We start from the raw sequence: 57,671 nt of genomic DNA, 5'->3' as shown, positions 1-57,671 counted from the left end.
CCTGTCACAAGGGCAAAAGCGCCTTGTCTGCCTGATGGCTGTGCTCGCGATGGAACCCAAAGCGATTGTGTTGGATGAACCCTATTCCGGTTTGGACATTCCAACGCAGATGCAGCTCGCGCGCACGTTAGAAGCGATCCCCACCATGCTGGTGCACATCGCTCATGATCCCTCGCACTTGGCCGATTGCTCGCGCATTTTGTGGATAGATGAAGGGCGGCTTGCGATGGATGGGCCACCACTGAAAGTGCTGCCGGCATTTGATGCGCGCATGCGCCAATTGGGGGGTAACGATGATATCTCTGACCTCGCCAGTTGAAACGCGCGCTCACGGCTGGCCTGCGGGAGCAAAGCTTCTCTTGCTTTGCGCCGCAACCATCATCTTGGTTGCCAATCAAAGCCTTGCCTTTCAGATAGCTGCCTTTCTTGCTTGCCTGGCGCTCTATGCCCTGCCGGGGCGCACATTTTTCACGGCCGGTATCAAGGCACTGTGGGCGCTTTGGCCATTCCTTGTTCTGTTGGTCGTTTGGCACTTGGTCATCGGCGATCCATCAGGCGGCGCGCTCATCGCACTACGACTGCTGACGGCTGTTGGCTTGGCCACACTTGTGACCATGACAACCCGTTTGTCGGATATGATTGCGGTCGTGCAATGGCTATTGAAGCCCTTCGCGCGATTTGGTCTCAACACCCGCGCGTTGGAACTGGGCATTGCGCTGGTCATCCGTTTCACCCCCACGCTGGCAGACAAGGGCCGTCAGTTGGGGGCGGCATGGCAAGCGCGCGCTCGAAGTAAACCACGCTGGCGCGTGATCCTACCCTTCACTGTGTTGGCCATCGATGATGCTGAACAGGTCGCTGAGGCCATTCGTGCACGCGGCGGTCTCAACCCAACACCAAGACGCTGATTTCAAAGGACGTCCCATGGAACGCAATCTGACCCTCATTGCCCTGTTTGCCGCGCTTATTGCGGCGCTTGGCCTCATCCCAGCCTTCTCTCTTGGGTTTGGTGTGCCGATCACAGCGCAGACCCTCGCCATCATGCTGTGCGGCACGGTGCTGGGTGCGAAGCGCGGCACACTGGCTGTGCTGTTGTTTTTGCTGCTGGTTGCCGTTGGCTTGCCATTGCTTGCCGGTGGTCGCGGCGGCCTGGGTGTCTTTGCCGGTCCAACGGCTGGGTTCTTGTTTGGATGGCCAGTTGCGGCCTTCGTAACAGGCTTGATTGTTGAGCGCTGGCGCAGCGCGAACCTGACAGTGGTTGCGATCATTGCCAGCATCATTGGTGGCATCATCGTTCTTTACGCGTTTGGTATTGTCGGCATGTCGATCGTTTTGGATCGCACTTTGGTGGAAGCTACTGCGCTGGTCACAGCCTTCATCCCTGGCGATGTTGCCAAAGCCATCGTGGCAGGCATTTTGACTGCGGCGCTTTACAAGGCCCGGCCACAAAGTGTGCTGTCGCGCACTGATCAGGCTTAGAGGCTGGTTATGTGTAACTCATCTGTCGGGACCGCCGTTCCAACCGTTCAAATCGAGAACGAAACCGTTCGAGTCACGCGATGGGACTTCGCCAAGAAGGGCGACAACACCGGTTGGCATCGGCACGGGCACGACTATGTGGTTGTGCCTCTGTTTGACGGAGCGCTCGACATCAAGGGTCCTGATGGCACAATCACGAAGGCTCCGATGCAGATCGGGGCAAGCTATGCCCGCGGGGCTGGTGTGGAGCACGATGTGATCAATGCCAACGATTATCCTGTTGCGTTTGTAGAGATCGAAATGCTGGCAACCAGCGAGGAGAGCTGACCAGCTCTCCTCAGATTGAGCTGGTTAGGCCTCGATGCTGCCGAGGCAGACATATTTGATCTCCAAATAGTCATCGATGCCGTACTTAGAGCCTTCTCGGCCTTGCCCAGACTGTTTGACCCCACCGAACGGCGCCATTTCGTTGGAGATGATACCGGTGTTGACGCCGACCATGCCGTATTCCAGCGCTTCAGCAACGCGCCACACTTGGGCGAGGTCCTTGGCATAGAAATACGCGGCTAAGCCGAACTCGGTGTCGTTGGCTTTGGCAATCACATCGTCCACACCATCGAAAGCAAACAAAGGCGCGACCGGTCCGAACGTTTCCTCACGCGCGATCGCCATATCGCTCGTTACGCCGGTCAGAACGGTGGGTTCAAAATAGGTGCCGCCACGTTGGTGGGGGCTGCCTCCAACGGCAAGCGTGGCACCCTTCTGGGTTGCGTCGGCAATATGGTCTTGCACCTTCTCCACGGCCGCTTGATTGATCAGCGGCCCAGCGTCGATGCCATCCTCAAAGCCATCGCCAACGTGAAGCGCTTTTACCGCGTCCACCAGCTTGGCAGCGAAGGCATCATAGACGCCGGACTGCACATAGATGCGGTTCGCGCAGACGCAGGTCTGCCCATTGTTGCGGTACTTTGAGATCATCGCGCCTTCGACTGCCGCATCCAGGTCAGCATCGTTGAAGACGATGAAAGGAGCGTTGCCGCCCAATTCCATGGATGTGCGCATCACCTGCTCTGCAGCCTGCTTCATAAGGATCTTGCCAACGCGGGTGGACCCGGTGAAGGAGAGTTTGCGCACTTTGTCATGAGAGCAAAAAGTCTTACCCATGGTGGCGCTGTCGGTTGTTGTTAGAACGCTAAAAAGGCCTCTCGGCAGACCTGCGCGTTCCGCCAAAACACCCATGGCGAGTGCCGAAAGGGGGGTTAGCTCGGCCGGCTTGGCTACAAAAGCACAGCCGACAGCAAGGGCGGGCGCCATTTTTCGTGCCATCATCGCGTTGGGGAAGTTCCAAGGCGTGATGGACGCCACGACACCCACCGGCTGTTTGAGGACCACAACCCGTTTGTCGCCCTGATGGCCAGGAATGATGTCGCCGTAAACGCGCTTTGCTTCTTCGGCGAACCATTCCACATAGCTTGCGCCGTAGAGGATTTCGCCCCTGGCTTCGGCCAACGGTTTGCCCATTTCCGCGGTGAGAATGATGGCGAGATCATCGGCATTGTCCACCATCAGATCGTGCAGTCGACGAAGCACAGCGCTTCGCTCTTTGCTGGTTCGGGCAGCCCAGTCTTTTTGCGCTTCATAGGCAGCATCTATGGCCTGGTCAGCTTCCTTTGACCCCAGGTCGGGCAGATCAGCAAGCGTCTCACCTGTCGATGGGTTGGTGACCGTGAAGGTTTTGCCCGATGGGGCCGTTTTGAGCCAACGCCCCGCCACCAGAGCGGCATCGACCGCAAGGTCTTTGTCGTTCAACCGATCACTAAGGGTGGATGCTATCATGCTGCTTTTTCCTTGTTTGAGGTCGTTGCCACAGCCTGTTTGATGGATGCCTCGATGATGTCGAGCGCTTCGGCAAAAACCTTATCTTGAATGGTGACCGGGGCTAGAAAACGGATCACATTGGCAAACACACCGCAGGTTAGCAAAATTAAGCCTCGCTCCAGTGCGGCGTCCTTAACGGCCAGTGTGAACGCCGTATCAGGTGTGCCGTTCCCGGGATTTGCAAATTCCACTGCAGTCATAAAGCCCGGACCACGAACATCGGCAATCTGTGGCACCTCAACCCTTAGTGTTTCAAGCCGGTGTTTCAACTGGTTGCCCAACTGGGAAGCCCGTGCACACAGTTTTTCATCCTCGATCACATCGAGCACGGCATGGGCCGCCGCGATGCCGATTGGGTTGCCGCCATAGGTGCCACCAAGTCCGCCTGGGGCAGCAGCGTCCATCAGCTCTGCGCGGCCTGTAACCGCGGCCAGAGGAAAGCCACCCGCGAGGCCCTTGGCCATGGTTGTGAGATCGGCAGCCACGCCGTGATGATCCATGGCAAAAAGTTTGCCGGTTCGCGCGAAGCCGGTCTGGACCTCATCGGCAATCAACACAATGCCATGGGCATCGCAGATCGTGCGCAGCTTGCGCAGGAATGACGTTGGCGCTTCGTAAAACCCGCCTTCACCTTGCACCGGCTCAATCACCATCGCGGCTACGCGAGTAGGGTCTACGTCAGCTTTGAACAGTCGATCCAGAGCCACCAAAGCATCGTCTTCACCCATACCATGCAGCGGTACAGGGAAGGGGGCGTGAAACACATCACCTGGCATCGCCCCAAAGCCCGCCTTGTAGGGAAACACCTTGCCGGTCATCGACATGGTCATAAAGGTGCGTCCGTGAAAACCACCTGAGAAGGCGATCACTGCATCGCGACCGGTGGCAGCACGCGCGATCTTGATGGCGTTTTCCACCGCTTCTGCCCCCGTAGAGACGAAAACAGTCTTTTTCTCAAAGTCACCTGGTACAGCTGCGTTCAAGCGTTCGGCCAGCCGCACATAGTTCTCATAAGGCACCACCTGATGACAGGTATGGGTGAACTGATCGAGCTGTTGTTTCACGGCCTCGATCACGCGGGGGTGGCGGTGACCGGTGTTGACCACAGCGATCCCGGCGGCAAAGTCGATATAGCGCTTGCCTTCGATGTCCCAGATTTCAGCGTTTTCCGCTTTGGCGGCGTAAACCTGTGTCATCGTGCCGACACCCCGCGCAATGGCGTTCTGGCGCCGCGAGCTCACATCTGCGTTCAACATACTGATCTTCTCCTCACCGGTTTGCTAGCTTTATCGAAAGCGTAGGAGGAAAAAAGCTTGCCAGTAAGTCTGTTTTGTTGATGCGCTAAGCTACTGATGTCAAAGAGAGTGCGACCATACCGTTTAGGATATTGATCATGTTGAACACCCCTGATCCAGAGAATGCCGAGCTTGGCCATCGCTTGCGGCTGCTGCGCACCCGTGCAGGTCTGTCGCAGCGAGCGCTTGCCAAGAAAGTGGGTGTTGCCAGCGCAACCATCTCACTGATGGAAGCTGGCAAGATCAGCCCATCGGTCGGTTCGCTGAAGCGTGTTCTCAAAGGCATTCCCATCGGCTTAGCGGAGTTTTTTGCCTTTGAGCCGGAGCCTGATCACACAGTGTTTTACGCCGCAGAGGACTTAACTGAGATCGGCAAGGGTCGCTTGTCATTGAAGCAAGTCGGCACACATTTGCTCGGCCGAAGCTTGCAGATTTTGAAAGAAACCTATGGCCTGAACGCGGATACCGGCCGGGTCATGTACGAGCATGAGGGTGAGGAGGGCGGTATTGTGATCGCCGGACATGTCGAGGTGACGGTTGGTGAAGAAAGAAAGATCCTCGGCCCCGGCGATGCCTATCTGTTTCACAGCCAAAAACCGCATCGCTTCCGGCAAGTGGGCCCGGTGGAAAGCGTGGTGATCAGCGCCTGCACACCACCGACTTTTTAGCCTGGTTCAAGGCTGCGTTCCTAGCGCGCGTTTCAGTGCGACATAATCGGTTTTCGATCGGTGGCGGTGATCCTGGGGTATAGTGCGAAGATAGCGAACATCATCAATGCCAAGCCTCTGAGCTTCTTGCCGCCACTGATCAAGACAAGCTTTGTCACCTGACACTGCAAGCACCGCCTTGCCGTCAATCTCAGCCAGTGCGGAACGGTCCGCGCCCGGCCAGAAGCGCGCCGCCGTCTCCACGGCAAAAGGATCGATACCAGCCACCTGCGCCGCGTGACGGCCCAACAGCCAGAGCCGACCTTGCGCGTCAAACCGTCCCGCATCTCCAGTGCGATGCCAGATATGGTCATCATGTTGAACTTTGGTCTCTGCGTTTTGGGAGGTGTCGAGATAGCTCTCATTGACATGAGCGCCCGCGACCAAGATTTCTCGATCTTCCAGCCGAACGTCCACTGCCAACGCCGGTTTACCGGCCAGCAAACCTCCGCCGGTTTGCATGCTCTCCAAATCGTCCTTCGATATCGCGTTGTAGTCCAAATGCGCGATGGGTTCGGCCTCGGTGGAGCCGTAGACGGAGACCATCCGAAGGCCCGGTTGCAGACCGGCCAGTCGTCCCAAAGTGTCGGGGAACACCGGACCGCCACCGGTGAAAATGGCGTGAAGTGCAGGCAGTGTCGTCTGCTGGCTGAGCGTTTCACAGATAATCGGAGGCACCAAAAGGCGCGTAACGCCTTGGCGTTCTATCTGCCGATGAATTGTTTGTGCGCTGACACGGTCATGGCGACTGAGCTTCCAAGCGGGCAGAACAGACGTCACGCCGAGCGAAAGGCAGACCAAGACGAAGACAGGAAAGGCGACCAAGTCCCGGGCATCCTCCGACCCTGGTTCCAACAACGGCCTGATCGCTTCGTTCTGTGCCATCATAAAAGCATGGCTGCGCTCGATGGCTTTGGGTGACCCGGTTGATCCACTTGTGAAAGAGATCAGAGCTGGCTGGTTCTGTTCGACGCGGTATGTACCGTTCCACGCAGCCCCGGTTCTGCGCGGCGTCAGGCGCAGCGGCAATCGACGAAGCTCGGGAAGCAGCCACCCAAGCCAACGATACCAGCTTGCTGCGAGAAACGCCTTCGGTTGAGTTGTCCGAACGGCGTGACGCAGGCCTTTCAAGCCCATTGCTGGCTCAGGAAACACCACCACAGCGCCCAGGCGCCATAGGGCAGCAAGGCAAGCGTAGAGCGCAATGCCCACCGGCATTGCCACCAAAACACGGTCGCCTGGACCGATACCCTGCGCATCAAAGTAAGCGGCAAAAACACGGCCCAACCGGTCGAGCCTCGTATAGTTGACGCTCTTACCTGAGCCCTCAACGATAGCAGGTCGCTGCCCGTAAGCACGCACCGCATCATCGAAGGCGTCGATAATCGTTGTCACAAGACGTGGCCAAACAAGTGGTAGCGACGGAAGATCGATCCGCCCAGTTTCTCACTGCGCTGCCGAGCAATATTGTCTTCATGCATCAGCGCGTGGATCGTCGTGGTGAGGCCGAGTTCAAGCGCGTTGCGGTGAAACACATCGGCCAAAAGGTGCCCAGCACCGAACACCGAACTGGCATAGGTTTTAAGAATGGCGGTTTTGGTTTGAGGGCCCTGAGAAAAATCAGGAATGCCAAACAAAAAACCTACCAAAGCACCGCGGTCCCGCCGGGCAAACAAGATGAGCTCGCGCTTCAAGAACGGTACATACGGCATGTACATGCCGAGGAAGGTCTCTTTTGAGATCGGTTTGTAGAACCGGTTGCGCGCAAACCCTGCGAGCGAAAAATCGTAGACATCACCAAAAAATGCCTCGGGTGCTTCACCATCCCATGTCTGGATCTCAAGACCTTTTCGCCCACCGCGCCGTTTGGCAATGCCATGCTCGGTTTGGGTGCGCGATGAAACATAACCGCTAATGGGCTGGAAGCCAGCAGCCTCAAGCGCTGCAACATCATGGGTGCCACTTTGCGGTTCCATCAAAAAGGCGGGTGATCCATCGCTTTGCGTGACTGCGCGATAGCTGTGCCATGTGTCGCCGTCCATTGGACCGATCACGGCGTCAAACCCTTCTTTTTTGAGTTGCTTATTTGCTTGCTTGAGAAGCGCTGCACCGCCTTCAGCGGCGGTAAACTTGAAACTTCCCACGGCGGCGGTTTTTCGTTCGTCCCAGCTTGGCGCGTCACGATAGATCAGCAGGCTTGCATCAGCGTTCTCAAGCGATTGTTGCTCGTGCTCGCCGGTCTGACTGTTCATGGTGCAAAGCCCTTCTGTTGGAAATACAGGAACAAAAAACTGGCCAGAGGGATCGATGTGCCCACCACACCCACTTTGGCGTATCGTTTGCTTTGAAAAAGCGCCGGATAGAGCGCACTGATCAGGGCGGGAAGGGCCAACCCCAAACCCACGGTTATTGAAAGCGCCTCATGCCAACCTTGTGAGCTTGCGTTGAACTGGGTGTTGAACAGAACCAGCGCTGTCAGACACCCAGCAAGCACCAAGCCCAGGCCGATCGCTGCCATGAGACGCAGGATCAACGGTTTATGGGCCATCGCCAGCATCGCGCATTGCGTAACGATGGCTGCGCAGGCGATGCCGTAAAAAGAGATCGCGGTGTAGCCCAGCGCCAACCCTCCGAGCAGCGCGGCAAAGGACAACACCGCCAACATCGCGAGCATGTCCAGATCAGGATGCCGAGAATCGCTTGGGTTGTTCCGCCGTGCGAAGGTTTGGGAGATCAGGGCGAGGGTCGGCATGATCACGTTTGGCCAAGCCGTAACCGCACCAATCATGAACAGACCAGCGGTGTAGGCCCGTGATGTATGCGCCGACAGATCCAAAAGTGCTCTGCCATAGCCATAAATCAGAACGAACGTGGCAAGGAATCCGCTTGCCAGAAGAAGAAGCGTGAGTGGTGAGCTTTCCATGTGGAACACCAGCAACAGCAAAACGCCGACCGGCACGAAATAGTTGTCCAAACCGCGCCAGCTATCCGCCTCCACCACTGTCGCGAACGCGGCGGTTACAAAGGACAGCAAGACGACACCACCGCGCGGAACGTCCGACAGTAAGAGCAGCATGGTGAAGGCTAGAACCAAGGTCACCAGGAAGAAAATGATGGACCCTTCAATGCTCTTGTGCCCATCCTCGATGGTGTAGTGGAGACGTCCATAGGCCGAGCCAGCCACCGCAGCTGCCGCATCCGACAGCGTCAAAACGGCAAGCGGCATGAGATAGAGGATCGCGATGGCTCCTCCATCGGAATAGAAATACAGCGTGCCAAGCGCCGCAACGAGCATGATATCGCCACAAGATTTACGCTCCACCCCGTGCAGAACTTGGCCAAAGCGTGATGATGCCACCTTTGGAAGCCGCAGGCCCGCCATCACCAGGAGTGTCAGCGCCAGCAGGCCATAGAACAGCGTGTCATTCGGCAGCAGCCACGGCAGTGCCATCGCAAAAAGGCCGGTTCCAACATGCACAGTTTTGCGTTGGATCTCAGCACCCCAGTCCCAACGCTTTGCAGCCTGACCAACTCCCCAAATGCCGACAAGAAAAAACCCAACAGAAAGGGGCAGCAGAATTGTAGCGGGAGGGACTGGAAGGCTCACCGAAGCACATCCTCAACAACGAAGTCGCTATAGAAGAAGGCTTTGTCCATCGCCTTGCAGCTCTCTTCGATCGTGCGCTGTGTTTCCACGCATGGTGCGTGTTCTTGCGGCACACGGCGGGGCGCCATCATGTTCCAGTAGACCAGTCTTGCTCCGGGATTGGCGGAGGTCAGCACATCACCATAAACCGCGCTGAACACATCTGGTGACATGTACTCAAAGATATCTGACAGATTGTAGCCATCCGCCATTTCTTCGCTTGCCGTGAACGCTTCCAGCGATCCGTGGCGGATGTCGAGCCGGTCCAGCCTCTCGCGGATGGTGTCAAAGTGCTCCGCGCGCCAAGCCATCGGAAGATGGTCGCCGTGAGATGCGTTCATGATCCAATAAAGATAAGGATTTCTCGCTGGATCACAGGTCACTGCCGCGTGATGCAAGCGTCCCATCACATGGTCGGCAGCTGAGCCCTCAACATGCTCGAAAAAAGCTTTGTCGCGTCCCAAACGCCCCATCATGAAGCGTGAAAAGAACAACTTCACCATCAGCCGCCAACGCCAACTGTTCCAGCGTTCATCGAAGAACTTTTCTCGGCCTGTTGCGTCGCGAGACACAAAGATCGCATCAACAGTCTGACGAGAATGAACAAAGGGCAAGACGCGGTTTTTGAACAGTCGGAAATAGCGCTCGAACTTGCCGCACCCACCTGCCCCATAGGACGCGACATCTTCTTTCCGGGCCGACCAGAAAGCTTGAGTGGTCTCAGATGCATCCGCCAAAGCCTTGGTAAGCAGTGTCTCCCTCCGGTCGGACGCTCGCGATCCCATAAGCTCCAGAAACTCTTGGTGGTCCAAGGATCGATAGGCCCCAATACGCAGATTGAGGCACTGAATCTGCGCTGCTGATAGGTCAACCGTCACCACTCGATCTGGATCGAGAGTGAGCATGGCTAAGGCATTGTCGCCTGCCGAGCAAATCGACACCAAGGTGGCGCCAGGGCGTGGCCCCAGGGCCTTGGTCAAAACGTCGGCATCTTCCCAGAGTTGAGCATACCGAATGTCGTCAAAGCGCGCTTTGGAGGATATCTGCGCGGTCACGGTTCATGCCTCACAACCTTGCCGGTGGCGCCATCCACCGTGATGGTCTCGCCATCCTCAATCCAGCGCGTTGCATTCTTCAGCGCGACAACACAGGGAATGCCCATCTCACGGGCAACAATGGCTGAGTGTGAAAGCAAGCTGCCACGCTCCACGACAATCGCCGACGCGTTGGCAAAGACGGCAATCCATCCAGGGTCAGTGTGCCGCGCTACCAAGATGTCGCCACTCTCAAGGCTCTGCTTTGTTGGATCGTCGATCACCCGCGCCTTGGCGGTTACGATACCTGCCGAGCACGCTGTGCCGGTGCGGGTAAGGGCGGTGTCATCGTCGTCCTGCATCATATCGGCTGTTTGCTCAGCAACTCCAACATTGATCGCTGCACCACGAATGGTAAGGCGTTCAGGCGGATCAGGACGTTGTCCAAAGCGCGTCATCTCAGCTTGGCGCAGCTTGACCAACGCGCGTAGGTCTTGTGTCGGCGCAAAGCCTTCGATCGCGCCCAGAAGTTCGTTGACCGTCAGATCGAAAACGTCCCGTGGGTCATCCAAATGGCCGAGCGCGGTTAGTTCGCGTCCCATCGCCAGAAAAACGTTGCGCGCGCGCCCAAATATACGCGTGCGTTCAAAGCGCAGATTCTCACGGTCACGAACCCGCGCCTTTGCCCAGTTCACAAACGAGCGTGCAATCATCCTTCGGATTGGCCTGCCCTTGGGAAGCGTTGAAAAGCTCTCAACCGACACGGTTGCCTGCGCCGGTGTTGCAGGCGAACGCGCGGCAGCAGCCGTAATGGCGGCGATCAGCGGTGAGGGATCGTCGTGCAGCGTCAAGCTTTCCAGTTTCAGCTCTTGGGTGCACCGCTCGCCGAACTTTTCCAGATAGCCATCAAACGCTTTGTACAGCTCAGCGTGTGGCTCCAAAGCTTTGACGCCTTTCTCGCGCAGTTGATCATCAAGTCCATCGATTTGCCGAACCATTGCGCCCATTGCCGCAATGCGCTGTGCCGGCTCGGCGGAGATGATATCGCCCTGGCCGATCATCACCTGATTGTGCAGATCAAGACCGACCTGTCCGAACCAACCCTCCATCATCTTGCGCGAGGCACCAAAGGCCATCATGCACAAAAAGTCATTCACGATGGGGGCATCCCAGCGGTCGAGAAGCGAGGCTTCTATCCGCCGATATTCTTCTGCCAACTGCGTAAGGTTTGCCGTTTGATGGTCCAGTGATTCAGGACCAAGCGCAGCGTTCAACCGCGTGTAGAAGTCTTTGATTGTCGTTTTGAGCCGCAGCGCCTGTCCCAGCAGGCCGACGCCGGCTCGTGCCATGCGGGCATACTCTCGCCAGCGCGCAAAGCCAACAAGCTCGCCGGGACCAATGTTGGCCGTCACCGCCTCCGGCAAGGGCTCGGACACACCCATCATGGTTTCCATGTGGGAGCGATTGATCGCAAAACCTGGCAGCAGTGCCAGCGCCCGATACCAGTTACCGAGATTGTAATAGACACGCCCCTCCACGCGGGCGAGCATGTTTTCAAAGACCGGCGCATTGGCGACAATCACATCCTCGCGCACGCCCACCATACGTACAAAAGCGCGGTACACACGGGCGTAAGCGTACTGCGCGAACGAGTAGGTGAGTGGCGACACAAGCCCCGGATAGCTCTCAACAATGTTGGAGTTATCGAAAATCAGGACCTGATCATCAGCGTGTGCCGGTGCTTTGAGGGGCGTGGTAATGGGCCTTGCCTGCAAGATGTGCAGGTTCTCACCCTGATAGGCCCACTCAATATCCTGAGGTGCACCAAAGGCCTGCTCAACACGCGCCGCTAGATCGGCCACAGCAAGCGCTTGGGTCGCCGATAGAACAGGCTTCACATCAGGCGACGTCAGAATGCTGCTCTGCTGCCTGTCGATCAGCCATGTCTCGCCATCTTCGGCGCCGGATACCAGCTGGTCGCCAAGTCCTTCGATTGCTGAGACAATGGCATGATGGCGAAGCCCGCTTACCGGGTCGGCTGAGAAGGCCACACCGGCAGAGTCAGCATTGATCATGGTCTGTACAACAATCGCCGGAGCTGGTTCGGCGGCATCCAAGCCGCGCGCATCGCGATAATCGGCGACACTGCCCACATGTCCTGATTCCCAGACTTTGTGCGCTGCTGTTTTCACATGATCTGCGGTTACGTTGAGCAAGCTCAGAAACTGTCCGGCGTGGGAATGCTCTGCTCCGTCTTCCTGGGCGCCGGAAGAGCGCACCGCAAAGGGCCCCGCTCCCAAGCTCTGCAGGGCCTTGGAGAGTACTTGAGCTTCCGTTTCAATCAGCCCTTTTGCATCAAAGGCCGACGGCAAGATGACGAAGAAAGGCGGCGGATTGAAGCCTGCGCCAGCCAGTCGGTCTAGGGCCCTTGCTTTGCCGCCTGCAGCAGGTGGTAGCGGCGTTTCGCTCGGGTGAAGGACCAGATGGCTCACGATGCCCATCCAACCACCAGGGGCGCAAAACCTGCTGCTGTGTAGCACACGAAAACCCAAAGGCCGGACACCGTATCAAGCCATTGTTGACGCTTGTCGGTCGGCGCCTTGCGCATCGCCGCGCCAATCCAAAAAGCACCCAGCAGCATGATCAAGCCGGGCAGGGCGGTTGCGATCAGGTGGCCGGTTGCATGGCCGACACCAACCAGAAGGCCAAAGGAAAGAGCAAGCAGCACCATCCAAATCGAAACAGCCGATGGAATGCCCCACAGTCGCGAGTAGCTGTCGACGCCTTCCCGCTCATTTTCTGGAGTCCAGATTTTCCTGCCAATTTCCAAGACACATCCGTTGACGAAAGACAGGATCAGAAAGAGCACGAGAGTTGGTGCTGGCCCACCATTGGCTGGCAGCCATTCAGCGCCGGTCACAAACAGGTCAAGCAGCGGCATGATGGCCATGTGCGAGACGAGATAAAGGACGGGACGAGCCTTCAGCCACTTTGGTGCGAAAAACTCCACTGTCATCAGAGCAAGCCAGAGCCAGACCAGCCCAAGTAGCAACAGCAAGGGGGGATGGTAGCCTAGCGTGATCAACACAGCGACAGGCACCAAGGCAGCACCAAGCGTTAGGATTACACGTAGAGAAACAAGACCGCGCGGCACAGGCCGTTCGGGTCGATAGCGCCGATCATCTTCGGCATCTTTCAACTCATCGCATGCGCGCAGCTGAATAAAGATGATAAGCGATACCAGGAATGCCGTTGCATAGGCGCCCCAACCGGGCAGGGCGCGGTCGGCCAGAAAGGCCGAAACGTTGACACTGGCAGCGCTGAAAACGGCAAGAAGAGTAGCTGTTTTGGCAAGCGGAATGCGCTCCGCTTGATAGATCCAAAGCCGCTGAACCAGGCTCAACGAACCCTCAGAAGCATGTTTTTGGCTCATGATCGGTTCCGCGCAAGGCGCTCGTGGGCGCTCGCAAAATGACCGCTGGCCATGGCTGCAACGATGGAAATTTCGCCGCACAAGCAGAGGGCGGCTGCCACCTCGGCCAAGGCGCTGCGTTTGCCTGGACCTTGCAAGCCCATGATACGAAGTCCGGCTGCCTGGCTGGGCAACCCCGTGCCGCCACCAACGGTACCAACCAACAAATTGGGCAGAGTGACGGACACCGAAAGGTCTCCATCTTTGTCTTCCATACGCGTGAAACCAACCGCGGACTCTGCAACGCAAGCCGCATCTTGTCCTGTTGCGATGAAGAGAGCCGCCAAGGCGTTGGCATAATGGGCTTGCGTGCCAAGTTGACCAGAAAGAACCGAGCCGAGATTGGCCACGCGCCCGTAGTCGAGCATCTGCTCAACCGTGCAATGCAGGTGCTTTTTGACCAGATCGGCGGGGATCATGGTGCTTGCCACAACCTTGGCTCCGCGCCCGGTCAACAGCCCAAGAAACGAACCCTTCTTGTCGCCCGAGTAGTTGCCTTCAACATAGTGGCTGATCGGCGTGATGGGCGAGTGCGCGACGATGTGCTCGCAAAGCGCAGCTGTCGCGATTGTCACCATGTTCTGGCCAGACGCATCGCCGGTTAGATAACGGCAACGCAGGAAGCAAATGTCATTGTCCATCGCTGGTTCAAGCGAGATCAATTTGCCATGACCAGTTGTCGCCTCTGCAACAGCTTTCAGCGTTTCAGCTTGATCAACGATCCAGTTCACGAACAGACCGTTCTGAGCAAGGTTTTCAAAACGAAAAGCGGGTGTGCGCAACACTCCATCATAGGTGAGCGCGGCCGAGATGCCGCCAGATGCTGCGGTCAGTTCTGCGCCGCGCCCATAGGAGGCCACCAGAGCGGCTTCGCTGGTCGCCAACGGCACAAGATAGTCACCCTGGGCATGTAGGCCGTTAACGCGCAACGGACCGATCAGCCCAACCGGAACCTTTACTGTCCCGATCATGTTCTCAATGTTGGCCGTATAAGCATCCAGTGCGTTGGCGGTCTCGCTATCCAGGAGCCTATCGCGATCCTGTTCGCTTGCCTGCGTGTCAGCCAAAATGCGCTCCCAAAAGCGTTGAACACTTTTGGACGTTGCTTGGCGCGCTGGGCGCAGGCGATGAAGCCCACCTGGCTTGGCTTGAAGCGTCGGCGCCACGTTATCGGCATCAAACCGAGCGCGCAGGCGTTTCAGCAGATCGGTGACATGAAAGGGAACAATCAGAGCTGGAACCTTCGCGAACAGCAAAACTTTAAAGGTGTGAAAGCCCGGTTAGATCACATCAGCTAATAGCCACCTAACAGGAATGATCAATATGATCAGGAATGCGCGTCCAGCAGGGCGCCGATGCGCACCTTGGCTTCCTCGTAAAGTGGCGTCGTGGATTGTAACACTTCGTCGGTGCGCATGAAGTCGAGCACCTGCCAATTGCCAACTTTGGGCTGGAGAAGAAGGTCGCACTGCAGGTGGCGTGTTTTCTCCAAAATGATCGTACGCTGCATCAACTGATTGGCCCCTGAGAGAGCATCCACTTTGTTGGGCAAACGGCCTTCTTCGCCTTCAGGACCACCGCTGACATCAACACCAATGATGATCGATGCTCTACTCTGTAAAGGGTCGATCGGCACTGGATTGGTGGCACCACCATCGATGTGGACAACACCATCAATGATGACGGGTTGAAAAACGGCGGCCATGGCTGCTGATGCTGCAATAGCCGGTATCAGGGGGCCGTGATCGAAAATCGCATCATCATGTTGGTAATAGCGGGTTGCCACGATGTGCATGGGAATGCTCAGCTTTTCAATACGAGCAGGCAAACTGGTGGGCAGCAAGCGGTTTAGAATGCGTTCCAGATCCAACTCACCCAGTCTTGGACGCCCGGACCCTGTTAGCTCGTCCAAGCTGCGTGCACGCAGTTCCCAAAGGCTGGTTGCAATGGCTTTGCGGTCACCAAATCGCTCCATCAGCAGTGTCAAAACATCGTTTCCAGTTAGGCCCGATGCGTAACAGGCTCCGATAAGGGCACCGATGGATGTGCCTGACAGAACGGATGGCTGGATGCCCAAATCATCCAGCGCTCGCAGCACATGCACATGCGCCAAGCCGCGCGCTCCGCCAGCACCGAGAGCAAGCCCAAACGAAGGTGATGTGCGGTTCATGGAGATGTCCGTTGTTTGGTGCAAAGGCTAGGGCGCGTTGTTTGGCCCATACGTGATAGTGCAGGGCAAAGGAAACAAGGGGCTATCTGCTGGGCAAGACTGTCAGCGCAGAGAACGACGCCACAAGGATAGACCCTATGGTTTGGTCGGCCTGATATTCGGCATTATTGGGCGTGGGTTGAGTGATCAACGACCGAGCACAGTGATTGTAGGGCTTCAAGCCACCTTTGCAACGCGAGGTCTTCTCGGTAGAACACCTGTACCTTTCGACCATCAGTTGGGCAACGGTTGCCGCAATGCAGCTTGCCTTATGCTGAAGGACGTCGCTGAAAAGATAGGATCTCATGCGCGATCTTTCGACCCTGCCACGGCCCATAAAATCAGCCATTGTCTTTGCAACCGATGGCTTGCTTTTGCCGCTCGCCCTATGGATGGCGTTTGGGTTCCGGTTAGGACCGTTTGATCCATCCAGACCGCTGGGATTGGTCGACCCATTTGCCTGGATTGAGTTGGCGGATGTTGCCATCATCTGGCTTGGATCGGTCGGCATCCTAGCGGGTTCTCGGCTTTATAGGATCAAGCTTCACGCCATCGATCTGGATGCCATTCGGCGCATCGCCGTCTGCTCGGCCACCATCGGTTTTTTTGCAGCGACGGCCGCCTTTTTCCTTCAAACAGGTGCACCCCGGTCGATTCCGGTCCTCTACGGTGCAAGCTTCTTTCTGCTTGCCGTATGCGTCCGTATCGCAGCCCTGCGTTTTTTGCTGGCAGCCGCCAGATTTGGCAGCAACCGCAAGCCTGTCGCGATTTATGGTGCCGGTGCCGCTGGGATCCAATTGGCGGCATCGCTGAAGCAATCGGCAGAGCTTGAGCCGGTTATGTTTATTGATGACAATCCATCGCTCCACAATGTTATTGTTTCCGGCATTCGCGTCAAACCATTGGGTACGCTAAAAAAGGCCGCAAAGGAGGGACGGGTCGAACAGGTTTTGATCGCGATCCCATCCTTGCCCCTGGATCGCAAGGAAACCTTGATCCGCGAGATGCGCGAGATGGGTTGTGAGGTCAAAGTTGTTCCCTCTTATGTCGACCTTGTATCCGGCAAGGCGAATTTGGAGAGCCTTATCGCCGTCGATCCGGATGATCTGCTCGGCCGGGACAAAGTTGACCTCGACATTCCAGAGATAGCCAAGGCCTATGCCGGACGATCCGTCATGGTGACAGGGTCCGGGGGATCGATCGGAGGGGATCTTTGCCGCCAATTGCTTGATTGCGGCCCTGTGCAACTCATCTTGTTCGACCGTAGTGAGCCCGCGCTGTATGAGATCGAACGTCAACTTAGGAAGGACGCTGATGACAAGAATGTCAGTCTCCTGACCATCTTGGGCTCTGTAACCGATAGATCGGCTATCGAGGCAGCTTTGCGTACCAACGCGGTCGATGTTGTCCTCCACGCCGCCGCTTACAAGCATGTACCGCTGATCGAAACCAATGAGGTCGAAGGGGCCCGCAACAATGTTCTCGGCACGAGTGTCGTGGTCGATGCCTGTATTGCCGCAGAACTCGACCGGTGTATCCTTGTTTCCACCGACAAGGCCGTTCGCCCGACCAATGTCATGGGCGCGACGAAGCGACTGGCGGAGTTGGTCGTGTGCAACGCACAGCAGCGACAAACCAAGACGCGGTTCTCTTTTGTCCGGTTTGGGAACGTCCTGGGTTCGTCCGGGTCGGTGGTACCGCTGTTCTCCAAACAGATCGCAAGCGGCGGCCCGGTGACGGTCACCCACCCGGAGGTGACGCGGTACTTCATGACCGTCTCCGAGGCTGCGCGGCTTGTGCTCTTGGCAGGTGCTTATGCCCGCGGTGACGATCTGTTCGTCCTCGACATGGGCAAACCGGTCAAAATCATCGATTTGGCCAAGCGCATGATTAAGTTGTCGGGTCACACGGTGCGTGATTCTGACGATCCGCACGGCGATATACCCATAGAAATCACCGGCCTCCGCCCAGGTGAGAAACTCTATGAGGAATTGCTTGTTGAAGACGATGCTCTAACTACAACGCCCCACCCCAAGATCTTCAGAGCACAGACATCGGGAGTGGAAAATCAAACGCGGGTTGACATGCTGACGGCCGTACAGAATGCCGTAGCCAGGAGAGACGATCATGCCATTAGATCCATCGCCTCCGCCTACGTAGAAGATTTTGAAGGTCAAAGAGGTGCAGAAAACATCGTTCGGCTTGCTACTCCAAGATCGATTTCTCAGTAACAATCGCTACGAAGATCGGCTCTTGATCACTAACATTTATTTTGAATCAGGCTTTCTAGCAAGTTTATCAATTTCGCACCTGAATTTCGACCATATTATAGTGTATGATAGTAATTATTCTTTCGATTGTCGTTTTAATCTATATACGTGAGAAACGCTCGAGCCCGTTGGCCTTTAGAGCAGCGATAGGAACGACACATGGTGCCGATACTCGGGCCTCGCATCAGTGCGAATAATCCAAGTGTCGCGACCACATAGCAGGCAATAGGCCGCATCTAAGAATCACTTTAAGGTGGTTTACAGCTAGTGCGCGAGCAAACTTCTGAGCCAGCATACCAGACAAGCGGGCTTAGGTTCAGTCATTGACCGTCAATCTTCAGATGTGCTTGTTAGCCAAGCCGCAACGAAGTACACGAGCTTGCCGTGGGCTGTCTGGTATTCGCAACTCGACTGCAAATTCCGCAGCTGTCCGCTTATCCTTCCATGGCGCAATCTGTGTGAAACGTCAAAAAGTAGACGGAAGTACCCTACGTGCCAATCAGCACTGCACCCCCCGGCATACATGACTTGAACATCGCCGTGGTTGGCCTTGGCTATGTCGGGCTTCCCCTCGCCGTTGAGTTTGGCAAACAGCGTCCGGTCGTCGGCTTCGATGTTAATGGCGCGAGGGTCGACGCACTTCGGAACGGCCACGACGCCACACTAGAGGTGACGGATCAAGAATTGGCCGAGGCGTCCAAGCTGACATTTTCGTCGTCGCCATCCGCAATTGCCGACTGCAACCTTTACATCGTTACCGTACCTACGCCCATTGACGCGTCAAAGCGTCCCGACCTCACTCCTCTGATTTCTGCTTCCAAGACGATCGGTGCGGTGCTCAAACGGGGTGATATCGTTGTCTACGAATCCACGGTCTATCCTGGCGCAACGGAAGACGACTGCGTGCCTGTCTTGGAGGAAGTCTCGGGGCTGGCGTTCAACATCGATTTCTTCGCCGGTTATAGCCCCGAAAGGATCAACCCGGGCGATAAGAACCATCGCCTGACCGACATCAGAAAAGTTACATCGGGCTCCACCCCGGAGATCGCAGACCTGATCGACGCGCTCTATGCCAGCATTGTCACGGCCGGGACCTACAAAGCCGATAGCATTCGCGTTGCAGAAGCGGCCAAGGTCATTGAGAACACCCAGCGCGACCTCAACATCGCACTCGTGAACGAATTGGCAATCATCTTCAATCGCATGAATCTGGATACCGAAGCGATCCTCAAGACCGCTGGTACCAAATGGAATTTTTTGGCATTTCGACCGGGGCTGGTCGGAGGGCACTGCATCGGCGTTGATCCGTATTATCTTACGTTCAAAGCCGAGACGATTGGCTATCACCCTGAGATCATACTGGCGGGGCGCCGCATCAACGACGGCATGGGCGCCTATGTGGCCAATCAGATGGTTAAGGCGATGATTGAGCGTCGAATCCACATAAAAGGGTCAAGGATTTTGGTGCTTGGCATCACATTCAAGGAAAACTGCCCAGACCTGAGGAACACCCGGGTTATCGATGTTGTCAGGGAGTTGGGTGACTATGGCGCGGATGTCGACGTCCACGATCCATGGGCCGATCCCAAGGAAGCTCGGGATCAATACAGCCTAGAGCTTCTGCCAAACCCCGAAGCCGGCGCTTATGACGGCATCGTCATCGCAGTCGCCCATCGAGAGTTCGAGGGGCTCAATGCTGAGCAACTGCATGCCTTGGGCAAGGGGAACTTCGTCCTGTACGATCTAAAGAACGTTATCGACCGCGACCTATCGGACTTGCGCCTGTGAAGCGGACGTCTCTTGCCAGGAAAGGATCGTAATGAGTCTTGGTTCCAAGCAAATCAGTGGCAATTATTTGTCAGCTATCTAACGAATGGCGCTTGATCGTCAAAGGAGAGAGAATTGATCGAAGGTCTTGTGCCCGTGATGGTCACACCAATGCGGGAAGATGGTTCAATTGACAGCGATGGAATTCACTCGCTTGTCGAATTTTTGATTGCCAAGAGGAGCGGAGGTCTATGGGTCCTCGGATCCGCGGGTGAAGACCTCAATATCGGCTTCGAAGAAAAGGTAGCTGTTGCCCGCGAGACGGTCGCGGCTGCAAAGGGACGAATACCCTTGCTCATCGGCACCGGTCTGGCTTCCATCCGCGACAACCTGGCGTTTTTTGACCGCGTCGCTGACGTCAAAATCGACGGCCTGCATATCATTCCACTCGACGTCAAAATGAGCGACGCGCGGCTCGTTCATTTGATTCTCACCCTTGCTGATCGGGCACCGCACCCTCTGTGGCTCTATCACAATCCCAAGCGAGGCAAGGCGATATCGGACGTTGTCATCAAGGCGGTCAGAGACCACGCCAATGTGGCTGGGATCAAGGTTGGCGGCTACAATCTGGTCGAAATGATGCGCGCCCTGGCGCTTCAGGATGATGGTTTTCAGGTCATCGGGGCAGGCGGCGCCCAGATGTACGCGATGCTGGTTTTGGGGGCCAAGGCGCATACGACGAGCGAAGGCTCTTGCCTTCCCGAGCTTTTCACGGACTTGCACGATACGTTTGTCTCGGGGGATTGGTCCACAGCGCGGGCGAAACAGTACGCGATCATGGCGTTCTCACAGGGGCTCCCAAGAACGGACAATGGAGAGTATGCAGCAGAAGAGAAATACGTTCTCCACCTGCGCGGTATCTGCGACGAGTTCGTCAATCCGCTGTACCGTCTTCTGACCGACGACGAAAAAGCCAGACTACGCAGCGCACTCGATGCCTTGCCGATTGCGCTCGACGAGCCGATTCCACGCGTGGCATCCTAAGATTCCGTGAAATCGCCACTGGTTCCCAACAATGTCTCAATCGCCTCCCAGCATTTTGGCCATCATCCCTGCCAAGCTCACATCTCGCCGGCTGGTTCGGAAAAACCTGGCTTTGTTGTTCGAACGACCCCTGCTTTCGTACACTCTGGCTGCCGCTCGACTCACGCCCTCGATAAGTAAGACGATCGTCAGTAGCGAAAGCCCAGTGGTGCACAAGCTGGCGGTGCGGTATGGTGCGCAGTCTCACCACCGGTCTGAGGCACTGTGCCAGCCCGATGTTACCAATCAAAAAGTCATCGAAGCGGTCTTGGAAGAAGAGCGCATCGCCGGCGAAGTTCCGGACTACGTTGTTCTGCTGCAGCCGACGCACCCGCTCCGCCGACCGCGCGACCTTGCCCGCGCAATCGACTTGTTCCAATTGCACGATGAGGCGGACTGTCTTATGACTGTTGCGCCTGTCGACCTGCTCCTCGGCGAGATTGATGCAGATGGGTTGCTTATTCCAGAACGTGATCTGCGAATACCGAAGCGGCAGCGTGCCCAACGCTATCGCAACACAGGGTCGTTTTATCTATTCAGGCCTTCGCGAACCTTGGATGAAGGTCGCCTGTTCGGATCCAAGATCCTCCCCTTCATTATGGAGCATCCGGAGTTTGAAGTTGATATTGACTATGCCACTGATCTTGAACGTGCCGACGCGCTGTTGCGGGCAAATCTGCATCATTTCAACGACCTAATTGAGGATATAGATTCTGTATGAAGCGGATAGTCGGCGTCGCACAGGGCAGCAGCTTCGGCTTGATGATCGACTTGGCGCGCGCTTTGGAAGCCTCGCACGATGCAGTCATGGTCGGCGCCTTCGTGAGCGACTCGGCCGCTTTTCAGCGCATTTCGCAGGCGCGTCCGGAGGCCTACCTGCAAAACCTTGACCTGGTCAAAGAATGGGACGTAACCCATCGTGCCATTTCGCGGGTGCACTTGCGGCAGGAAGACCGGGATGTTGTTACCGCCTATGAACACGAGGTGGGAGAGCCTGCTTGGCATGCTCTCTTGGCAGACAGGCGATTGTTCCACGGACGTTACAGCAAGCGCACGCAAGACTATCGTCCGCATTTGAGCGAAACTCAGATGCTGGCCGTTTTGGCCGAAACGCTGCGTGGCTTCGAAGAACTGTTGGCAGCGACGGATCCGGATATCATCCTGACATTCGGAACGGCAACTCTGAGCGACTATATCGCAGGGCGCTTGGCCAAAGCACGAGGCATTGACTACCTGCAACTCAAAGCCACTAAGGTGCGCAACTATGTGTCCCTGAATGACGATATGATTGCGCTTTCCTCACACATCGCCAAGCACTACGCGGCACGCGATACCAGCCGACAGGCAAAGGCGATTGCGCGGTCCTATATTGACACTGTCAAGGCCGAGGGCGTTAAATATGAGGGCGCCATTCGGCTGGATCAACGGCTTCTGGATTTCAAACCCCACAGGCAGTTGGTGAAACTTGCGAAAGCGGCCGCTCTAGAACTCCGCCGCCAGGGCAACTCCGTCGTGCGCGATGACAACCACCTTGATGGCTTCATAATACCCGCCCTCATCGAAGGCATCGTTCAGCCTTGGCGTGCGCGCAAGCTGAGCAAGCGGCTAGGTAAAAGCTTCTTGCAACTGGCAGACATCGAAAAGCTTGGAGACTTCGGCTTCTTTCCACTGCATTTCGAACCTGAGGTATCCATGCAGGTCTTTGGTCGGCCGTTTCAGAACCAAATCGAACTCATCAGGACCCTGGCCCTCGCTCTGCCCAGCAACGTTGTACTTCTGGTCAAGGAACACCCGCGATCGATCGGCTTCAGACCGGTTGGCTACTACGAAAAAATCCTGGAGATTCCCAACGTCCGGCTTGCTGACCCATTTCTGCCGTCCATCGCTTTGGTCAAGCGGGCGAAGCTCGTTGCCATAATTTCCGGCACCATTGGTTTGGAGGCCGCCATCCTTGGCAAGCCGGTCCTTGCCTTTGGGCGCCCGACCTACTGCGCACTGCCGGGCGCGATCGTGAGCAAGGTGAAGGACCTCTGGCGGCTGCCGCAGCAGATCACAACCCTCTTGACTCTGGCTGAGACGTCCGGCGATGACGCGATAGAGTGTTTTATCGCAGCCATAGTCGATGGTTCGGTTCCTATCGACCTTTATGCAAACCTGCTGGGTAAGGAGAACCGCCATCGTGAAGTCAACGATTTGGCAGGCGACGAGACGGACCAGAGATCACGCGACTTGGAACGCCTGGCCGACTATACCCGCTTGCGAATTGGTGCAACGCGGCCACATTGACGAACCCATACCGGGGCGCACAGCGTGACCCTCAATGCCATCAACGCTCCGGCAGATTCAACAAAGACATGAGCATACAGGCCGCGGGACGATGGTCGGTAGCCCAGGTATGAGTTGCGACCACAGGACATAGCATCATGAGCATTTCGACGTTCCAAATCGGTGCGCGTACGATCAGCAGCGCGCAGTCGGCTTTTTTGATTGCAGAAGTCGCTCAATCCCATGACGGATCCCTTGGGCAGGCCCACGCTTTTATCAATGCTGCAGCAGATGCTGGTGCCGACGCAATCAAGTTTCAAACGCATATCGCATCTGCCGAAAGCACGATTGAAGAGCCTTTTCGCGTGCGTTTGTCGGGAAACCAGGATGACACCCGTTATGATTACTGGCGCCGCATGGAATTCACCAAGGACCAATGGAACAGTCTGGCGCAGCACGCGGCGAGCCGTGACATCATATTCTTGAGCACGCCGTTTTCGTTGGAAGCGGTAACACTGCTGAACGACCTTCAGATGCCCGCCTGGAAGATAGGTTCCGGCGAGGTCAACAACTGGCAGCTCCTGGATGCCTGCGCTGCAACTGGCAAGCCCGTTTTGTTGAGCAGTGGAATGAGTGGTTGGGCTGAAATCGATGCGGCGGTCGACAGGTTGCGTCAAGCTGAGGTGCCTGTTGGCGTCTTGCAGTGTTCAAGTCGGTATCCCACCCCCTTTGAACAGGTGGGTTTGAACGTACTAGATGACATGCGGCAGCGGTATGGTCTGCCGGTTGGTTTATCCGACCACAGTGGAACTGTTTTCCCGGCGCTGGCGGCAATGGCGGGCAATGCTCAGATTATCGAACTGCACGTCACATTTCACCGCAAAATGTTCGGGCCGGACGTCCCCGCTTCAGTGACATTTGAAGAACTTGCCTTCATCGTTGAAGCCCGCTCGGCCTTCGATATCATGGCGCGAAATCCGGTTGCCAAAGATGACAACGCGGAGCAGTTGGCGGACTTGCGGGCTCTCTTCAACAAGAGCGTGGCTCTTCGCAATCCTCTGCCGGCCGGTTCCAGGTTGACGCTTGCAGACCTTACTGCCAAGAAGCCCGGGCACGGAATTCCGGCCGCCCAGTTGGCAGAGCTTGCAGGCCTCAGACTAGCAAAAGACGTGTCGGCTGATCGTGTTTTGCTTTGGGACGATATCGAGGGCTCATCCGAGTAGTTTCGAGCTTTTCCGTCGGCAACACTGCCAGCATGATAGTACATACGAACCATCCGTTGTTTTCGAGGACTCATATGACATCAACCAAACGCCGCATTTGTATTGTGGTGGCGAGTTCGGGCGAATTATGGCCGCATCAAAAGTGTACTGCGCGCGATTGACGATCATCCGGACTTGGAACTCAGTCTGATCGTTGCAGCCTCGGCACTTCTCTATCGCTATGGCAATGTGGTCGACAAAATCCGCGAGGATGGCTTCCAGATTGACGCACAAGTCTATTCGATTATTGAAGGTGACAACCCGACAACCATGGCCAAATCGACCGGCCTTGGTGTTATCGAACTCTCAACCTTGATGGAAAACCTGCAGCCGGACGTTGTACTCACCGTTGCTGATCGTTTTGAAACTATGTCGACGGCGATCGCGGCCTCCTACATGAACATTCCCTTGGCTCATACGCAGGGTGGAGAAGTAACGGGCTCGATTGATGAAAGCGTTCGTCATGCAATCACAAAGCTGTCTCACCTGCATTTGGTGACCAACGACCAGTCGCAGCAAAGAGTTCTTCAAATGGGCGAAGACCCGGACTCTGTCTTCATCACCGGCTGCCCGTCCATCGATGCGATTGCTTCCACCGACATGAAGATGCCGGTGGATTTTTTCGAGAACTACGGAGGGACGGGGCCAGGCCTCGATCCCAGCCGTCCCTATCTGGTTGTGCTCCAACATCCAGTTACGACCGAGTTCGGTCAGGGATTGGAGCAAATTAACGAAACGTTGTCCGCGGTTCATACATTAGACATACAAGCCGTCTGGCTTTGGCCGAACATCGATGCGGGATCGGATGATATCTCTAAGGGCTTGCGGATGTTTCGCACCCGGAATCCGGATGCTCCCATCCACTTTTTTCGAAACTTTGGGGTCGAGGACTATGCGCGCCTTATCAAGAATTCCGCATGCCTTCTTGGCAACTCGTCCAGTGGAATCCGCGAAGGAGCATTTCTCGGTGTTCCGGTCGTAAACATAGGGTCACGTCAAAAAGGACGCGAACGGGCACATAATGTAATCGACGTCGGATATGACAGGGCGGGTATTGAGCAGGCAGTTCGCAAACAAATCGCTCATGGCCACTATCAGACCGACATGCTGTACGGCGATGGTAGGGCCGGGCCAAGGATTGCCGAGATCTTGGCCAATGCGAAAATATCAATCCAAAAATCCTTCTTCACGCGCTGACGACATGACGTCTGACAACGAACACGCCCACATAACCGGCAGCACGACTGCTTTCGATACCAATTGGCGGAGCCGCGAGGAGTCGTATTACAACCATTGGGTTCGAGGACGGCCAGCCAATCAGATTCAGCTCGCATTCCGCAGCCATTGGGAGGTTTTCCAGGGCCTGATGGGCGAAGCCGCCGAAAGGAAGGGGCAGGCACTTGAGGTTGGGTGCGGGCGCGGCTCGCTTTCCAGTTACTTCGCAGACGCCGGGTGGGAGTGTACGCTTCTGGACTATTCGGCCACCGCCTTGACCATTGCCAGCGAGATTTTTCAGCGGAACGGACTGCTTGGGACGTTCACCACTGGTGACGCAAATGCACTTCCGTTTCCCGACAACAGTTTCGACGCGACGACCAGCATAGGCTTGCTGGAGCATTTCGAAGATGTACGTCAGCCGATTGCCGAACAACTTCGTGTCCTCAAGCCGGGCGGCTGGTTTATCGCCTACATTGTGCCCGAACGCCCAGACAATGTTCAGCGCTACTTTAACTGGGCCAATCGCGGGCTCAAATTGCTGGCATCGAGCCACACCGAATCCCAGCCACCGAAGGATGACGTCTACCGCAGCGACCTGGGCTCGGAACGCTATCTCAAAGCCATCAAAGGTTTACCGTTCGAGAACGTCAACACTTTTGGCATGTATCCGATGCCGATGATCAGCCACTCGCCGGAGTTTCCGTTCACACTGCTTCCACCTCCCGCTGAATGGATTCTCACGCGCATCTTTCAAGCCGCATTGGCATCCCGCCGTCTCCTTACGGGACAACACGGCTGGATCTGTTCCGAAAGGTTGGGGCAAGCCTTTCTGCTAGCCTTCCAGAAGAGCGCGCGGTGACGGTATTCCGCATTCTAAACATCGAGCCTGTCGGCTTTGCGGAAGAAGCTAGCGAAATCCTCAGGGGTATCGGTATGCTCGATGAAATTGCCTGTGACCGCGCACGTCTCCTGCAGTGCATTGCAGATTATAATGCCCTAGTCTTACGCTTCGGTGTCCGCGTCGACAAAGAGCTCATTGACAAGGCAACCAAACTACGTGTGATTGCCTGTCCGGCCACAGGGACCGAACACATCGACACGGAAGCAGCCAGGGCACGTGGTATCGAAGTTCTGTCACTCAAGGGCGACCAAGAGTTCCTTCACGGATTGTCTGCCACAGCTGAACTTGCCTGGGCGCTACTATTGATGTTGGCAAGAAATATGCCCGCAGCCGCCGAAAGCGTGAAAAGAGGCGTTTGGGATCGCGACGCATTTCAAGGTTTTCAACTCAAAGGTAAAACCCTTGGTATCATCGGCTACGGCCGATTAGGGCGCATGGTGGCGAACTACGGGAGTGCGTTTGGTATGACCGTGCTTGCAAATGATATTAGGACCGACTTGCGAGATAGCGGGGTGCGAATGGTCTCGATGGCCACCGTGCTGCGAGAGTCAGACGTCATAACGTTGCACGTGCCTTTGAGTTCAACAACACATAGTCTAATCGATGCTGCAGCAATCAAGCAGATTAAGCCAGGATCATTTATTGTGAATACTTCACGTGGGGAGATTGTGGAAGAATATGCCTTAGCATCGGCCTTGACATCAGGTTCGATTGGCGGATACGCCACGGATGTTCTATCGGGCGAAGGCCTCAAACAACGCGATTGGCCACGCAGTAACCTTATATGGAAAGGTTTTCGCGATGATCCTCGCGTAATCATTACTCCACATATCGGTGGAAAGACAGTCGAGTCCAACCGAGATGCAGATATACATATCGCAAAAAAAATCGCTTCGTTGTTCAGTTGAACAAAAATTCTGCATATTTTTGTCACGCTGAAATCCATCTGCTAGTTTTGCTACATTGAACTGATGACACTATTGGACGGCCGCGGCTGTCTTTGGAAATTGGTGTAATATGGTTCGTTGTTTATCAACGAGCCCATCGTTCATAACATGTACGAACTGGTGGTCTGATCATTGCCCAATGATTCGACTTTGCGATAACGCGTGAATTAATCGTTTTGTCGATTGCGCTACGCCCATTGGCGATAGCTGCCGGCATGTTAAGAGGTTGGTAGATTTTTTTGGAGTTTGGCACAGCGTGGCCGCTAGCAAAATTCACCCATCAAAAAGTGCGTTTATGTTACCTCACCGCTCACAGACTGCGCGCAACGTTGGAGTCAATGCGCTGCAAAAAGTGACTGTTGGAACGGCCGGCTTGGCTGTTACCGCGGTTCTCGCGCGCAACTTCCCGCTCGAGTTGTTGGGTGTTTGGGCGTTGGTTTCCGGCGTCGTTAACATTGTAACCTTTGCGGACTTCGGTTTGCCCTCGGCATTACCGCGTCTTCTGCCAGCAATGCGGGCGGACAGTACTCGCGGAGACCCCAGAGCGGTGGTAGCCATCGCGCTGATAGTAGCCACGACCATGGCATTGGTTGTTTTTGGAATCGCTTTTCCCGTCGGCCTGTCATTGCCCACAATGTACAATATAAGTTCTGACCTACATCATAATTCTTCTTTACTTTTTATATTGTCTTTTTTCATTGGTGGTATACTTCTACCACTGCGCTTCAGCACTGGGGTGCTAGCCGCCTCCCATCGGTATGATCTAATTGGTTATGCAGAGATGGCATCTGCAATTACGAAGATAGCAGGCGTCTTTATGCTCTCATTTTGGATCAATCAATCGTTTGTCGTTGTGGCTGTATATATGCTAGCTTGCTCGTTAATTGCCCCTCTGTTGCAATGCACCTACGCAATCCGACTGGCCAAACCGCGCTTACCAACCTGGTCGGAATTCAGAATTCTTACTCTTCCCATGATTTCACTAGCCGCGGCTTCTTTGGCCGTATCCCTCGCAACGGCATTGACACTTCATGGCCCGGCGATGATCGCGAGCGCGATAGAAGGTGGAGCAAATGCAGCTGCCTTGATCGGTTTGCCAATCATGTTGAGTGCCGGTCTTATGGCGATAGCCCGATCAAGCGCTGGATTTTTGACTCCGATCGCGAGCGGACTCGCAGCACAGATGGATTTCGACAAAGTCTATCAAGCTTATCGCGTCAGTACGCACACCTTGACCCTCGTTATGGGGGGTATGGCCGCCGTGATTTCATTAGTCGGAGTGCCTGTTCTTAATTTATGGCTGGATGGTCACAACCTACTCGGAGATAGTGTTTCGACCATGGCAACTGTTTTAACATTATTTACGTTTACTGCCGCGATCACTGCTCCTGGGTTGACCGCACGAGTTGTTCTCAGTGCAAGTAATGCTCATTGGCGCGCAGGAATAACCGAACTACTTGGTTCATTTATCGCAATCTTCGCCGCAGTTGCGCTATACGCATTGGACTTCGGTATCATCGGCATTGCAATGGGAATAAGCGGAATCGTTATACTACGTGGATGCGTTGTTATGCCCTTAATCCTATCCAAACACCTGGGGATAAGCTTTTCGAGGTTACTGATTGAGGGTTGGGTCGGCCCTGCCCTAATCGCAATTGTATTCACCAGCTTAGCATGGTGGATAGGCGGCTTGATCGCCGGCTGGAGTAAGATTGGCCTGTTCTTATCAATGCTTTTCTTTGCTATTATTTGGGCAATTGCATGTATTGTCACAATGCGTACAGTCGGCAACCAGGTCAAGGGACTACTACACAGAATAGGTCAACCATCTTGGCTCAGATAGTCTACTCACCAAGGCATGATTCAGATGTTCACTAAAGGGCGCAGGTTCTTGGCCGCACAAATGCATCGATTTTCTGTAACTATCGCTCATCATTTCTATTTTCGGCGCTACCGCTCTCTTTTTCAATGTACAAATGAAATTGTTACACGTTACAGAACAATTGGAGGTTTGACGCATCGTTACCAAGTATACAAACTCATTGAACTGCAGCGAATTCTAGAAGAACATCAACCTGAAAGAATTTTAGAACTTGGCGCTGGAACCACCACTGCCCTGCTTGCAATCTATGTAAAGCAGTCCAAACATCGTGCTCTTACAACAATTGATGAAAGCGATAAGTGGCTTGAGCAAGCCAAGAAACTGGCGGGGATTGTTGATTTTGACAAACAATTTCAAATGATAAGTACGGACGCTGTCGCCGATATCAAGATTCCGGCGGTTCGTTACGCTAAGGTTCCCATTGAGGCTTACGACTTAGTGCTGATTGATGGGCCCTCCCTGAGAATTGATGGCAACCAAAGAAAAGATGCAATAAACGACAACATCTTCGATTTAATAGAACAATTCCCACCACAAACAATTGTTGTTGACGGTCGATTTTCCACTGTTACCGCGATCGAGAAGCACTATAACAAATTCTATCAAGCCTTACCTTCTCAAGTTCGACGGTCCATTCTGCCCTTGAACTATCGCTATTTCTCTATTTTTGACAAAACACAATGATATCAGCTCCATTATGAATAACATTGTTTTGTTACCGAAAGCTTCAATTACCAACCTGGTTTTTTACTTGATAGGCGATTTTTGTTGTCAGCCATTGAATTTGATCCACCAAATATGCGCAAAATTTTGCAACTAGACAGGACTATTTTTTTCCTTCTCGCGATTGTTGTCGCAGTAAGTATGTCAATAGGACTAATAAATTGGCTTGGAGTACCACTATGGTTGATTCGGCTTATACTGGACGCTTCAGTTTTGCTTTTGACGTGCTTAGCCCTGTGTTTGTTCGAAAATCGCACAGTAGCGCTTAGTCTTTTAATTCCGCTTTTTCTTGTTACTGTGATTGGCGCTTTAGGTGCGTGGACACTCGAACAAGATTTATTGGTAGCTATTCTTTATGCCCGAAAAATACTTGCCATATCTATCTTGTTTGCTGCGGGCTATTTGATTGGCATATCTAGCTCGGCAGCTCGATCAGCGCTGATCATAACACTCACCTTTTTTCTCGCGCAGCCAGTTTTTGGGGCTGGCAAGCTGTTGTTCTATGGAATAGACGAAAAAGTCTGGATTGGTACGCTCCATCAAACAGCGGGGCAGCTCGGCCTTCTTTTTGCACTAGTAGCGATGGCGGTAATTGTTCCGATCGGCATTTTTCAGCGCCGTTGGGTGCTGCTTTTTTTGCCGGTTGCGATTTGTTTCGCGATCATCAACGAGAAACGGGCAATACTGGTTGCTGGCCCAACGATGTTATTTATTATGCTTTTTATTTGCACTTTTGCTTATCTTTTGCACTCAAGAAAAAACGGATTTTTTGAAAAAGCATTGACAATTGATAGAAAATCAATTTTCTTTATCTGTTTTTGCGCGATGATAGCCATCCCGAGCGCTATTATCGCAATCCCATCTCTTAATTCAATGGATAGAAATTGGGGAGGGTTAGAAAGTCTTTCGTCAATTTCCCGATTGCTGAACGAATTTGTTTTCGCTTTCATTTATACGCATGATTACTTATTTCGCGACTTTAATCACCAGATGAATTCGTCCGAATTTGATGTTGATCAGAACTTGAATATTCAGATTGGGCGTTTGCAGATAATGATTGACACGATCAAAATTGCTTGGGACGCGCCAATAGCAAATAGAATTTTCGGCTTCGGTGGCATGATCATTGACCCGACTTATTTGCTTGGATCCGACCGAAGCGACTTGATGTTCGAAAAATTTGGTATTCGGGGCCAACTGCCATTCGCATTAATGACTTTGGTAGAGGCAGGCTTTTTTGGTTTGCTCCTACTGGTTTCTTGGTTTGGGTTAGTGGGCGCGCTATTGTTGCGGAGATTGCTTCAGGCCGTTGATACCACAGGCATGGTTTTCACAATTATTGGAATTGGACTATTTGGCACCCTCGCCTTTGATGTTTTTTTATATTCAGATGCGTTGTGGCGCTCTGGAGCACTGGGGCCAGTTGTTTTCCTGTTCCTCGGCGCCGTGCTTAGTGATCAGACAAGTTTGGTACGATCTCAATGAGTTGGAGCCTATCGATCGAAACGAAGATTTCTCGCTGCCGCGCGTTCATCCATTCCTGTCGCGCTGATGTAGCTGACTATCGGCTAACTCCGAAGGCTGAGCCTACTGCTTACGCCAGATGCTTTGCAGTTTTCGCACTTCATCTAATTGGCGCGCGCGACGTCTTAGATTCGTCCCGAGACGCCCTTACTGAGGCACTATATCGCGACATCCGAGCCAGACGCGCGCTGGTAGGAAGTAAGGTTCCGCAGGACAAGGCCTTTCGGCAACTGCTATGCTTCACGCTCAGCGCGCTCACAATTCTCGATGCACTTGATGAGGACCCACTAGTTGATCTTGTCACCGAACAGATGCCAACCGATATAGCGGCAGAGTTGAGTAAAGTAGGCGCCTTCCAAGGATTAGCTCAATCTGGGAACCAGGCGATGTTTCTAGCGATCTTTTTATTGCATATGCGAAGGTATACAAGCCTCGATACAGGGGAGCAACTTGCGTCTTGGTTGGGCCTTCACATCGCTACAATGAACCGCTTCGGTTTTTGGGGCCCAGACAGGGGATCGACTCACCTCCAATTTCAAAATGGCTACCATCAGTATGAGATTTTTGAGTACATGCGTGCTACCATTCCCAGGCAAATGGAAGCCGTCTCAATGGTTGCGAGTTCTAGCGGACGAGACTGGTCATTTCGCACCCTATCCCGGTGGTGGCGCGTGCTTTGACTATGATGCTGTATTCATCTTGACATCGGCCGGCGGAACCTCAGGCATAGAAGACAACAAGTCTCTGCTTGAGCGGACGGCCCAGGCGATTGCGAACGAGCAACAATTGGACGGTGGCTTTTGCGAGAGCCTTTGTGTAAGACCTCGCCATCGCAACTGGCACCGTTTTGTAAAACGGGCATACACTGCTGACAACCTAACCTTGTTTCGAGAAAGGTTGCGTTACTCGATCACTTTGCAGCGGGCTAAACACGACCGGATCAGTACTCACTGGAGTAACTACAGCCGTCAATGGAACGAGTCCAACCTATGGGACTCGTACTTTCGCATGCTCACCATTGCTCGGATCGATTGCGCGTTGAACCCCAAGCGTGCAGAAAAATGGGGTTTCATTGACTACCCAGGCATCGGCTGGCACCCCTCTCTCAGAACTGTCCCGGAGCAACTGGCTAGTGCCCATCCCTGACAAAAGCAATTCCGCTTGCAGTCTGGACATCTGCTCTGCATGTGGGGCTGCTGACTGGGATGAGATGCTAGTCCTTAACGACGAGAGACGTGTGCGCTTCGATACCTTTGTTCGTTTGAAGTACGGTTCTCTTTTCGAAACATGGGCCGACACTCACAGAGTTTCCTTAGCGAAGTGCAATCAGTGCGGTCATCGGTGGTATCCCGTCGTCCCGAATGACGAAGTACTAGCAAAGATGTATGAAACGGCTTTGCCGTTGAAAAGAACCGCCGGCGACGGGCAGCAGCCGACTAAGCAGATGGTCGCCAGGATGCGTCAACTGCGAGGTTTAGCTGGGCAGGAAGCGCGCCTACTGGATTTTGGAAGCGGGAATTGTCGTTGGGCGAGAGCAGCGATCGAAGCAGGGTTTCAGGTGACGGCCTTCGAACCCAACAAAAACCGTGGATCCATTGCAAACTCAGAAGAGAATTTCTTGTTCGTTTCGGACTACTCTGCCTTGATCGGCAGCAAGTTCGACGTCATCCACGTCGAGCAGGTTCTTGAGCATTTGTCGCGGCCTTTCGACGTTCTTACCGGCCTGAAGAAGCTGATCAACCCGCACGGCTTGATCATCGTTCGTGTGCCGAACGTCGCTAAAGAAGAAATCCTGCGACCGATTTGGGAGACCTGGCCATTCGACGGGACAAGCCCTCATGTGATGGCTCCCTTTGAGCACATCCAAGGATACACACCGAGATCACTTGAGGCTCTTGTCAATCGCGCGGGATTCGAGGCGCTGCCACTGTTCAAACTGGCACTCTACATGCCAAAGCATGTCTTGCACCGGCTCGCTTCACACATTCACCCGTCCGTCGGTCAAACCCAGATAGTTGCCATTAAAAAATGACCCGTCATAGGAAACATCTCGAACTATTTTGCAGCTATAATGCGACACAGCACAAACCTAAGGCGCTAGCTCGAAGTTGCATGGAAAGAGCCAAGTGACCTCAGTTTACTATATTTCACCGTCCATTCTACCGTCGCGAACGGCAAACTCGGCTCATGTGGCACATCAGTGCGCTGGCCTCGCTATGGCCGGTGCTAAGGTCACGTTAGTCACCAAGCGAGGCATTGCCGATCCGTCCCGACTGCCAGAGGCCATATCAACAGCTTACGGCATATCCTCCAACTCTTTTGCGACACTAAGCTATTTCAGCCGATCGGAATGGGGGAACAGTCTGCGGATTGCGGTTTTGGCACTTGCGCAGTTGGCGCGTCAGGCAAGGCCAGACCTCGTGATATCACGCAACCTTTATGCGGCGTATATTCTGGCTGTTGCTCTGCGCTGGCCACTAGTCTTCGAGACCCACCAGCTCGAGTTCGGACTCCGTAAACTCCTTCAATGCGCTATCATGACACGGCCAAATACCCTTACAGTGGTCATTTCAGAACAATTGAAGTCCATTCTCACAGACCATCATAGTGTTGCTCCGGCTTGCAGTATCGTTCTTCACGATGCGGCGCCCGCCGGCATCGAGCCGTTGGCGCCATCACACAGGTATTCCGAACTCGCCGCGCTTGTTCCGAACTTGGACATCTCGGAATGGGAAAGTGTATGCGGATACTTTGGGCACTTATACGCCGGCCGTGGCATAAAAATCATCGAAAGCATGGCCGCTGCACGCCCCAACGTGCTGTTCTTGGTCGTTGGAGGCAATAACGCCGATGTCGCGGCCCATCGCTCAAATACGTGCCTCGAAAATCTGGTATATACCGGCTTCGTGCAGCATCCCGTGGCGCTTCGCGCGATGTCCGCTTGCGATGTGCTGCTTATGCCCTATCAAAGGAATGTCTCAATCGGCGTTGCCAACCAGGACACGGCGCGCTGGATGTCACCCATGAAGATGTTTGAATATCTAGCGTCGGGAACACCGATCATCTCGTCCGACTTGCCCGTTTTGCGCGAAGTCCTGGAGGATGGCCACACAGCTCTGCTTGCGCCACCGGATGTGCCCGAAGCTTGGATAGGCTGTCTGGATCGCCTTCTGGACGATCCGGATTTGGCAGAAACGATCGGCGCCGCTGGCCATCAGGCATATCTGACGAAACACACGTGGCAGCTAAGGGCTGAGGCGATCCTGGCCGCGGCAAAGGCAAGCATGGCGGCACAAAAAAACCCATGAGACAATTATTCGTTCTTGTGCCGTCCATGAGCCCAGAAGGACCGGTCAAAGGTGCCATTGCGCTTGCTAATGCACTGGTCAACGAACGGAAGGTGACATTGGTTTCCGTCAAATCAGGGCCCGGCGCGCAGGCTGTGCTCGACCATCGTGTTCGACATCTGGATCTTCATGCCGCAGGGAAGTGGTACAAAGGGGTGCGGCGTTTGCGCCAAGTCCTTGAAGAGGCTGGGGGACGTGGTGGCTCATCAGCAGGCGGTGCAACCATGATCTCATTCTGCCTATCCGCAGATGCAATGGCCCTTTTGGTCCGCAAGAGCGCACACTGGATATCAAGTGTGCGTGGCAACCTACCGCGCAACTATCATTTCGACTATGGGCTTACCGGCTTGCTGCTGGCCAAGCTCCACCTGATGACCTTGGGGTTGGCCGACAAAGTCGTCGCTATGACCGAGCCTATGGCGGAACAGGTTGGTTGCTATATCAACCGGCGACCGGCCATTATCGGCAACTTCGTCGACGAGGCCGTGCTTGAACCCTACCGCCGCCCAGCAGGTCGAAACAAACCACTACATTTTGTTTTTCTTGGCAGCCTCAGTGCCCGCAAACAACCGCTTGAATTGATAGCGGCCGCTCACCAGCTGATCAACAGTGGAAAGACCATTCAGGTGACCCTGGTAGGGGAGGGCGTGCTGCGCGCCGACATCGAGGCCGCCATACGGTCCGCCAATCTAAAGGATAACATCCAACTCACCGGTCAGCTCGACGACCCTTACCTCATCCTGGCGCAAGCTGACGCGCTGGTTCTTCCGTCCATGTCGGAGGGAGTCAGCCGAGCTGTGCTTGAAGCTTTGCATCTTGGAATTCCGGCCGTACTGCGGGATGTCGACGGCAACCGCGAGGTGATCGAGCCCGGTATCAATGGCACGCTCTTCAGCGATCCTGCGCAACTCTCCCGGTGTATGTTAGAGGCAGCAGATCTCAGACGCAGCATTACCTCCCAGCAAAGCCTTCTGCCTTCTAGGTTTCGCCAAAAGGCATGTGCGTCCTCCTACCTAGATTTGGCGGAAGCATTATGACCGCTTTTGACACCTACTACAGCTACCTGCGTACGAGGAGCTTGAAGGGACTTATCTACCGCCGCCTATTCCTCTACCCGAGGCTGTCAAAACAGCTGAGCGGTGTCGCGTTGGATATCGGATGCGGTATTGGCGACTTCCTTGCTTTTCGTAAAGAGACGGTCGGAGTGGACATCAATCCCAAGCTTGTAGCGCATTGCCATGCGCGCGGGCTAACGGCCCATGTCATGGCACCAGATGTTTTACCGTTTGGCGATGGATCCTTTGATGCTGGCATTATGGACAATGTATTGGAGCATATCAACGAGCCTGGTCCGCTGTTGGCCGAGGCGCATCGGGTGCTGAAACCGGGCGCGACCCTTGTCATCGGCGTTCCGGGACAGAAAGGCTATCAAGCGGACCCTGACCATAAGATCTTCTACAACGAAGAGCGGCTGATACGACGGCTCGCTGACAGCGGGTTTGAACTCAAAAGGTCTTTCTATATGCCGCTACCTTCGACATTTCTTGCCCACCGCCTCACGCAACACTGCCTGTACGCAACGTTCAAGCCGTTGTAGATGATCCTCAACCGAAAGGACCTCGGCCCCTGCGTTGCGAGTTCGCCTTGGTTAGAGCATATTTTATATTATTCAACTCGCTGAAAAGACTTCGGTTTTTCGATTTTGGGTATGGTTTGGTCTGAAAACCGCACAGAGTCTCGTCGCTAGTGAACCTACCGCCGTGATTGACCGAACAATAGGCAAGGGAATCGGTAAAGCAAATTAGATGTGATACAGTGCAAACCGCAAAGAATGACCGCGAAGCTGCACACAGCTGCTGATCATATCTCGCAGAAGAGACAGTGGATTGATGCAACCCTCAGATTCAAGTTGGGAAGCAGGCGTACCAACTCCCGCTTAACCAATGTGGCGAAGATGGCGCAGATCAGACAGGCGAAATCGACCGGCTATACAAAATGATTGAATGGAGCACAGCTTTGGCGTAGTTGTCACCGTGATCGTCGCCCGAAAGCTTAATGGTTGGGCTATCCGGACTGAGAAGTGGTACAACGGCTCTAACCGTTGAGTTTCTTATTGCGCCAGTGGCTACCAATTTGGTTTGAAGCTTCCACACAGTAGAATTTGCTCGTCCGAATGCGATAACAGCCACGGCAAAAAGAAACACTTTGGGCCAAAATGCGAATAGCTATCACCGGTGCATCTGGTTTTATTGGAGTTGCCTTGGTCGCACATTTGGCTGATCGACATGACCTGATTCTTCTTGGGCGCGATCCGCAGAGACTTGCAGCGCAGTTCGGCCATAGATTTCCAACTTTCCACAACACTGAAGCCCTTGGTGCTTTCGCCGATGTGGATGTAGTAGTTCACCTTGCAGCTGCTCTGCCTGGAACGCTTGCCTCAGAAGCGGAGTACCAAGAAGCGAACACAACACTTACAATGAATATGGGTGAAGCGGCGGCAGCCGCACACGTTCAAATCTTCATCAATGCTACGACACTCGGTTGGAATCGCAATGCCTATTCGAGAACAAAGCTTGCCGCTGAAGATGGGCTTAACTATGTGCCTGGTCTTAGGGTGGCCCATATTCGGTTGCCCGCTGTTTACTCAAACAATTTTAGTGGCCGACTATCGATCTTAAATTCATTTCCAGAGTTTCTACGTTTACCGTTGTTTCAGTGTTTAGGATCATTAAGACCAACTGCATCTATGGAACACGTTGTGTTTTCTATAGATAATCTGATTGAATTACGCCAAAAAGGCAATTATATTGTATCAGACCGTCAAATGAATAATAAAATTTATCTAAATCTGAAGCTTTTTGTCGATTATACATTTTCTTTGGGTGTTATATTATTTTTTTGGTGGCTTTTCATCTTTATTTTTTTTGCCATTCGCTTGGATTCAAACGGCCCACCTGTTTTTGTCCAAAAGCGCGTCGGCAAGGACCGCAAAATCTTTGAATGCTTTAAGTTTCGGACTATGCATATCGGAACTGCTAACGCGGCAACACATCAGATTTCGGAAGATGCAATTACTCGGGTTGGTCGCCTCCTTCGCCGGACCAAACTTGACGAGCTTCCACAAGTAATGAACATTCTGAAACGAGACATGAGCCTTGTCGGCCCACGTCCATGCTTGCCCGTACAAAAAGAATTGGTTGAAGCCCGCGATGAACTTGGCGTCTACGAAGTTCTTCCCGGATTAACGGGGCTTTCCCAGGTTGACGGGATCGATATGAGTAGTCCTCGGCGACTGGCGCGTTCCGATGAATACTATGTCGCAACACGAAACCTTTTAACGGATCTGATGATCATTCTTAGGACAATAGCGCCCCGTAAAAGAGAGGATCGCGTCTAGCATAGAATGCTGTGACCTAGCCATCGGGATCAAGACCGTGAGTCAGTAGATTCTGTTCTTCTTGGCGATGACAGCTCATAGTCTGCCTTTTTGCGATGGCTCCATTGATGTCGGCATTATGGACAATGTGTTGGAGTATATAAGCGAGCCTGGTCCGCTGTTGGCCGAGGCGCATCGGTTGCTGAAACCGGACGCCACCCTCTTCGTCGGCGTTCCGGGAGAGAAGGGCTGTCATGCTGACACAGACCACAAGATCTTCTACAATGAAGAGCGGCTGATACGATGTCACTGACAGCGGGTTTGAGCTCAAAAGGTCCTTCTATATGCCGCTACGTTCGACATTTCTTGCCCGCCGCCTCTCGCAGTACTGCCTCTATGCGTCTTTCGATAGAAGGTGACGATTTCTAGTCAGTGACCGGCCAAGCGAGAAATCGCATTCCTCAATGGCTCCCCCATGATGGCCTGAGAGCCGCGGCTGGATAGGTGGCCTCTATCCTTGTACAGAACAAGTTCATCCTGCATCATACGGCAGAGCCCGTTGGTGCAGAGAAACTCCGAAGGATCGAGGACGTCCACACCTGCTTCTGAGGCGGCAATGTGCACGTATTCGACCTCCCATTGCGCTGTAGGCAACCTTCGTCGCGTACCGATCAATTGGTCGATCGGCGCGAAGAAGCTAGCTCGAGCAAGGTACATCGGGACGTCAACCACGTAGCTTGGCACCTGACCGACCACCAAGACCGAGGTTGTTTGCGTAAGCGAATAAGCTAGCGTCGTACTTAAGCCTGCACCGATTCCTTCCTCAGTTGCATCTTCCTCGTAAGTGCGGAACGAGACGGGATTGTCGCGACCATAGGACCGCCAGTTTGCGGCCATGACCAACAGATCGAAAGCCTCGTTCTTCATCAGATCTCTGACAGCATCATTAGCCTCGGCGCAGTTGCCTTTCTCCGTTTCCAAATCGAGAATTGGTGGACACCCATTGGTCGCGACGAACGTCAGTTCGTACCCATCCGAGTCTGTCAAATCCACCATCGGAGGCAGCAGGGCGGTTGCATACAAATCTCCCCACAGCAGAACCCGGAGCCCCGTTGCTCCCGAAGTGGTGTATCGACAAATGTCCCCAGTCCGGATTTCGGACGGATCCGGATCCGCGCAAGTGAACTGATCAGGCGTCCAATCCGAGCGGGCGTCAGCCATGCGACGTACTTCGGGATCGACACGTTGTGGCAAACCTCCAGAACGATGAATGGCCAGATTCGTGACTGACGCCGCACTAATTACAACAATTGTCGCAGCGATGGTCTCGCCGGTGAAGATACGTGTCTTTCTGAAGCGGGCTGGGTTTTCGATGAATTCTAACGTTAGGATAGATAGCAAAATCGATCCTGCAAAGACCGCCATTTGCTCGGGCACTGTGAGCGAACGACCTAGATAGTAAACGACAAAACAGATCACAGGCCAGTGCCACAGGTACAGAGCGTAAGACAGCCGTCCGAGGCCTACCATCGGTGCGGCAGATAGGACCAACCCTGGGATTGTTTTGCGCTCGCTGTCTCCAAAAATCACCAACGCCGTGCCTATGCAAGGTATCAACGTCGGAAATCCAGGATGCGTTGTGTCCGAAGTGAAGAATACGATGCTCCACAAAACAAGAACAACCCCGATCGCGGAACACGCTTCCTTGGCCACATCTGTAACCCTTATCCGATCTTGTCGTAACGCGATCGCAAGCAGCACACCTAACAGGAGTTCCCAAGCTCGAAATGGGATGAGGAAGAAGGCCATATCCGGCTGGTTCGGGACCACGAACACGCACAATGCAAAGGATAAGCCAGCCAACGCGCCGAAAATTGGAAAAAGATGCGATCCGCACCACCTAGCCACAACCAGCGTCATAACAGGGAAGACAAGATAGAACTGTTCCTCCACCGACAGCGACCAAAAGTGTAGTAGCGGTTTGGAATGCGCGTCAGGACTAAAATACCCCGATACTCCGAAGAAATAGTGGTTGGAGTGTAACAACAGTGCAGACACTGCAGACGAACCAAAGGCAGAATAGTCGTCTGGCATGAGTAGCGCATAACCGAATATGGTACTGACACCAACAACGAGAAGGAAAGGAGCTGCCAACCGTCGTGCGCGACGTTCATAGAAACTCAAAAGCGTGAAACGCTCTGCATCGATATCGGCGAATATAGATTTAGCTATGAGGAAGCCCGATATCACAAAGAAGACATCTACCCCCAGAAATCCTCCTGGAACAAGTGTTGAATCAAGATGGTAGAACACAACGGCCAAGACGGCTATCGCCCGCAAGCCGTCGATTTCCAACCTGTGCGCCTTGTTATTGGCTCGGATTCTTTTTTTGCCGATCACGGCATGTCCTCGACGCTGCGACTGAGCCAACGTGAATATGAACTATTCAACTTGGAGCGTCTTTCTGGGGACGAACTGCCTGCACTCCCTAGCAGAGGGATTGCGTTGGCAGATATAGCGTTCAAGTCTTCTATTCACTCGACTTCTCCAACATGAGCTCTTCGCGAGCCACTTCTTCAAGGTATTGACCATACTGAGATTTCCCAAGCCGTTGCGCTAAATCGACGAGTTCTTCGCGCGAAATCCACCGAAGTCTAAAGGCTATCTCTTCGGGGCAGGCGATCCGATGGCCTTGCCGCTTTACGAGTGTGCGGACGAACTCGGACGCTTCAAGCAAGCTGTCCGGTGTGCCCGTATCCAGCCAAGCAAAGCCCCGCCCAAGACGCTGTACCTTCAACTTGCCGCGGCCCATATAGGCGCGGTTCACATCGGTTATCTCCAGTTCCCCGCGAGCCGAAGGAGCCAGTGAGCGGGCGATCTCCACCACATCCCGATCATAGAAATAGAGCCCTGTAACTGCCCACGATGACCGGGGCAGTGCTGGCTTCTCCTCAATGGAAATCGCCACGTCCGCCTCATCGAACTCGATGACGCCATACCGCTCCGGGTCAGTAACGTGATAGGCAAAGATCACAGCATTGCCGGCTTCGGCTTGCGCCCGGGCCCGCGAAAGCTGCGATTGCAGGTCGTGGCCGAAATAGACGTTGTCGCCCAGAATTAGAGCCGACGGACCGTCACCAACGAAGTCTGCGCCAATGTGATACGCCTGTGCTAGACCCTCGGGCCTGGGTTGGGCCTTGTACGATAATGCCACGCCCCATCGCGCACCATCGCCCATGAGTGCTTGGAACCGTGGGAGTTCATCCGGCGTTGTGATGATAAGGATATCGCGAATCCCGGCCAGCATCAGCGTGGTCAGCGGATAGAAAATCATGGGTTTGTCGTAGACCGGCAGAAGCTGCTTCGACACAACACTCGTCATAGGGTGCAGGCGCGTCCCGGCTCCGCCCGCCAGGATAATTCCCTTCATGACAGCATCCTCTCATCCTCTTTCGTGGTGTCCAGTTTGAGACAAGCCTCGACAGCCTCGGCGATATGAGTGCGCCAGTGGGGTAGGGTCCAACCGAATGCGGCAGCAAACCGGGAACAGTCGAGACGAGCATCAGCCGGCCGCCTCGTCGGGCTCGCATACTCGTCTGTCGAAACGCGCTCGACACGCGCGGCAGGCCCGTTTCTTGCCGCGCTTTCGGCAAAAATTGCCTCCGCAAAGTCTGCCCAGCTTGCCTGACCGGCGGCTGTCATATGGAAGATACCTCGCACGGCCTTATCTGAATCATCAACGAGCCTGCGCGCAACCAGGATTGCGCCCAACGCCACATCCATTGCGTAGGTTGGCGCGCCAAACTGGTCGGCAACCACGCGAACAACGGGGCGCTCGTTTGCTAGACGAAGCATGGTGCTAAGGAAGTTCCTACCGGTTGGCGAGTAGACCCACGCCGTGCGCAAGATTACGTAATTCAGCCCGCTTCGGCCTATGGCCACTTCGCCAGCTTCCTTGGAGCAACCGTAGACCCCCAGCGGCGATGTTGGATCGGCTTCAATGTAAGGGCGCCCTAGAGAGCCATCGAACACATAGTCGGTCGAAAGATGAACCAGCGGGATACCGAGATGCTCCGCCGCCTCAGCAATAGTCTTAGCGCCGGTCGCGTTGACGGCAAAGGCCAATTCGCTTTCGTTTTCTGCCTGGTCAACGGCGGTATAGGCGGCAGCGTTGATGATGACATCTGGAGCGGCACTGGCGAGGGCAGGTAAAATGGTTGCTGGCTGCGCAAGATCCAACGTTGGGCGCGCCAGTGATATGATTTCGGCGCTCTCATCGGTTAGCGACCGAATGGCATGCGCCACTTGACCATTTCTGCCCGTCACCACGATCCGCATTGCATGATCCTTATTCGAAATAGGCTGGAAGTGCCGACAGTGGCGGGTGGCGCCTATCCTTGTCCGACACCTCCAACGCATCGTTTGGAAGCTGCCAATCGATGCCCAATTCGCGATCATCGAACGCCAGTCCGAAGTCGTGATCAGGAGCGTATGGCGCACTCACCTTGTAGACGACGAGTGTATTCGGCTCCAGCGTAACGAAACCATGGGCAAAACCGCGTGGAATAAACAACTGCCGACCGGTCTCTGCCGACAATTCAACCGCGACGTGCCGCCCGTAGGTGACCGCTCCGCGGCGCAGGTCGACAGCCACATCGAGAACACAACCCCGCGCGACCCGAACCAGCTTGTCCTGGGCGAACGGCGGCGCCTGAAAATGCAATCCCCGCAAAGTACCGGTCTTGACCGAGAGCGACTCATTGTCCTGCAAGAACTCGACCGAGATGCCTTCCGATTCCAACAGTTCCTTTTTCCAGGTCTCGGAAAAATAGCCCCGACGATCGTCATGACGTTTGGGAAGGAGCGTCTTGACTACATCAATATCGGTTGCCTCGATCAGCATCAGGCGGCCCCAATCCCCAGCCTTTCACCCCGATAAAGACCTGATCTTATACGCCCCCACCAGCGGCGGTTGTCGACATACCACTGCACCGTTTCGGCAAGCCCTGTCTCGAAACTGCGTGTTGGCTGCCAGCCCAATGCACGAGTCATCTTGCCCGAGTCGATGGCATACCGAGCATCATGCCCTGGTCGGTCTTCAACAAAGGAAATCAGCTGGTGTCGGGGGGCGATGGACGGATCGGGCAAAAGCTCATCGAGAGCGGCGCACACCGCACGAACCACATCGATATTAGGTCTCTCTAAATCGCCACCAACGCAGTAGGTCTCGCCCGGCTGACCTTCATCCGCCACTAGGCAGAGCGCTTCCACATGATCTTCGACATGAACCCAGTCGCGCACATTTTCCCCATTGCCATAGACAGGCAGAGGCAACCCCTCGATGCCATTGAGAATCATCAATGGAATTAGTTTCTCGGGAAACTGGTATGGTCCGTAATTGTTGGAGCAATTCGTTATCAACGCCGGCAAGCCGTAGGTGTGATACCAAGCTCGTACAAGATGGTCACTTGAAGCTTTCGAAGCGGCATAGGGCGAGCGCGGGTCGTAGGCCGTTGTTTCGCAGAAACGGCCCTCGGCACCCAAAGATCCAAATACTTCATCGGTCGAAATATGCAGGAAGCGAAAACGCGAGCGGAGAGGTCCCTGCAATCCTCTCCAGTAGTCCAGCGCCGCCTGCAGGAGCACAACTGTTCCGACCACATTCGTTCGAATGAAGTTTGCTGGTCCGTCGATTGAGCGATCGACATGCGTTTCCGCAGCCAGGTGGATGATACGGTCTGGAGCGAAGAGCCCGATCGCGTCGGCGACTGTCTGCTTATCAGCAATATCAGCCTGCAAAAAGGTAAAGCGCGGATCGTCGACAACCGGCGCGAGCGAGTTGAGATTGCCCGCATACGTCAAAGCATCAAGGACAAAAACATGATCGTCCCTTTCCCGAATGAGAAAGCGCGTCAGTGCCGAACCAATGAAACCTGCGCCCCCCGTAACGAGCGTTCGTCTTGCCATATCTTCGTTCCAACCGCGTCAATCTGGTGTTTGATCCAAGTGAGCCAGCTGCACCATATACGGGGGTTCAGGCAAGCCGCCATCCCCATTTGCCAAAGTACCGAATGCCATTGCGCACCAACACCAAGGCAATGCGCCCGCTCCTATGCGCCGTACGCTGCCATCCATGCACAACGGTGACATCGGGGTTGAAGACGGTTCTCCAACCTGCAGCCTGGAGCATTCGAGACAGATCCGCATCTTCGAAATAGAGGAAAAATCGGTCGTCGAACCCTCCAACCGCATCGAGAGCTGATCGTCGGCAAACCATCAAGGCGCCGGAGCAAAAAGGCACGTCGTAGGATGTCTCATAACCGATTTCGGCCATTTCGTAATGTGCCATTCTGCTCTTGCAGATGTCGCCCAGGCGGCCCAAGGCAAACCGACGCAGAGCCAGATCAAGCACGGTTGGATGCTGCCGGTTAGAATGCTGTACGGATCCGTCCGGCCAAGTCATGCGAGGGCTCATAAGACCGACATCACGATGGTCGGCCAGAAACGACGCGCTGTCCCGGAAGAAACCCGGCGTCACGACGATATCCGGATTGCAGATCACGTGCACGGGAGCCTCCGAATGCCTCAAAATCGCATTGTGACCGCGGCCATATCCGATGTTGTCACTGCCATCGACCATGGCAAGCGTCGGTTCCGTCGCCGCGATCTGATCGATCAAGGCGGTCGTCTCATCGCTCGAGCCATTGTCCCGAACCCATATGTTCACCTCGCCGGGGTAGGCGTGGGCCGCCACGACTAGGCTCTCCAACGTCGCTGCTATCGTCACGGCGCTTTGATAAGTTACCACGCCCACGCTGATAGAAGGGTGCTTGACCGGAGTTGGATGGTTATCGATTTGCATGAGAATAACTTTGTATGGGCAGTTATGGGTACGCAGGATTTCGTTGGCCTCGAATCGGGCATTCGCAATTCAATAGCAACACAATTCTTGGCCTGCGACAGGTTTTCTGCGATTTGTTTTCCCTAAGTCACATTAGCTGAGGCAGAGTTTTCCGGTGCTATTTCCCTTGGCTTGGAGAAGGGCAGAGCGCCTGGACGCTCATCAGTTCTTGAGCCTTGCGAACGCTCGAAAAAGTTGCATGCTTAAAGCAAGGACGGGGATGAGCACGGTCCACGCGGGCCAGTCGGCAAAAAAGTCCCGATGGGCCTCAAAGGATCGTAAGGCGCATCCGGCCCGTGTTCCGAATTTGCTCCAGCAAACTCGGCCGCCACGCGAGTGCACGTTGGGTAGAGCGCAAAAAGCCTTAAAAAATTTGCCCGTAACGAGCGTTCATCGGGTATCGCTTCAAGTCTATGGATGGGATAGGCTTTCCTCGGGAACATCCCTGGCGAACAATTTGTCTGCTCTGACACGCTCAATCCGCGTATGAACTTGCTGATCGTTGGCACTCCGATCAGTCTGGCCTCCGCTTCTGGCGGCGTTAAACAACCTGCTCAACTGTTTTGCTCTTCCAGCTCATTGTTATGCCGTCCACGAGTGCGAATACTTTCAAACATTGAAAGCCACCATGGCTTCTCAACCGGAAGCTTGATTTAACCCGGTATGAGAATGTCTACCATCCTTATGGCTGTATGTAGGCTTTAAGCGTTGATGCCGTTAGGGTAATAACTACAATACCGACCAGCGCCCACCACCAATGCTGCCAGGCGCCATGGCTGACATAGGCGACAGACCATGCCCCGGCCATCAGGATCGCCGCAATCCTCGTCGACTTTTCCGGAAGTCGTAGTATTTGGCGCAGGAAAAGCCCCATCAAGGCCGATGAGAGAAGAATGCCCATGAAGCCAAGCTCATACCAGACCTGCAGCGACCCATTGTGTGGGTGACCGTAAGCGAGGCGGCTTACAACTACGGGGTCTGTGCCACGGTAGGCTTCATTCGCCCACAGTGATGCCTGCAAGCCGTGTCCGAAGAGCGGGCTATTCAGGCTTTGCTGAGTATAGGCCCACCATATCTCTAGGCGTATAAAGTGATGGGGGTGTGTTGTGAGAACCGATGATAGTGAAGCAACCGCTTCTGGTGTGACGGTCTTATAGAGTGCCAAGGCGATAGCTGGGGCAAACACGTGGCTGGCAAGAACGGCAAGGCCTACAAAAAGTGCCAATGTTCGCGGCTTAACTGTCAGCGACAGAGCTGATGTTGCAGCAAGAACAAATACGCCCAGTTTTGCGGACTCAGAGTGGGAAAGGAAAACTGCAACCACAGCCAGAACGACTATCGCTAAGGTGACGAGTGGGCGCTTCCGAGAACCTTCTAGCAAAAGGATCAATGGAAGAAACAATACCACTGCGACAGCCGCGCGATTGAGACGAAAAGGTTCTGCCGACGCACCAAGAGCCGATCGAATGGGGCTGCCAAAGTGCAGTTCGATCAGGATAAGAACGCAGGCAAGGATCACCGAAAGGGGTAGTGCCCAGACCAACCAACCTGGCACCTCGACCTGTCGAGCCATTAAGAGACAACATACGGCCGCTGCCAGCGTTGCGACCGTTGTCTGAGAAAGCGCGCCAAGTCCTCTTGAGGCCTCTGGTGCCCAAGAGAGAGAAACTAGGGCAAACAGGATGATTGCAATCGCAAGCGGGCCGACCGGCGATGATGTCATGATTTGCCAGACGGACTGTTTCAGTATGGCCCATGACTTGGCGAGGCCATCAGTTTGCACAGACGTCAGCACAATAAGGGCCGTCGCGAGGACCAGCATCGGAAAGGCGATGTTGCGGGAAAGGGCTGTTGCAACGGGTGTTGCAAGGAGAATAGCCAGGGCAAGGCTACTCGGCCAAGGTGGTCTTACAACGCTGATCACGTGAGTCCTGCAGCTTGTGAGGTGAGGAGACCTAGTTTTGAGCAAGAGTTTCAACCATCTCGAACGCACAAACGCAATGGCAAGTCAGTTGGAAAAGCATACTTTATGGCCATCGAACCATACCTGCTAGTTCAGCGAGCAAGCGCCGCCTTTTCGACATATCGCGCGACGACCTCGACATTCTTCCAGCCGCCTGCCGTCATGATGGCGACGGTATCGTAGCCAGCTGCCATCAAGTCCTGCGCCGCGCCCACACGCATTGAGTGGCCGCTCAAGCACGCAACGATGTTTTGGTCCAGGCCAGCTCGCCGCGCAGATGCTTTGACGAGCCGCCTGACTGAGGATGTTTCCATATGTCCCTGGCGAAGTTTCCCGGCCACAAGACCCCTAAACAGTGGGCCATCGTTGATGCCCGATGTCCGGAGCCATTGATCGATTTTTTCTGCCGTCGCGGAGGATAAACGAGCCAATCGGCCATCGCCGAACGGGTCGTTTTTGGAGCGTGGAATGTAGGCAGTTTGGCTCGCAAGATCGATATCATTTACCTTCATCCAAGCAAGCTCCGAACTGCGACAGAGTGTATCGTAACCAACGCTGACGATCGCTGCGTCGCGCAGCCCTGCGAGGGTCTGCGGACAGGCATCAAGGATCGACGTCAAAATCTCCGCGGTCAACCCACGCACCTGTTTCGGACGGCGACCTTTGGTCCGTGCAGCGCGGCGAAGCGAAAGATAAACCACCGATGTGTCGATGGGTGACGGGAGATCGCACATGCGATGCAGGAACTTGATAGCCGAAACACGCCGCCGGATCGTAGCGTACGAATAGTTCGCGATCTGATCATCGATGAACGCAGCCACGATGTCTGCGGAAGCAGGGATGATTTCTGCGCCTTTGTTGGTACACCAAGCAGTAAAGATGTCCAAGTCGCACCGATAGCCTCGAAGAGTGAAGTCGGAATATGCGCCAACGCACCGTGCGAAGATGGCGTCAAGGACACTTGCTGTGTGGCCATAATTGCTGGAGTATCGAACCAGATCATTCATAAGTCATAAAATAGTACTTAAAGAGCTCCTGTCAATGATCTCATCGGTTCAAATTCGTGCTGCGCGCGGACTGTTAAATATATCCGCCGCTGAATTGGCCGAGAAAGCAGATGTCACTTGGAAGACGATCCAGCGTTTCGAAAGCGCAAACATGATCCCACCTTCCCGCGCGGGCACGCTTGAGCGTGTGAAAGAAGCCCTTGAAAGCGCCGGTATCGAGTTCATCGGCGACCCGTTGAACTCACCGGGTGTGCGCCTGCGCCGACAGGCCGATGATGAGACAAACAATAGGTCGGAGCGCTAGATCAGACCGCGAGCTTTCACCCTCACATGCTCATCATTGATTTTCTGCTGGCCCTTGCCACGAGCCATGTCTCACGCGTCCGTTCCTTCGCATTCCCGCCAAATCCCAGCTATTCCCACTTAATCCCGCAAAAACCCTCAACGCCCGATAACGCCACTTGGCGTTCGTCGGGATTGCAAGTCAATGTGCAATATGCTGTCACGATTCGTGTTCACGATAGACGGCGTTTGTCCTTCGAAGCAAAGCGCGCACCACCGTTTGGTAGAAGTCGTGGAAGTTGGTGGATCAACCTAGCACTGCACCAAGCATGCGATTGGATCGTAGAACCACATCACGGAAAAATGGCGGACCTGCTGGGACAAAGTCCGAACCTTCTGGATGATCTTTTCCAAGATCTAGAAGACCGGGAAGTAATTTTGAATTCTCTGCTGGGTTTTGGTTTAATCAAAATCAGGATGAGATGAAACAGCCCACCTTGGCTATAGATTAGCGCCAAAAGGCGGGGTCGAGCCCCTATCGAACACTCAATCACTTAACGCATACCATTGCGTGTCAGCTTCGACCCGATGAGTTTCGATAAAGCATGGCAACGACGAACGCGGCGAAAGCGACGCCGCCGCCTACATAGCCAAGCATTCCAAAGCCCAATGAACCAACAACCAGACCACCAAGGCCGGCCCCCACGCCTTGGCCGAGATAAATAACAGATGTGTTCATCGCGAGCGTGAGGGCGCTTTGGTTGGGATCGGCCTGCACGAGAGCTTTTTCAATCGCTGGTGACGGCGCGATCAATGCTGCGGATGTGAAGAAAATCACGAGCGCGACAAACGCTATGGTGGCAAGCGAACCAGCTACGCCAACTGCAAAAGCAACAGTCCAAAGCGACAATGCAACGGCCAGTACCAAGTACATCACCCGCATGTTGGGTAGGAAGGCACGCCGGTCTGCCAGAAGGCTACCCACTACCAATCCGGCCATTGAGCCAAATCCGATTGCGGACTGCATCGCGCCAATGGCTGCTCCTTCAAAGCCAGTGGTTTCTGTGATGACTGGACCAAGATAGGCAATCACCGGATAGGCGGCGACAAAGGACATTCCAATCAAGAACAATCCAAGCTGAACGATGGGGAGCTTAGCTACGCCCCAGTCCGCGCGCGGCGCAGTTTCATTCGGTCGGCTTGACGGCACACCAAAAGCAATGGCCGGGATCACGGCCAGCGCGACGATCGCCGCGAAGAGGAACGTCGCACGCCAGCCAAACAGGCCTCCAACAACCGTTCCCAATGGTACGCCAGCGATGAAGGCGATTGTTAGTCCAGACAGGATGATACCAAGGGCTTGGCCTTGCTTCTCGGGCGGGACGAGGCTTGCTCCGATGGCTCCTGCCATTGGCATGACCGCCGCCGAAACGACGGCAACCAAAATACGCGCTGCCAAAAAGCCCTCGAACACAGGAAGGAAGGCAGTAAGTGTGTTGATGATCGCAACACTCGCCAAAGACGCAATCAAAACTCGCTTGCGTTCAAAGAGCGACAGAGCGCTGACCACCAAGGGCGAGGCGATGGCGCTTGTAATTGCGAATGCCGCCAAAAGTTGTCCGGCCGTTGCGACAGAGACATCCAAATCATCGGCAAGGTCGGCTAACAGCCCCGAAAACACATAACTCTGGGTTCCGACCACGAAGGCAGCAAGTGCCAGCAGATAAACAGCATACGGCATCGGCTACGCTTTCCTTGTTGCTGGAGCAACCAGCGCTGCAAGGCTTTCGCGCAAACGTTGGCGCATTGAGCCATCACTGAATGTCGCCAGTTCTGCATCGAACGTGACGTCCCAGGGACCAACCGACAAACTGCCGCGCAAATCTGCGCCCATGTAGGGCGCACTATCAACGGCGGTTGCCAAGACGCTTGCTGCACCTTGGTCACCGGCGGAAGCGGACAAAAACAAAGCTGGTTTGTTTTGGTAGACGTCAATGTCGATCCGTGATGCCCAATCGAGAATGTTCTTGAAAGCTGCGGTGTAGGTGCCGTTGTGCTCGGCAAACGAGGCGATGATCGCATCAGCCCGCTCAATGCGCGCCATGAACGCTTTGGCTTGGGGCGGAATGCCGATCTCTCTTTCGCGATCGACCGAGAAGATGGGCATTTCAAAGTCGTTGAGATCGAGAAGATCAATGGAGCACTTGCCGTCGAATGCAGCGGCGAGAGTGCTCGCCGCGTGATAGGCAAGTTGGCGATTTATTGAGTTACAACTCGTGCTCGCGCCAAAGGCCAGGATCTTCATTTTCAGTCTCGATTTACAAAACAGTTTTCACTTTCTTGGCCGAGTCTGACATGCTACATTTACGCATAAAAGATACGAAAACGCGCTCTTAATGCGCGAATTTGCGGCATGAACGATGGACAATTGGAACGAGATCAGAACCGCGGCAACGGTCGCGCGGCTGCAAACCATCAGCGCTGCTGCTGAGGCGTTGGGTGTGCATCGTGCGACCGTGACACGTCACATCGATGCGCTTGAAACAGAACTGGGTGCAAAGCTTTTCCAACGACACGCCCGCGGCTTCACGCCGACAGAACTCGGTCAGGAGCTCTTACGCATAGCCGATGCCACGGGCACTCAGTTTGGAGAACTTGTGCGGCTTGCCCGCGGTTCAGCAGATGAATTGCATGGCGAGATCGTGATCACCTGCCTGGATGTGCTTGTTCCTTACGTACTGCCAAAAATTGCGCGGTTTCAGAAGGATCATCCTGGCATGGATATCCGCATGATCAGCAGTGATCGGAAGCTCAAGCTAGAATATGGCGAAGCTGATATGGCGTTTCGCATCGGTCCAAAGCCAAACCACCCTGACAATGTCGTCCTTGATATCGGCTCGCTCGGAATGGGTCTGTTTGCAAGCCAGGACTATATAGAAGCCCACGGTAAACCCAACTCGATCAAAGACTTCGCTCATCATCGCTTTATCGGGGTGGATGCATCTGCGCCCGATACTCCTTATCTGCAATGGCTTCATGAGGTGGTTCCAAGCGCATCGATCAACGTCAAGGTGAACTCAGTCTTGGCTTTGTGGGAAGCGGTTGGAGCAGGTCTTGGTGTTGGGTTTCACCCGCTGAAAAACACAGCAGAAAAGAACCTTGTTTCCGTCTGGCAAGCCCAAGCAGACTGGCATGAAACCATATGGGCGGTCTCTCATATGGATTTGCATCGGACTGCAAAGGTGCAGGCGCTTGCCCGCATCCTAAGATCGGCCCAATGATTGCCTTGTAGCATAAATGCGCATTGAAAGCGCATTTGTTGTCATTCTCAGCTTTCATACGGCATATCATATTGATCCCAACACGAAGAAGTTGGGAGAAAAACATGATCAAAAAGACATATGACCGTCCAATCGTTGTCGCAGGATCCACCGGCAAACAGGGCGGCGCTGTTGCTCGCCATCTGTTGGCGGGTGGGCACGCAGTGCGGGCGCTCACCCGCAACCCCTCCAAACCTGCCGCTCAGGCCTTGGCCGACTCCGGTGCAGAAGTGGTGGCGGCTGATCTGGAAGACCGAGCGTCCCTAGATGCGGCGCTGAAAGGTGCTGCTGGGCTTTACTCTGTGCAGGATTTTCTGGAGGCCGGTGTGGAGGCTGAAGAGCGCCAGGGGCTCAACTTGACCGCTGCGCTGGCTGCCTCCGGCATTGAGCACGTCGTCTACACTGGTGCGTCGACGATGGACCGAAACACCGAAGTCCCGCATCTCGACAGCAAGTGGAACATCGAGATGGCCGTTCGTGCGTCCGGCAAACCGTGGACCGTTTTTCGCCCTGCCGCCTTCATGGACAATTGGGAATGGGATCGCCAAAGCATCATGGAGTCAGGGTTGGTTCGCTATCCAATGCATCCAACGATGCCCTACGCGCAGATCGCCTGCGATGACATCGGCCGCATGGTTGCGCAAGCATTTGAGAAGCCCGAGGTTTGGGCCAACAAAGCCGCGCCTATCACAGGCGATGTTTCCACGATGGAGGAGATTACGGCAACGCTCGGCAAAGTCCTTGGTCGCGAGCTTCGCTATCAGCAACTCACATGGGACGAGGTTCAGGCCGAGCAAGGCGAAGAGCTGATGCTGATGTATCGCTCTTTCGACACTTACGGCATGGATGGCTCGCCCTATTATCTGAAGCATTGGCTTGGCGACATCACCAGCTTTGACACCTATCTGCGCACTACCGGTTGGGATCAGTAAGCGAGATGGCCTCAACGATTGCCGAGGTTCTGAGCTTCTGGTTCAGCGATGATACCAAGGCCCATTGGTTCGCATCAACACCTGCGTTTGATGCGCGCGTGAAAGAGGTTCTAGGGCAAACCTATGAACTCGGCGCCAACGGCAACTTGATCCATTGGGAGCAAACGCGGGAGGGCCGACTGGCCCTCTTGATCTTGCTTGATCAAGTGCCGCGTATGATCTTTCGTGGAACGCCGGAAAGTTATGCGAGCGATGATGCGGCATTGGCGCTAGCCAAGCGATGTCTTTTGCATGGTGACGATATCGCGCTGCCGAAAGAGGATAAGCGCCGCTCGTTTCTCTATCTGCCGTTTATGCACAGTGAGAACTTGGACGATCAACGCCGCAGCGTGGAGTTGCACGAAACCTATGGCCCTGAAGCTGGGCTGAACTGGGCGCGCGGACATCGAGACGTCATCGCCCGTTTCGGTCGTTTTCCACATCGCAACGCGCGGTTGGGGCGACAAAGTACAGCTTCAGAACTGGACTTCTTAGAAGCAAAGGATGGCGCGTGATGACGACATTTGAAGACGGTGAAGCGGTTGCACGGGCCTTCTTCGATGCTTGGAATGCTGGCGATGCCGATGCCATTGCGGCTTTGTTTGTTGACGACGCTGACTTCGTCAATGTTGTGGGGTTCTGGTGGCGAAACGCGAAACAAATTCGCAAAGCCCATGATTATGGCTTTCGGCACATCTTTGGCGATGCCAAGTGTGAAATCACGGAACTCCGCGTTCGCGAGCTCACACCAGACATCCAGATCGTTCACACAGTATCGACGCTTGATGGACAAACAGCGCCCGATGGTGAGACGGCTGCTCAGCGCGTTGCTGTGATTTCGATGGTCACACAGCGGCGCTCAGACGGGTATCGGATTGTGAGCTGCCAGAACACAGACCGGGTTGAAGGTGCCGACACGCATATTGCGGCACCATCTGGCCTGCGCCCCATCAGCTATCAACGGTGACGCCAAGATGGGTATGATGATTGATGGCCAGTGGGTCTATGAGGACGATGAAGTGGAGGATGGCGCATTCAAGCGCGAGACAACAACGTTTCGAAGTTGGATCACGCGGGACGGTTCAGCAGGAGAAACCGGAGAAGCCGGGTTCAAAGCTGAAAGCGGGCGTTATCATCTCTACGTCTCCTATGCGTGTCCATGGGCGCATCGCACGATCCTCTATCGATCCCTGAAAGGTCTTGAGAGCCATATCGGCATGTCGGTGGTCTCTCCCTATTTAGGGGAAGATAGCTGGGCCTTTGATATGGACATCGATGGCACCACCGGCGATCCGCTCAACGGAGCTCGATATCTGCGTGACATCTATTCTAAAGCCCGTCGCGATATGACGGGTCGCGTCAGTGTTCCGGTCCTCTGGGATAAAGAGCACCAAACCATCGTTTCGAATGAGAGCGCTGAGATTATTCGAATGTTCGACGAAGCTTTTGTCGACGTAACGGGCATCGAGGCTGAATACCGGCCGCGTCATCTGGTTCCCGAAATCAACGAGACAAATTTGCGGGTGTTTCGCACCATCAACAACGGCGTCTACCGGGCTGGTTTTGCATCAAAGCAGGAGCAGTATGACGAAGCGGTTGCTGATTTGTTTGAGTCTTTAGACTGGCTCGAAGAGGTCCTGTCTGAGCAGCCCTACTTGGCGGGTGGGCATGTCACCGAGGCAGATTGGCGCTTGTTCACCACGGCTGTTCGGTTCGATCATGTCTACCACGGCCTGTTCAAATGCAATTGGCGCCAGCTTGCAGACTATCCAGCGATCAGCCGATGGATGCGTGATCTTCATGCACGCCCAGGGGTGGCTTACACCGTGCGCCTTGACCACATTGTTCCGCACTATTGGTGGAGCTTGCACTGGATCAATCCAACGAGAATCGTGCCGCGTGGGCCGCACAGCTTTCTGTGAACTGGCAACTTTTGAGAATATCCGATCGGAGTAGGAAGGTGCGAAACCCCTACGGCTTCTGAAATGACCGCTTTCTTCTGCATTACTGCCGACGATTTTGCCGAACTTTGAGATAAGTTCGCCCGAGAATCTCCCACCGTAAGGCCGGACCGGCTTATGGTGAGCCTGAAAACTCAACCGTGCTGCTCTGAACCCGCCAAACGGGTTCGGACGCGCTACCGTTTTATGGAAATGGCGGACAGAGAGGGATTCGAACCCTCGAGACGGTTACCCGCCTACACACTTTCCAGGCGTGCGCCTTCGACCACTCGGCCATCTGTCCCAACGTTCGCTGAAAAGCGCACGCAAGCTTATTTGAAAGCGAAGAGCAAACTTCGCATGGGCGCGCTGCGCCCAGAATGCGCGTGGTTAGCGCGGGTCAGGCCAGCTTTCAAGGTCTCTCGCACCACCAATGAGAAAAAGAGTAAAGCCTGCGCGCTGTGACCAATGGTCGGGTGGCATCAGGCGAAACTCTAAGGCTAAGAGGCGCGCATTCTCGGAGACTCTTTACCATGCTGCCTCTTATCCTGTTTACCGCCGCGTCGTTGCTTAGCCTGGCCTGGTTCTTCGTCCACCTCATCCTCGGCGGAAAAGAGGTTGCACGGCCCCTGCTTGCTGACGAGGGCCTTCCGGACATGGCTCGCCAGGTGCTTTATGTTTGTTGGCACTTTGTGTCGGCCACCATTGCAATCATGGCGATCCTGTTTGCGTTGGCAGTTATGCTGAACAACTCAGGCTATGCCGTTGGCGGAACGCTTCTCGCGGCGGGATTCGCGCTGGCAGGTATCGCGATCGGTCCCTTGCGGGGATGGCGTTACAGCACCATCCCACAAGGCTGGCTTTTCGTGCCCGTCGCCGCCATGGGCGCCGCGGGCCTTATGCTCTAGGCCCGCAACACCCCACCAGCTGCCTTCTCAACGGCGCCAACGATCTTGGCCGACACAGCATCAATCTCTTCGTCGGTCATCGTGCGCTCGCGCGGTTGCAACGTGACCTCAATGGCCAGCGATTTCTTGCCCGTCTCCATTCGCTCACCGGCATACACGTCAAACAGCGAGACATCGCTGATCAACGCTTTGTCGGCGCCTTTGGCCGCGCGCAGCACCTTGTCGGCGGTTGTATCAACATCCACCACGAAGGCGAAGTCACGGCGCACGGGCATCAAGTCGTGCAGAGTCAGCGGCGGCTTTGTGCGCGTCGCCTTCTTGCGCGGCGCGGGGATGGCATCGAGCGTGATTTCAAATGCAACCGCTGGCCCTTCCACATCCATCGCTTTGAGCAGGCGAGGGTGAAGTGCACCGAAATGGCCAAAAACATCCTTGCCACGGCGCAGCGTGCCGCACTGTCCTGGATGATACCAATCGGGCCCACCTGCCTCGATCTGTACGGTGGAGGCGTCCAAACCCAAATCATCGAGCAACGACAGCGCATCGGCCTTAGCATTGAAGGCTGAAACAACGGGGAAATCGCCCACCCAATGACGGCCTTGGCCTGCCATCACAGCAGTGCCGCGGCGCACGCCGCACGCAGCAATGGTTTGGTCCTCCGGCGCATCACCAGCAAACACCTGGCCAACTTCAAACAGCGCCACGTCGCGGGTGCCGCGATCCACATTGGCTTGAACGTTGCGCAAAAGGCCTGGCAACAGGCTGGGGCGCATGGTGCTCATGTCCGTGGAGATCGGGTTGGCGAGCTGCAGCACAGCTGATCCGCCGCCAAAATGCTCCGCATCATCCTGACGCACGAACGACCAGGTGACCGCCTCCATAAGGCCGCGCGCTGCCAGCACGCGTTTGGCGCGGCGGGTCTTTTTCTGGATGTCTGTCAGCACCGGCTGGATCACCGTTTGGCGACCAATCGATGGGGTCACGGGCACGCGGTCCACGCCTTCAATGCGCATCACCTCTTCCACCAGGTCGGCTTTGCCTTCCACATCCGGGCGCCAGCTTGGCACCGCCACTTTCAGCTCCTCGCCAGAGCCTGCCGCCCAAAAGCCGAGAAGCTTCATGATGGCTTTCACCTCATGGCTTGGCACATCAAGGCCGGACAGGCGCTTCACCTCGGCGACTGGGAAATCAATGATCTTGTCGACATCGGGGATGGCACCAGCAACCGTCTTTTCCGTCGGTGTTCCACCGCACAGATCGACGACCAACTGCGTTGCCAAATCCAAGCCTTGCTCGTTGAAGGCGGGGTCCACACCGCGTTCAAAGCGATAACGCGCATCAGTGACAATGCCGAGCTTGCGGCCAGTGGAGGCGATGTTGTCGGGCATCCAAAGCGCGGATTCAATCAGCACGTCTGTGGTGGTCTCATCGCACCCAGACTCCTCGCCACCCATGATGCCCGACAGCGATTCTACGCCGTTCTCATCGGCAATCACAGACATGCTGGTATCAAGCGTGTACTCTTTGCCGTCGAGCCCCAGGAAGCGCTCGCCATCTTTGGCCTCGCGCACGGTGAGATTGCCCTTCACCTTGGCAGCGTCGAACACGTGTAGCGGACGGCCACGGTCGAACGTCACATAGTTGGTGATGTCCACCAGCGTGTTGATCGGGCGCAGGCCAATGGCCTTCAGGCGCTTTTGCATCCAAAGCGGTGAGGGGCCGTTTTTCACGCCACGCACCAGGCGCAGGGCAAAGGTTGGGCAGAGGCTCTCGCCCTTGAAATCAAGCGTGACAGAAACGGGGCAAGCACCGTCGCCTGCAATGACAGGCACGGTGCCATCTTTCAGCTTGCCAACGCCAGCCGCCGCAAGATCGCGAGCGATGCCATAGACGCCCGTGCAGTCAGGTCGATTGGGCGTCAGGCCAATATCGATCACCGGATCATCAAGCTCAGCGAATGTCGCATAGGAGGTTCCAGCAGCCACCTCGGTGGTCAGATCGATGATTCCGTCATGCTCATCGGAGAGTTCCAACTCGCGTTCTGAAAGCATCATGCCGCGTGATTCCACGCCGCGAATTTTGCCAACCTGTAGG

52 protein-coding genes and 1 tRNA gene (2 of these 53 cut by a window edge) are annotated in these 57,671 nt (G+C 54.8%); 31 read left to right on the top strand and 22 right to left on the bottom strand.

Translation table 11 applies throughout. The features are described 5' to 3' along the window. The 4 genes in view from ABWH92_RS01375 to ABWH92_RS01360 are tightly spaced (at most 16 nt apart) and all read left to right on the top strand, a layout consistent with a single transcriptional unit that may run on beyond the window. Positions 1-319, top strand: partial view of an energy-coupling factor ABC transporter ATP-binding protein gene (locus ABWH92_RS01375; protein WP_375571459.1) — the 3' portion only. 419 nt of this gene lie to the left of the window's left edge; only the last 319 of its 738 coding nucleotides appear in the window; the start codon falls outside the window, past its left edge; it ends in the stop codon at positions 317-319. After that, positions 294-908 (top strand): energy-coupling factor transporter transmembrane component T family protein, encoded by a 615-nt coding sequence (locus ABWH92_RS01370; protein ID WP_375571457.1) that lies wholly within the window; start codon positions 294-296, stop codon positions 906-908. The genes ABWH92_RS01375 and ABWH92_RS01370 overlap by 26 nt, the downstream gene beginning before the upstream one ends. Before the next feature lie 16 nt (positions 909-924). After that, the gene (locus ABWH92_RS01365; protein WP_375571455.1) at positions 925-1,479 is read left to right on the top strand and encodes a biotin transporter BioY; all 555 of its coding nucleotides are present in this window, start codon (positions 925-927) and stop codon (positions 1,477-1,479) included. Between the two features lie 9 nt (positions 1,480-1,488). After that, positions 1,489-1,806 carry a cupin domain-containing protein gene (locus tag ABWH92_RS01360; protein ID WP_375571453.1) on the top strand — a complete coding sequence of 106 codons (318 nt, stop codon included), beginning with the start codon at positions 1,489-1,491 and terminating at the stop codon, positions 1,804-1,806. Positions 1,807-1,830: 24 nt separating this feature from the next. On the opposite strand, the gene ABWH92_RS01355 is transcribed toward ABWH92_RS01360, so the two are convergent. Continuing rightward, positions 1,831-3,315, bottom strand: coding sequence for an NAD-dependent succinate-semialdehyde dehydrogenase (locus tag ABWH92_RS01355; protein ID WP_375571451.1), 1,485 nt, complete (start codon positions 3,313-3,315; stop codon positions 1,831-1,833). Then, positions 3,312-4,613, bottom strand: coding sequence for a 4-aminobutyrate--2-oxoglutarate transaminase (locus ABWH92_RS01350; RefSeq protein ID WP_375571449.1), 1,302 nt, complete (start codon positions 4,611-4,613; stop codon positions 3,312-3,314). The genes ABWH92_RS01355 and ABWH92_RS01350 overlap by 4 nt, the downstream gene beginning before the upstream one ends. Positions 4,614-4,750: 137 nt before the next feature. Between ABWH92_RS01350 and ABWH92_RS01345 the strand changes: the two genes are divergently transcribed. Continuing rightward, complete coding sequence (locus tag ABWH92_RS01345; protein ID WP_375571448.1) at positions 4,751-5,320, top strand: cupin domain-containing protein; 570 nt, start codon at positions 4,751-4,753, stop codon at positions 5,318-5,320. A gap of 6 nt (positions 5,321-5,326) precedes the next feature. Here the strand turns inward: ABWH92_RS01345 and ABWH92_RS01340 are convergent, their stop codons facing one another. The 7 genes from ABWH92_RS01340 to ABWH92_RS01310 are packed head-to-tail and all read right to left on the bottom strand — an operon-like array spanning position 5,327 to position 14,578. Next, positions 5,327-6,754, bottom strand: coding sequence for an AMP-binding protein (locus ABWH92_RS01340; RefSeq protein WP_375571446.1), 1,428 nt, complete (start codon positions 6,752-6,754; stop codon positions 5,327-5,329). Next, positions 6,751-7,611 carry a hypothetical protein gene (locus tag ABWH92_RS01335; RefSeq protein ID WP_375571444.1) on the bottom strand — a complete coding sequence of 287 codons (861 nt, stop codon included), beginning with the start codon at positions 7,609-7,611 and terminating at the stop codon, positions 6,751-6,753. Before ABWH92_RS01335 ends, ABWH92_RS01340 begins: the two co-directional genes overlap by 4 nt. Beyond that, positions 7,608-8,966, bottom strand: a complete 1,359-nt coding sequence (locus ABWH92_RS01330; RefSeq protein WP_375571442.1) for a hypothetical protein — start codon at positions 8,964-8,966, stop codon at positions 7,608-7,610. The genes ABWH92_RS01335 and ABWH92_RS01330 overlap by 4 nt, the downstream gene beginning before the upstream one ends. After that, positions 8,963-10,060, bottom strand: a complete 1,098-nt coding sequence (locus tag ABWH92_RS01325) for a DUF3419 family protein (RefSeq protein WP_375571438.1) — start codon at positions 10,058-10,060, stop codon at positions 8,963-8,965. The genes ABWH92_RS01330 and ABWH92_RS01325 overlap by 4 nt, the downstream gene beginning before the upstream one ends. Continuing rightward, complete coding sequence (locus ABWH92_RS01320; RefSeq protein ID WP_375571436.1) at positions 10,057-12,531, bottom strand: PEP/pyruvate-binding domain-containing protein; 2,475 nt, start codon at positions 12,529-12,531, stop codon at positions 10,057-10,059. Before ABWH92_RS01320 ends, ABWH92_RS01325 begins: the two co-directional genes overlap by 4 nt. After that, on the bottom strand, positions 12,528-13,472 hold the full coding sequence (locus ABWH92_RS01315; protein WP_375571435.1) for a UbiA family prenyltransferase: 945 nt from the start codon (positions 13,470-13,472) through the stop codon (positions 12,528-12,530). Before ABWH92_RS01315 ends, ABWH92_RS01320 begins: the two co-directional genes overlap by 4 nt. Continuing rightward, complete coding sequence (locus ABWH92_RS01310; protein ID WP_375571433.1) at positions 13,469-14,578, bottom strand: hydroxymethylglutaryl-CoA reductase; 1,110 nt, start codon at positions 14,576-14,578, stop codon at positions 13,469-13,471. The genes ABWH92_RS01315 and ABWH92_RS01310 overlap by 4 nt, the downstream gene beginning before the upstream one ends. 39 nt (positions 14,579-14,617) lie before the next feature. Here ABWH92_RS01310 and ABWH92_RS01305 point away from each other — a divergent pair, with 39 nt between their 5' ends. Continuing rightward, on the top strand, positions 14,618-14,809 hold the full coding sequence (locus tag ABWH92_RS01305; RefSeq protein WP_375571431.1) for a hypothetical protein: 192 nt from the start codon (positions 14,618-14,620) through the stop codon (positions 14,807-14,809). A gap of 29 nt (positions 14,810-14,838) precedes the next feature. Here the strand turns inward: ABWH92_RS01305 and ABWH92_RS01300 are convergent, their stop codons facing one another. Continuing rightward, positions 14,839-15,681, bottom strand: a complete 843-nt coding sequence (locus ABWH92_RS01300) for a patatin-like phospholipase family protein (protein ID WP_375571429.1) — start codon at positions 15,679-15,681, stop codon at positions 14,839-14,841. Positions 15,682-16,025: 344 nt separating this feature from the next. On the opposite strand from ABWH92_RS01300, the gene ABWH92_RS01295 reads away from it, so the two are divergent. From ABWH92_RS01295 to ABWH92_RS01210, 18 genes are all read left to right on the top strand, one after another. After that, positions 16,026-17,951, top strand: coding sequence for a polysaccharide biosynthesis protein (locus ABWH92_RS01295; protein WP_375571427.1), 1,926 nt, complete (start codon positions 16,026-16,028; stop codon positions 17,949-17,951). Between the two features lie 567 nt (positions 17,952-18,518). Further along, positions 18,519-19,778, top strand: coding sequence for a Vi polysaccharide biosynthesis UDP-N-acetylglucosamine C-6 dehydrogenase TviB (tviB, locus tag ABWH92_RS01290; RefSeq protein WP_375571425.1), 1,260 nt, complete (start codon positions 18,519-18,521; stop codon positions 19,776-19,778). Positions 19,779-19,892: 114 nt separating this feature from the next. Continuing rightward, positions 19,893-20,801: a dihydrodipicolinate synthase family protein gene (locus ABWH92_RS01285; protein ID WP_375571423.1), complete on the top strand. Its 909-nt coding sequence runs from the start codon at positions 19,893-19,895 to the stop codon at positions 20,799-20,801. Between the two features lie 55 nt (positions 20,802-20,856). After that, positions 20,857-21,561 (top strand): cytidylyltransferase domain-containing protein, encoded by a 705-nt coding sequence (locus tag ABWH92_RS01280; protein ID WP_375571421.1) that lies wholly within the window; start codon positions 20,857-20,859, stop codon positions 21,559-21,561. Positions 21,562-21,941: 380 nt separating this feature from the next. Continuing rightward, complete coding sequence (locus tag ABWH92_RS01275; protein ID WP_375571419.1) at positions 21,942-23,126, top strand: hypothetical protein; 1,185 nt, start codon at positions 21,942-21,944, stop codon at positions 23,124-23,126. A gap of 137 nt (positions 23,127-23,263) precedes the next feature. Further along, positions 23,264-24,328 (top strand): N-acetylneuraminate synthase family protein, encoded by a 1,065-nt coding sequence (locus ABWH92_RS01270; RefSeq protein WP_375571417.1) that lies wholly within the window; start codon positions 23,264-23,266, stop codon positions 24,326-24,328. A 174-nt stretch (positions 24,329-24,502) separates the two neighbouring features. Next, positions 24,503-25,564: a UDP-N-acetylglucosamine 2-epimerase gene (neuC, locus tag ABWH92_RS01265; RefSeq protein ID WP_375571415.1), complete on the top strand. Its 1,062-nt coding sequence runs from the start codon at positions 24,503-24,505 to the stop codon at positions 25,562-25,564. A gap of 4 nt (positions 25,565-25,568) precedes the next feature. Continuing rightward, positions 25,569-26,444, top strand: coding sequence for a class I SAM-dependent methyltransferase (locus ABWH92_RS01260; protein WP_375571413.1), 876 nt, complete (start codon positions 25,569-25,571; stop codon positions 26,442-26,444). Continuing rightward, on the top strand, positions 26,441-27,394 hold the full coding sequence (locus tag ABWH92_RS01255) for an NAD(P)-dependent oxidoreductase (protein ID WP_375571411.1): 954 nt from the start codon (positions 26,441-26,443) through the stop codon (positions 27,392-27,394). Before ABWH92_RS01260 ends, ABWH92_RS01255 begins: the two co-directional genes overlap by 4 nt. Positions 27,395-27,689: 295 nt before the next feature. Beyond that, complete coding sequence (locus ABWH92_RS01250) at positions 27,690-29,276, top strand: lipopolysaccharide biosynthesis protein (RefSeq protein WP_375571409.1); 1,587 nt, start codon at positions 27,690-27,692, stop codon at positions 29,274-29,276. Positions 29,277-29,324: 48 nt separating this feature from the next. Beyond that, complete coding sequence (locus ABWH92_RS01245) at positions 29,325-29,999, top strand: hypothetical protein (RefSeq protein WP_375571407.1); 675 nt, start codon at positions 29,325-29,327, stop codon at positions 29,997-29,999. Between the two features lie 84 nt (positions 30,000-30,083). Next, entirely contained in the window at positions 30,084-31,523 is a 1,440-nt protein-coding gene (locus tag ABWH92_RS01240; protein ID WP_375571405.1) for a hypothetical protein, read from the top strand. Positions 31,524-32,799: 1,276 nt separating this feature from the next. Next, positions 32,800-33,594: a class I SAM-dependent methyltransferase gene (locus ABWH92_RS01235; protein ID WP_375571403.1), complete on the top strand. Its 795-nt coding sequence runs from the start codon at positions 32,800-32,802 to the stop codon at positions 33,592-33,594. Positions 33,595-33,688: 94 nt separating this feature from the next. Next, positions 33,689-34,870 (top strand): glycosyltransferase family 4 protein, encoded by a 1,182-nt coding sequence (locus ABWH92_RS01230; protein WP_375574304.1) that lies wholly within the window; start codon positions 33,689-33,691, stop codon positions 34,868-34,870. A 263-nt stretch (positions 34,871-35,133) separates the two neighbouring features. Then, positions 35,134-35,946: a glycosyltransferase gene (locus ABWH92_RS01225; protein ID WP_375571401.1), complete on the top strand. Its 813-nt coding sequence runs from the start codon at positions 35,134-35,136 to the stop codon at positions 35,944-35,946. Then, the gene (locus ABWH92_RS01220; RefSeq protein ID WP_375571399.1) at positions 35,943-36,506 is read left to right on the top strand and encodes a class I SAM-dependent methyltransferase; all 564 of its coding nucleotides are present in this window, start codon (positions 35,943-35,945) and stop codon (positions 36,504-36,506) included. Before ABWH92_RS01225 ends, ABWH92_RS01220 begins: the two co-directional genes overlap by 4 nt. Positions 36,507-37,124: 618 nt before the next feature. Then, entirely contained in the window at positions 37,125-38,306 is a 1,182-nt protein-coding gene (locus ABWH92_RS01215) for a sugar transferase (RefSeq protein WP_375571397.1), read from the top strand. 67 nt (positions 38,307-38,373) lie between these two features. After that, a complete protein-coding gene (locus ABWH92_RS01210) occupies positions 38,374-38,598 on the top strand; it encodes a methyltransferase domain-containing protein (protein ID WP_375574303.1) in 225 nt (74 codons plus the stop codon). Between the two features lie 116 nt (positions 38,599-38,714). On the opposite strand, the gene ABWH92_RS01205 is transcribed toward ABWH92_RS01210, so the two are convergent. The 8 genes from ABWH92_RS01205 to ABWH92_RS01170 all read right to left on the bottom strand — a co-directional run bounded on the left by ABWH92_RS01205 (position 38,715) and on the right by ABWH92_RS01170 (position 48,156). Further along, positions 38,715-40,685, bottom strand: a complete 1,971-nt coding sequence (locus tag ABWH92_RS01205) for an acyltransferase family protein (RefSeq protein WP_375571395.1) — start codon at positions 40,683-40,685, stop codon at positions 38,715-38,717. 130 nt (positions 40,686-40,815) lie between these two features. Beyond that, positions 40,816-41,715 carry a glucose-1-phosphate thymidylyltransferase RfbA gene (gene rfbA, locus ABWH92_RS01200; protein WP_375571393.1) on the bottom strand — a complete coding sequence of 300 codons (900 nt, stop codon included), beginning with the start codon at positions 41,713-41,715 and terminating at the stop codon, positions 40,816-40,818. Beyond that, positions 41,712-42,623: a dTDP-4-dehydrorhamnose reductase gene (rfbD, locus tag ABWH92_RS01195; RefSeq protein ID WP_375571391.1), complete on the bottom strand. Its 912-nt coding sequence runs from the start codon at positions 42,621-42,623 to the stop codon at positions 41,712-41,714. Before rfbD ends, rfbA begins: the two co-directional genes overlap by 4 nt. A 10-nt stretch (positions 42,624-42,633) precedes the next feature. After that, the gene (rfbC, locus tag ABWH92_RS01190) at positions 42,634-43,188 is read right to left on the bottom strand and encodes a dTDP-4-dehydrorhamnose 3,5-epimerase (protein ID WP_375571389.1); all 555 of its coding nucleotides are present in this window, start codon (positions 43,186-43,188) and stop codon (positions 42,634-42,636) included. After that, a complete protein-coding gene (rfbB, locus tag ABWH92_RS01185) occupies positions 43,188-44,252 on the bottom strand; it encodes a dTDP-glucose 4,6-dehydratase (RefSeq protein WP_375571387.1) in 1,065 nt (354 codons plus the stop codon). Before rfbB ends, rfbC begins: the two co-directional genes overlap by 1 nt. A 67-nt stretch (positions 44,253-44,319) precedes the next feature. Next, on the bottom strand, positions 44,320-45,147 hold the full coding sequence (locus tag ABWH92_RS01180; protein WP_375571385.1) for a glycosyltransferase family 2 protein: 828 nt from the start codon (positions 45,145-45,147) through the stop codon (positions 44,320-44,322). Positions 45,148-45,868: 721 nt separating this feature from the next. Further along, entirely contained in the window at positions 45,869-47,110 is a 1,242-nt protein-coding gene (locus ABWH92_RS01175) for an O-antigen ligase family protein (protein WP_375571383.1), read from the bottom strand. A 131-nt stretch (positions 47,111-47,241) separates the two neighbouring features. Continuing rightward, the gene (locus ABWH92_RS01170; protein ID WP_375571381.1) at positions 47,242-48,156 is read right to left on the bottom strand and encodes a tyrosine-type recombinase/integrase; all 915 of its coding nucleotides are present in this window, start codon (positions 48,154-48,156) and stop codon (positions 47,242-47,244) included. A gap of 34 nt (positions 48,157-48,190) precedes the next feature. On the opposite strand from ABWH92_RS01170, the gene ABWH92_RS01165 reads away from it, so the two are divergent. Continuing rightward, on the top strand, positions 48,191-48,460 hold the full coding sequence (locus ABWH92_RS01165) for a helix-turn-helix domain-containing protein (protein ID WP_375571379.1): 270 nt from the start codon (positions 48,191-48,193) through the stop codon (positions 48,458-48,460). 552 nt (positions 48,461-49,012) lie between these two features. Here ABWH92_RS01165 and ABWH92_RS01160 read toward each other — a convergent pair. Together ABWH92_RS01160 and ABWH92_RS01155 are read right to left on the bottom strand one after the other, a co-directional pair. After that, entirely contained in the window at positions 49,013-50,179 is a 1,167-nt protein-coding gene (locus ABWH92_RS01160; RefSeq protein ID WP_375571377.1) for an MFS transporter, read from the bottom strand. 3 nt (positions 50,180-50,182) lie between these two features. Further along, entirely contained in the window at positions 50,183-50,743 is a 561-nt protein-coding gene (locus tag ABWH92_RS01155) for an NADPH-dependent FMN reductase (RefSeq protein WP_375571375.1), read from the bottom strand. A gap of 115 nt (positions 50,744-50,858) precedes the next feature. On the opposite strand from ABWH92_RS01155, the gene ABWH92_RS01150 reads away from it, so the two are divergent. The 5 genes from ABWH92_RS01150 to ABWH92_RS01130 all read left to right on the top strand — a co-directional run bounded on the left by ABWH92_RS01150 (position 50,859) and on the right by ABWH92_RS01130 (position 54,651). Beyond that, positions 50,859-51,719 carry a LysR family transcriptional regulator gene (locus ABWH92_RS01150; RefSeq protein WP_375571373.1) on the top strand — a complete coding sequence of 287 codons (861 nt, stop codon included), beginning with the start codon at positions 50,859-50,861 and terminating at the stop codon, positions 51,717-51,719. A gap of 104 nt (positions 51,720-51,823) precedes the next feature. Next, positions 51,824-52,690, top strand: coding sequence for an NmrA/HSCARG family protein (locus ABWH92_RS01145; protein ID WP_375571371.1), 867 nt, complete (start codon positions 51,824-51,826; stop codon positions 52,688-52,690). 5 nt (positions 52,691-52,695) lie between these two features. Then, positions 52,696-53,244: a DUF924 family protein gene (locus ABWH92_RS01140; protein WP_375571369.1), complete on the top strand. Its 549-nt coding sequence runs from the start codon at positions 52,696-52,698 to the stop codon at positions 53,242-53,244. Next, positions 53,244-53,696, top strand: a complete 453-nt coding sequence (locus tag ABWH92_RS01135) for an SgcJ/EcaC family oxidoreductase (RefSeq protein WP_375571367.1) — start codon at positions 53,244-53,246, stop codon at positions 53,694-53,696. The genes ABWH92_RS01140 and ABWH92_RS01135 overlap by 1 nt, the downstream gene beginning before the upstream one ends. Before the next feature lie 7 nt (positions 53,697-53,703). Continuing rightward, positions 53,704-54,651, top strand: coding sequence for a glutathione S-transferase family protein (locus tag ABWH92_RS01130; protein WP_375571366.1), 948 nt, complete (start codon positions 53,704-53,706; stop codon positions 54,649-54,651). A gap of 232 nt (positions 54,652-54,883) precedes the next feature. Here ABWH92_RS01130 and ABWH92_RS01125 read toward each other — a convergent pair. Next, positions 54,884-54,973: transfer RNA gene (locus ABWH92_RS01125), tRNA-Ser, on the bottom strand. Between the two features lie 229 nt (positions 54,974-55,202). Here ABWH92_RS01125 and ABWH92_RS01120 point away from each other — a divergent pair. Beyond that, complete coding sequence (locus ABWH92_RS01120) at positions 55,203-55,577, top strand: hypothetical protein (RefSeq protein WP_375571364.1); 375 nt, start codon at positions 55,203-55,205, stop codon at positions 55,575-55,577. On the opposite strand, the gene pheT is transcribed toward ABWH92_RS01120, so the two are convergent. Further along, a protein-coding gene (gene pheT, locus ABWH92_RS01115) for a phenylalanine--tRNA ligase subunit beta (RefSeq protein WP_375571362.1) crosses the window boundary here: on the bottom strand, positions 55,574-57,671 show its 3' portion. It continues 311 nt past the right edge of the window; only the last 2,098 of its 2,409 coding nucleotides appear in the window; its start codon lies off the right edge, out of view; it ends in the stop codon at positions 55,574-55,576. The genes ABWH92_RS01120 and pheT overlap by 4 nt on opposite strands.

This window comes from Ahrensia marina, from assembly GCF_042140245.1.
Classification (GTDB): domain Bacteria; phylum Pseudomonadota; class Alphaproteobacteria; order Rhizobiales; family MH13; genus MH13.
The sequence above is the reverse complement of the archived record's forward strand: the minus strand, read 5'-3'. Positions and strand labels throughout refer to the sequence as shown.

Coding starts and splice junctions, on each gene's coding strand:
- ABWH92_RS01370 (WP_375571457.1), top strand. CDS start 294: ATGATATCTCTGACCTCGCCAGTTGAAACGCGCGCTCACGGCTGGCCT.
- ABWH92_RS01365 (WP_375571455.1), top strand. CDS start 925: ATGGAACGCAATCTGACCCTCATTGCCCTGTTTGCCGCGCTTATTGCG.
- ABWH92_RS01360 (WP_375571453.1), top strand. CDS start 1,489: ATGTGTAACTCATCTGTCGGGACCGCCGTTCCAACCGTTCAAATCGAG.
- ABWH92_RS01355 (WP_375571451.1), bottom strand. CDS start 3,315: ATGATAGCATCCACCCTTAGTGATCGGTTGAACGACAAAGACCTTGCG.
- ABWH92_RS01350 (WP_375571449.1), bottom strand. CDS start 4,613: ATGTTGAACGCAGATGTGAGCTCGCGGCGCCAGAACGCCATTGCGCGG.
- ABWH92_RS01345 (WP_375571448.1), top strand. CDS start 4,751: ATGTTGAACACCCCTGATCCAGAGAATGCCGAGCTTGGCCATCGCTTG.
- ABWH92_RS01335 (WP_375571444.1), bottom strand. CDS start 7,611: ATGAACAGTCAGACCGGCGAGCACGAGCAACAATCGCTTGAGAACGCT.
- ABWH92_RS01315 (WP_375571435.1), bottom strand. CDS start 13,472: ATGAGCCAAAAACATGCTTCTGAGGGTTCGTTGAGCCTGGTTCAGCGG.
- ABWH92_RS01300 (WP_375571429.1), bottom strand. CDS start 15,681: ATGAACCGCACATCACCTTCGTTTGGGCTTGCTCTCGGTGCTGGCGGA.
- ABWH92_RS01295 (WP_375571427.1), top strand. CDS start 16,026: ATGCGCGATCTTTCGACCCTGCCACGGCCCATAAAATCAGCCATTGTC.
- ABWH92_RS01270 (WP_375571417.1), top strand. CDS start 23,264: ATGAGCATTTCGACGTTCCAAATCGGTGCGCGTACGATCAGCAGCGCG.
- ABWH92_RS01260 (WP_375571413.1), top strand. CDS start 25,569: ATGACGTCTGACAACGAACACGCCCACATAACCGGCAGCACGACTGCT.
- ABWH92_RS01225 (WP_375571401.1), top strand. CDS start 35,134: ATGATCTCATTCTGCCTATCCGCAGATGCAATGGCCCTTTTGGTCCGC.
- ABWH92_RS01220 (WP_375571399.1), top strand. CDS start 35,943: ATGACCGCTTTTGACACCTACTACAGCTACCTGCGTACGAGGAGCTTG.
- ABWH92_RS01215 (WP_375571397.1), top strand. CDS start 37,125: ATGCGAATAGCTATCACCGGTGCATCTGGTTTTATTGGAGTTGCCTTG.
- ABWH92_RS01210 (WP_375574303.1), top strand. CDS start 38,374: ATGACAGCTCATAGTCTGCCTTTTTGCGATGGCTCCATTGATGTCGGC.
- rfbA (WP_375571393.1), bottom strand. CDS start 41,715: ATGAAGGGAATTATCCTGGCGGGCGGAGCCGGGACGCGCCTGCACCCT.
- rfbD (WP_375571391.1), bottom strand. CDS start 42,623: ATGCGGATCGTGGTGACGGGCAGAAATGGTCAAGTGGCGCATGCCATT.
- rfbC (WP_375571389.1), bottom strand. CDS start 43,188: ATGCTGATCGAGGCAACCGATATTGATGTAGTCAAGACGCTCCTTCCC.
- rfbB (WP_375571387.1), bottom strand. CDS start 44,252: ATGGCAAGACGAACGCTCGTTACGGGGGGCGCAGGTTTCATTGGTTCG.
- ABWH92_RS01180 (WP_375571385.1), bottom strand. CDS start 45,147: ATGCAAATCGATAACCATCCAACTCCGGTCAAGCACCCTTCTATCAGC.
- ABWH92_RS01170 (WP_375571381.1), bottom strand. CDS start 48,156: ATGAATGATCTGGTTCGATACTCCAGCAATTATGGCCACACAGCAAGT.
- ABWH92_RS01165 (WP_375571379.1), top strand. CDS start 48,191: ATGATCTCATCGGTTCAAATTCGTGCTGCGCGCGGACTGTTAAATATA.
- ABWH92_RS01160 (WP_375571377.1), bottom strand. CDS start 50,179: ATGCCGTATGCTGTTTATCTGCTGGCACTTGCTGCCTTCGTGGTCGGA.
- ABWH92_RS01155 (WP_375571375.1), bottom strand. CDS start 50,743: ATGAAGATCCTGGCCTTTGGCGCGAGCACGAGTTGTAACTCAATAAAT.
- ABWH92_RS01150 (WP_375571373.1), top strand. CDS start 50,859: ATGGACAATTGGAACGAGATCAGAACCGCGGCAACGGTCGCGCGGCTG.
- ABWH92_RS01145 (WP_375571371.1), top strand. CDS start 51,824: ATGATCAAAAAGACATATGACCGTCCAATCGTTGTCGCAGGATCCACC.
- ABWH92_RS01140 (WP_375571369.1), top strand. CDS start 52,696: ATGGCCTCAACGATTGCCGAGGTTCTGAGCTTCTGGTTCAGCGATGAT.
- ABWH92_RS01135 (WP_375571367.1), top strand. CDS start 53,244: ATGACGACATTTGAAGACGGTGAAGCGGTTGCACGGGCCTTCTTCGAT.
- ABWH92_RS01130 (WP_375571366.1), top strand. CDS start 53,704: ATGGGTATGATGATTGATGGCCAGTGGGTCTATGAGGACGATGAAGTG.
- ABWH92_RS01120 (WP_375571364.1), top strand. CDS start 55,203: ATGCTGCCTCTTATCCTGTTTACCGCCGCGTCGTTGCTTAGCCTGGCC.